Annotated in this window: 59 protein-coding genes and 1 pseudogene (1 of these 60 running past the window's edge); 29 read left to right on the top strand and 31 right to left on the bottom strand. The window is 73.9% G+C overall.

From position 1 onward, the window contains the following. On the bottom strand, window positions 1-13 hold the 5' portion of the coding sequence (locus ACFV8H_RS27140) for an ABC transporter ATP-binding protein (RefSeq protein WP_375895735.1). The gene continues 803 nt to the left of window position 1, outside the view; 13 of the gene's 816 nt are visible here — the first part of the coding sequence; the start codon lies at window positions 11-13; its stop codon lies beyond the left edge, outside the window. Between the two features lie 203 nt (window positions 14-216). On the opposite strand from ACFV8H_RS27140, the gene ACFV8H_RS27135 reads away from it, so the two are divergent. Continuing rightward, the gene (locus ACFV8H_RS27135; protein ID WP_380404807.1) at window positions 217-2,355 is read left to right on the top strand and encodes an amino acid adenylation domain-containing protein; all 2,139 of its coding nucleotides are present in this window, start codon (window positions 217-219) and stop codon (window positions 2,353-2,355) included. 35 nt (window positions 2,356-2,390) lie between these two features. On the opposite strand, the gene ACFV8H_RS27130 is transcribed toward ACFV8H_RS27135, so the two are convergent. Both ACFV8H_RS27130 and ACFV8H_RS27125 read right to left on the bottom strand, forming a co-directional pair. Beyond that, window positions 2,391-3,719, bottom strand: a complete 1,329-nt coding sequence (locus tag ACFV8H_RS27130) for a hypothetical protein (RefSeq protein ID WP_380404804.1) — start codon at window positions 3,717-3,719, stop codon at window positions 2,391-2,393. Window positions 3,720-3,738: 19 nt separating this feature from the next. Then, entirely contained in the window at window positions 3,739-4,140 is a 402-nt protein-coding gene (locus tag ACFV8H_RS27125; protein ID WP_380404801.1) for a GNAT family N-acetyltransferase, read from the bottom strand. A gap of 168 nt (window positions 4,141-4,308) precedes the next feature. Here ACFV8H_RS27125 and ACFV8H_RS27120 point away from each other — a divergent pair, with 168 nt between their 5' ends. Beyond that, the gene (locus ACFV8H_RS27120; protein WP_380404798.1) at window positions 4,309-5,898 is read left to right on the top strand and encodes a M4 family metallopeptidase; all 1,590 of its coding nucleotides are present in this window, start codon (window positions 4,309-4,311) and stop codon (window positions 5,896-5,898) included. A gap of 25 nt (window positions 5,899-5,923) precedes the next feature. On the opposite strand, the gene ACFV8H_RS27115 is transcribed toward ACFV8H_RS27120, so the two are convergent. From ACFV8H_RS27115 to ACFV8H_RS27095, 5 genes are all read right to left on the bottom strand, one after another. Then, window positions 5,924-6,991, bottom strand: a complete 1,068-nt coding sequence (locus ACFV8H_RS27115) for a hypothetical protein (RefSeq protein WP_380404796.1) — start codon at window positions 6,989-6,991, stop codon at window positions 5,924-5,926. Between the two features lie 41 nt (window positions 6,992-7,032). Beyond that, window positions 7,033-8,001: a D-2-hydroxyacid dehydrogenase family protein gene (locus tag ACFV8H_RS27110; protein ID WP_380404793.1), complete on the bottom strand. Its 969-nt coding sequence runs from the start codon at window positions 7,999-8,001 to the stop codon at window positions 7,033-7,035. Next, the gene (locus tag ACFV8H_RS27105; RefSeq protein WP_380404790.1) at window positions 7,998-8,354 is read right to left on the bottom strand and encodes a hypothetical protein; all 357 of its coding nucleotides are present in this window, start codon (window positions 8,352-8,354) and stop codon (window positions 7,998-8,000) included. The genes ACFV8H_RS27110 and ACFV8H_RS27105 overlap by 4 nt, the downstream gene beginning before the upstream one ends. Before the next feature lie 71 nt (window positions 8,355-8,425). Further along, entirely contained in the window at window positions 8,426-8,857 is a 432-nt protein-coding gene (locus ACFV8H_RS27100; protein ID WP_380404787.1) for a hypothetical protein, read from the bottom strand. A gap of 59 nt (window positions 8,858-8,916) precedes the next feature. Next, window positions 8,917-9,927 (bottom strand): DUF5937 family protein, encoded by a 1,011-nt coding sequence (locus ACFV8H_RS27095; RefSeq protein ID WP_380404825.1) that lies wholly within the window; start codon window positions 9,925-9,927, stop codon window positions 8,917-8,919. A 103-nt stretch (window positions 9,928-10,030) separates the two neighbouring features. Here ACFV8H_RS27095 and ACFV8H_RS27090 point away from each other — a divergent pair, with 103 nt between their 5' ends. The 6 genes from ACFV8H_RS27090 (at window position 10,031) to ACFV8H_RS27065 (ending at window position 15,395) form a co-directional block, all read left to right on the top strand. After that, window positions 10,031-11,008 carry an aldo/keto reductase gene (locus ACFV8H_RS27090; protein WP_380404785.1) on the top strand — a complete coding sequence of 326 codons (978 nt, stop codon included), beginning with the start codon at window positions 10,031-10,033 and terminating at the stop codon, window positions 11,006-11,008. A gap of 102 nt (window positions 11,009-11,110) precedes the next feature. Then, window positions 11,111-11,770: a histidine phosphatase family protein gene (locus ACFV8H_RS27085; protein WP_380404782.1), complete on the top strand. Its 660-nt coding sequence runs from the start codon at window positions 11,111-11,113 to the stop codon at window positions 11,768-11,770. Window positions 11,771-11,918: 148 nt separating this feature from the next. Continuing rightward, entirely contained in the window at window positions 11,919-12,509 is a 591-nt protein-coding gene (locus ACFV8H_RS27080; protein ID WP_380404779.1) for a TetR/AcrR family transcriptional regulator, read from the top strand. 227 nt (window positions 12,510-12,736) lie between these two features. Beyond that, window positions 12,737-13,798: an SDR family oxidoreductase gene (locus ACFV8H_RS27075; protein ID WP_380404776.1), complete on the top strand. Its 1,062-nt coding sequence runs from the start codon at window positions 12,737-12,739 to the stop codon at window positions 13,796-13,798. A gap of 134 nt (window positions 13,799-13,932) precedes the next feature. Then, window positions 13,933-14,391, top strand: coding sequence for a transposase (locus ACFV8H_RS27070; protein WP_380404773.1), 459 nt, complete (start codon window positions 13,933-13,935; stop codon window positions 14,389-14,391). A gap of 134 nt (window positions 14,392-14,525) precedes the next feature. Then, a complete protein-coding gene (locus ACFV8H_RS27065) occupies window positions 14,526-15,395 on the top strand; it encodes a hypothetical protein (protein WP_380404770.1) in 870 nt (289 codons plus the stop codon). 704 nt (window positions 15,396-16,099) lie between these two features. Here ACFV8H_RS27065 and ACFV8H_RS27060 read toward each other — a convergent pair. From ACFV8H_RS27060 to ACFV8H_RS27050, 3 genes are all read right to left on the bottom strand, one after another. Further along, window positions 16,100-16,288: a hypothetical protein gene (locus tag ACFV8H_RS27060; RefSeq protein ID WP_380404768.1), complete on the bottom strand. Its 189-nt coding sequence runs from the start codon at window positions 16,286-16,288 to the stop codon at window positions 16,100-16,102. Between the two features lie 80 nt (window positions 16,289-16,368). After that, window positions 16,369-16,836, bottom strand: a complete 468-nt coding sequence (locus ACFV8H_RS27055; protein WP_380404765.1) for a hypothetical protein — start codon at window positions 16,834-16,836, stop codon at window positions 16,369-16,371. Window positions 16,837-16,891: 55 nt separating this feature from the next. Continuing rightward, a complete protein-coding gene (locus ACFV8H_RS27050) occupies window positions 16,892-17,188 on the bottom strand; it encodes a hypothetical protein (protein ID WP_380404762.1) in 297 nt (98 codons plus the stop codon). Window positions 17,189-17,213: 25 nt separating this feature from the next. Here ACFV8H_RS27050 and ACFV8H_RS27045 point away from each other — a divergent pair, with 25 nt between their 5' ends. Further along, complete coding sequence (locus ACFV8H_RS27045; RefSeq protein WP_380404759.1) at window positions 17,214-17,360, top strand: hypothetical protein; 147 nt, start codon at window positions 17,214-17,216, stop codon at window positions 17,358-17,360. Between the two features lie 4 nt (window positions 17,361-17,364). Here the strand turns inward: ACFV8H_RS27045 and ACFV8H_RS27040 are convergent, their stop codons facing one another. Next, on the bottom strand, window positions 17,365-18,312 hold the full coding sequence (locus ACFV8H_RS27040) for a S41 family peptidase (RefSeq protein ID WP_380404757.1): 948 nt from the start codon (window positions 18,310-18,312) through the stop codon (window positions 17,365-17,367). 57 nt (window positions 18,313-18,369) lie between these two features. Between ACFV8H_RS27040 and ACFV8H_RS27035 the strand changes: the two genes are divergently transcribed. Next, a complete protein-coding gene (locus ACFV8H_RS27035; RefSeq protein WP_380404754.1) occupies window positions 18,370-18,900 on the top strand; it encodes an ArsR/SmtB family transcription factor in 531 nt (176 codons plus the stop codon). Between the two features lie 50 nt (window positions 18,901-18,950). Here ACFV8H_RS27035 and ACFV8H_RS27030 read toward each other — a convergent pair whose 3' ends face one another. The 5 genes from ACFV8H_RS27030 to ACFV8H_RS27010 all read right to left on the bottom strand — a co-directional run bounded on the left by ACFV8H_RS27030 (window position 18,951) and on the right by ACFV8H_RS27010 (window position 21,434). Further along, window positions 18,951-19,424 carry a nuclear transport factor 2 family protein gene (locus tag ACFV8H_RS27030; protein WP_380404751.1) on the bottom strand — a complete coding sequence of 158 codons (474 nt, stop codon included), beginning with the start codon at window positions 19,422-19,424 and terminating at the stop codon, window positions 18,951-18,953. Beyond that, window positions 19,421-19,816: a hypothetical protein gene (locus tag ACFV8H_RS27025; RefSeq protein WP_380404748.1), complete on the bottom strand. Its 396-nt coding sequence runs from the start codon at window positions 19,814-19,816 to the stop codon at window positions 19,421-19,423. The genes ACFV8H_RS27030 and ACFV8H_RS27025 overlap by 4 nt, the downstream gene beginning before the upstream one ends. Window positions 19,817-19,926: 110 nt before the next feature. Beyond that, window positions 19,927-20,658, bottom strand: coding sequence for a class I SAM-dependent methyltransferase (locus tag ACFV8H_RS27020; protein WP_380404745.1), 732 nt, complete (start codon window positions 20,656-20,658; stop codon window positions 19,927-19,929). Between the two features lie 9 nt (window positions 20,659-20,667). Continuing rightward, window positions 20,668-21,162 carry a hypothetical protein gene (locus ACFV8H_RS27015; protein WP_375895671.1) on the bottom strand — a complete coding sequence of 165 codons (495 nt, stop codon included), beginning with the start codon at window positions 21,160-21,162 and terminating at the stop codon, window positions 20,668-20,670. Between the two features lie 41 nt (window positions 21,163-21,203). After that, window positions 21,204-21,434, bottom strand: a complete 231-nt coding sequence (locus tag ACFV8H_RS27010) for a hypothetical protein (RefSeq protein WP_380404742.1) — start codon at window positions 21,432-21,434, stop codon at window positions 21,204-21,206. A gap of 333 nt (window positions 21,435-21,767) precedes the next feature. Here ACFV8H_RS27010 and ACFV8H_RS27005 point away from each other — a divergent pair, with 333 nt between their 5' ends. From ACFV8H_RS27005 to ACFV8H_RS26995, 3 genes are all read left to right on the top strand, one after another. Beyond that, complete coding sequence (locus ACFV8H_RS27005; RefSeq protein ID WP_380404739.1) at window positions 21,768-22,241, top strand: hypothetical protein; 474 nt, start codon at window positions 21,768-21,770, stop codon at window positions 22,239-22,241. A gap of 234 nt (window positions 22,242-22,475) precedes the next feature. Then, window positions 22,476-22,994, top strand: coding sequence for a hypothetical protein (locus tag ACFV8H_RS27000; RefSeq protein WP_380404737.1), 519 nt, complete (start codon window positions 22,476-22,478; stop codon window positions 22,992-22,994). Next, window positions 22,984-23,877: a pentapeptide repeat-containing protein gene (locus ACFV8H_RS26995; protein ID WP_380404734.1), complete on the top strand. Its 894-nt coding sequence runs from the start codon at window positions 22,984-22,986 to the stop codon at window positions 23,875-23,877. The genes ACFV8H_RS27000 and ACFV8H_RS26995 overlap by 11 nt, the downstream gene beginning before the upstream one ends. A gap of 78 nt (window positions 23,878-23,955) precedes the next feature. Here the strand turns inward: ACFV8H_RS26995 and ACFV8H_RS26990 are convergent, their stop codons facing one another. From ACFV8H_RS26990 to ACFV8H_RS26980, 3 genes are all read right to left on the bottom strand, one after another. Then, a complete protein-coding gene (locus ACFV8H_RS26990) occupies window positions 23,956-26,175 on the bottom strand; it encodes an acyltransferase family protein (protein WP_380404731.1) in 2,220 nt (739 codons plus the stop codon). A gap of 183 nt (window positions 26,176-26,358) precedes the next feature. Continuing rightward, window positions 26,359-28,125, bottom strand: coding sequence for a glycosyltransferase family 2 protein (locus ACFV8H_RS26985; RefSeq protein ID WP_375895657.1), 1,767 nt, complete (start codon window positions 28,123-28,125; stop codon window positions 26,359-26,361). Window positions 28,126-28,380: 255 nt separating this feature from the next. Then, a complete protein-coding gene (locus ACFV8H_RS26980) occupies window positions 28,381-28,929 on the bottom strand; it encodes a GNAT family N-acetyltransferase (protein ID WP_380404728.1) in 549 nt (182 codons plus the stop codon). A 210-nt stretch (window positions 28,930-29,139) separates the two neighbouring features. Here ACFV8H_RS26980 and ACFV8H_RS26975 point away from each other — a divergent pair, with 210 nt between their 5' ends. Then, the gene (locus ACFV8H_RS26975; protein ID WP_380404725.1) at window positions 29,140-30,063 is read left to right on the top strand and encodes a lysozyme; all 924 of its coding nucleotides are present in this window, start codon (window positions 29,140-29,142) and stop codon (window positions 30,061-30,063) included. Between the two features lie 129 nt (window positions 30,064-30,192). Here the strand turns inward: ACFV8H_RS26975 and ACFV8H_RS26970 are convergent, their stop codons facing one another. Further along, window positions 30,193-30,552 (bottom strand): hypothetical protein, encoded by a 360-nt coding sequence (locus ACFV8H_RS26970; protein ID WP_375895650.1) that lies wholly within the window; start codon window positions 30,550-30,552, stop codon window positions 30,193-30,195. A 114-nt stretch (window positions 30,553-30,666) separates the two neighbouring features. Beyond that, window positions 30,667-31,296: a maleylpyruvate isomerase N-terminal domain-containing protein gene (locus ACFV8H_RS26965; protein WP_380404722.1), complete on the bottom strand. Its 630-nt coding sequence runs from the start codon at window positions 31,294-31,296 to the stop codon at window positions 30,667-30,669. A gap of 206 nt (window positions 31,297-31,502) precedes the next feature. Between ACFV8H_RS26965 and ACFV8H_RS26960 the strand changes: the two genes are divergently transcribed. From ACFV8H_RS26960 to ACFV8H_RS26945, 4 genes are all read left to right on the top strand, one after another. Further along, window positions 31,503-32,120 carry a LysE family transporter gene (locus ACFV8H_RS26960; RefSeq protein ID WP_380404719.1) on the top strand — a complete coding sequence of 206 codons (618 nt, stop codon included), beginning with the start codon at window positions 31,503-31,505 and terminating at the stop codon, window positions 32,118-32,120. A 285-nt stretch (window positions 32,121-32,405) separates the two neighbouring features. Beyond that, window positions 32,406-33,122: a TetR/AcrR family transcriptional regulator gene (locus tag ACFV8H_RS26955; RefSeq protein ID WP_380404716.1), complete on the top strand. Its 717-nt coding sequence runs from the start codon at window positions 32,406-32,408 to the stop codon at window positions 33,120-33,122. 50 nt (window positions 33,123-33,172) lie between these two features. Next, window positions 33,173-33,511 (top strand): hypothetical protein, encoded by a 339-nt coding sequence (locus tag ACFV8H_RS26950; RefSeq protein ID WP_380404713.1) that lies wholly within the window; start codon window positions 33,173-33,175, stop codon window positions 33,509-33,511. A 15-nt stretch (window positions 33,512-33,526) separates the two neighbouring features. Beyond that, window positions 33,527-34,600 (top strand): M14 family zinc carboxypeptidase, encoded by a 1,074-nt coding sequence (locus ACFV8H_RS26945; protein ID WP_380404710.1) that lies wholly within the window; start codon window positions 33,527-33,529, stop codon window positions 34,598-34,600. A gap of 184 nt (window positions 34,601-34,784) precedes the next feature. Here ACFV8H_RS26945 and ACFV8H_RS26940 read toward each other — a convergent pair whose 3' ends face one another. Then, window positions 34,785-35,411 carry a TetR/AcrR family transcriptional regulator gene (locus tag ACFV8H_RS26940; protein ID WP_380404707.1) on the bottom strand — a complete coding sequence of 209 codons (627 nt, stop codon included), beginning with the start codon at window positions 35,409-35,411 and terminating at the stop codon, window positions 34,785-34,787. 149 nt (window positions 35,412-35,560) lie between these two features. On the opposite strand from ACFV8H_RS26940, the gene ACFV8H_RS26935 reads away from it, so the two are divergent. From ACFV8H_RS26935 to ACFV8H_RS26925, 3 genes are all read left to right on the top strand, one after another. Continuing rightward, window positions 35,561-36,319: an SDR family oxidoreductase gene (locus ACFV8H_RS26935; protein WP_375896364.1), complete on the top strand. Its 759-nt coding sequence runs from the start codon at window positions 35,561-35,563 to the stop codon at window positions 36,317-36,319. A gap of 80 nt (window positions 36,320-36,399) precedes the next feature. Next, window positions 36,400-37,173 carry an SDR family oxidoreductase gene (locus tag ACFV8H_RS26930; RefSeq protein WP_380404822.1) on the top strand — a complete coding sequence of 258 codons (774 nt, stop codon included), beginning with the start codon at window positions 36,400-36,402 and terminating at the stop codon, window positions 37,171-37,173. Continuing rightward, window positions 37,170-38,153, top strand: coding sequence for an NADPH:quinone oxidoreductase family protein (locus ACFV8H_RS26925; RefSeq protein WP_380404704.1), 984 nt, complete (start codon window positions 37,170-37,172; stop codon window positions 38,151-38,153). The genes ACFV8H_RS26930 and ACFV8H_RS26925 overlap by 4 nt, the downstream gene beginning before the upstream one ends. Window positions 38,154-38,214: 61 nt before the next feature. Here ACFV8H_RS26925 and ACFV8H_RS26920 read toward each other — a convergent pair whose 3' ends face one another. Beyond that, a complete protein-coding gene (locus tag ACFV8H_RS26920) occupies window positions 38,215-38,871 on the bottom strand; it encodes a MerR family transcriptional regulator (RefSeq protein WP_380404701.1) in 657 nt (218 codons plus the stop codon). 120 nt (window positions 38,872-38,991) lie between these two features. Between ACFV8H_RS26920 and ACFV8H_RS26915 the strand changes: the two genes are divergently transcribed. Further along, the gene (locus tag ACFV8H_RS26915) at window positions 38,992-39,408 is read left to right on the top strand and encodes a DUF3291 domain-containing protein (RefSeq protein WP_380404698.1); all 417 of its coding nucleotides are present in this window, start codon (window positions 38,992-38,994) and stop codon (window positions 39,406-39,408) included. On the opposite strand, the gene ACFV8H_RS26910 is transcribed toward ACFV8H_RS26915, so the two are convergent. Beyond that, entirely contained in the window at window positions 39,405-40,226 is an 822-nt protein-coding gene (locus tag ACFV8H_RS26910; RefSeq protein WP_380404696.1) for an NAD(P)H-binding protein, read from the bottom strand. The genes ACFV8H_RS26915 and ACFV8H_RS26910 overlap by 4 nt on opposite strands. Window positions 40,227-40,307: 81 nt before the next feature. Between ACFV8H_RS26910 and ACFV8H_RS26905 the strand changes: the two genes are divergently transcribed. Next, window positions 40,308-40,721, top strand: a complete 414-nt coding sequence (locus ACFV8H_RS26905) for a winged helix-turn-helix transcriptional regulator (RefSeq protein ID WP_380404693.1) — start codon at window positions 40,308-40,310, stop codon at window positions 40,719-40,721. Window positions 40,722-40,748: 27 nt separating this feature from the next. On the opposite strand, the gene ACFV8H_RS26900 is transcribed toward ACFV8H_RS26905, so the two are convergent. Continuing rightward, the gene (locus ACFV8H_RS26900) at window positions 40,749-42,065 is read right to left on the bottom strand and encodes an alpha/beta hydrolase family protein (protein ID WP_380404690.1); all 1,317 of its coding nucleotides are present in this window, start codon (window positions 42,063-42,065) and stop codon (window positions 40,749-40,751) included. A gap of 351 nt (window positions 42,066-42,416) precedes the next feature. On the opposite strand from ACFV8H_RS26900, the gene ACFV8H_RS26895 reads away from it, so the two are divergent. After that, the gene (locus ACFV8H_RS26895) at window positions 42,417-45,116 is read left to right on the top strand and encodes an AAA family ATPase (protein ID WP_380404688.1); all 2,700 of its coding nucleotides are present in this window, start codon (window positions 42,417-42,419) and stop codon (window positions 45,114-45,116) included. 73 nt (window positions 45,117-45,189) lie between these two features. On the opposite strand, the gene ACFV8H_RS26890 is transcribed toward ACFV8H_RS26895, so the two are convergent. From ACFV8H_RS26890 to ACFV8H_RS26875, 4 genes are all read right to left on the bottom strand, one after another. Then, a complete protein-coding gene (locus ACFV8H_RS26890) occupies window positions 45,190-46,401 on the bottom strand; it encodes an acyl-CoA dehydrogenase family protein (protein WP_380404685.1) in 1,212 nt (403 codons plus the stop codon). 5 nt (window positions 46,402-46,406) lie between these two features. After that, complete coding sequence (locus ACFV8H_RS26885) at window positions 46,407-47,435, bottom strand: phosphotransferase family protein (RefSeq protein ID WP_380404682.1); 1,029 nt, start codon at window positions 47,433-47,435, stop codon at window positions 46,407-46,409. A 133-nt stretch (window positions 47,436-47,568) separates the two neighbouring features. Next, window positions 47,569-47,778, bottom strand: coding sequence for a DUF397 domain-containing protein (locus ACFV8H_RS26880; RefSeq protein WP_380404679.1), 210 nt, complete (start codon window positions 47,776-47,778; stop codon window positions 47,569-47,571). Beyond that, the gene (locus ACFV8H_RS26875; RefSeq protein WP_380404676.1) at window positions 47,760-48,611 is read right to left on the bottom strand and encodes a Scr1 family TA system antitoxin-like transcriptional regulator; all 852 of its coding nucleotides are present in this window, start codon (window positions 48,609-48,611) and stop codon (window positions 47,760-47,762) included. The genes ACFV8H_RS26880 and ACFV8H_RS26875 overlap by 19 nt, the downstream gene beginning before the upstream one ends. A gap of 127 nt (window positions 48,612-48,738) precedes the next feature. Here ACFV8H_RS26875 and ACFV8H_RS26870 point away from each other — a divergent pair, with 127 nt between their 5' ends. From ACFV8H_RS26870 to ACFV8H_RS26855, 4 genes are all read left to right on the top strand, one after another. Further along, window positions 48,739-49,086, top strand: a complete 348-nt coding sequence (locus ACFV8H_RS26870) for a hypothetical protein (RefSeq protein WP_380404673.1) — start codon at window positions 48,739-48,741, stop codon at window positions 49,084-49,086. Beyond that, entirely contained in the window at window positions 49,083-49,436 is a 354-nt protein-coding gene (locus tag ACFV8H_RS26865) for a hypothetical protein (protein ID WP_380404671.1), read from the top strand. The genes ACFV8H_RS26870 and ACFV8H_RS26865 overlap by 4 nt, the downstream gene beginning before the upstream one ends. A 97-nt stretch (window positions 49,437-49,533) precedes the next feature. Beyond that, a complete protein-coding gene (locus tag ACFV8H_RS26860; RefSeq protein ID WP_380404668.1) occupies window positions 49,534-50,463 on the top strand; it encodes a trypsin-like serine peptidase in 930 nt (309 codons plus the stop codon). Window positions 50,464-50,608: 145 nt separating this feature from the next. Further along, complete coding sequence (locus ACFV8H_RS26855) at window positions 50,609-51,871, top strand: hypothetical protein (RefSeq protein ID WP_380404665.1); 1,263 nt, start codon at window positions 50,609-50,611, stop codon at window positions 51,869-51,871. 7 nt (window positions 51,872-51,878) lie between these two features. Here ACFV8H_RS26855 and ACFV8H_RS26850 read toward each other — a convergent pair. Beyond that, window positions 51,879-52,249: pseudogene (locus tag ACFV8H_RS26850) on the bottom strand (hypothetical protein). Between the two features lie 89 nt (window positions 52,250-52,338). On the opposite strand from ACFV8H_RS26850, the gene ACFV8H_RS26845 reads away from it, so the two are divergent. Further along, on the top strand, window positions 52,339-53,267 hold a 929-nt coding region (locus ACFV8H_RS26845), incomplete at its 3' end, for a sigma-70 family RNA polymerase sigma factor (protein ID WP_380404662.1).

Here is a 53,267-nt window from a genome sequence, read left to right as displayed (position 1 = left end):
AGGACGGGGCCATGGGGCAACTCTCCGATCGTGGTGCCGGTCAGGGGGGCGGGGCGCCGTACCCGACCGGCCCGGCGCCGACCGTCCGTGTGCACCGTACAACCGTCGGCCGGGGCCGAGCCGGGCCGTCCGAGGAGTGAACCGTCCAGAACCCTGTCGTGCGGGAGGAGTTGGGAGGAACATGGTGCTCTTCCGTGGGGGCGAGGGGGAGGCGTGATGGTGGCGGACGAGGAACCGGCGGGCAGTCTGCACGGTCTGGTCGAGCGGCAGGCCCGCCGGTCGCCGCACACCGTGGCGGTGCGCTGCGGCGAGGCGGAGCTGACGTACGGGGAACTGGACTCCCGGGCGGACCGGTTGGCGGCCGTACTGGTGGGGCGCGGGCTGGCCCCCGGCGGCCTGGCGGCGGTCGCGCTGGGCCGGGGCACCGAGGTGTACGTGGCGCTGCTCGCGGTACTCAAGGCGGGCGCCGCCTTCGTGCCGCTGGAGCCGACCGCGCCCGACGCACTGCTGCGGCACGTGCTGACCGACGCCGCGCCCCGCCTGGTGGTCACCGAGCGGCGCCACCTGGTCCGGCTCGCGGACGCGGGCGGCGCCGAGGTGGTCTGCGTCGACGACCAGGACCAGCCGGACGGCGGGTTCGAGCGGCCCGAGGTCACACCTGGCGACCTCGCCTGCGTGTTCTACACCTCCGGCTCCACCGGCCTGCCCACCGGCGCGCTGGTCGAGCACCGCAACCTGCTGGCCGCGTACGCGGGTTGGCGCGAGGTGTACGGGCTGACGCCCGAGGACCGGATCCTGCAGACGGCCAGCCTGGAGTTCGACGTCTTCACCGCCGACTGGGTGCGCGCGCTGGGCACCGGCGCCACCCTGGTGGTCACCCCGTTCAACCTCACTCTGGACCGCACGGCCGACCTCGCCGCGCTGCCCGCGCTGGTCGCGGAGGAGCGGATCACGGTCATGGAGGTGAACGTCCGCACCGCGCGCCGGCTCACCGACCTGCTGTCCGCGACCCGCGCCGGGCTGCCGGGAGTGCGGCTGCTCACCGTCGGCGCCGAGAAGTGGTACCTGGACGAGCAGTTGGCGCTGCAACGGCTGCTCGGCGAGGGCACCAGGGTGCTGAACGTCTACGGCCTGGCCGAGGCCACCGTCGACAGCACCTGGTTCGAGGTGCGCGGCGCGGCCGCGGCCCCCGGCGCGGAGCGGGTCTCGCTGGTCGGCCGGCCGTTCCCCGGCACCCGGGTGTACGTGCTCGGCCCCCGGGCCACCCCGGTGCCGCCCGGGCGGGTCGGCGAGATCGCCGTCGCCGGCTCCGGCCTGACCCGCGGCTACCTGGGCCGGCCGGTGGACACCGCCCGCCGCTTCATCCGGGCGAGGTTCGATCCGGACGGTCGGGTGCTGCTGACCGGCGACCTCGGGGTGCTGCGGGAGGACGGCGTACTGGAGTTCGTCGGCCGGGCCACCACCGTGGTCGGACCGCTCGGCGCGGACCGGCCGACCACGGTGGTCGCCCGGGTCAAGGTGGCGGCCCGCGCGGAGGGCGCGCTGCGCACCCACCCGAAGGTGCGGGAAGCGGCCGTGGTCGAGATGGAAGTGCGGCCCGGACAGCGGCAGTTGGTCGGCTACGCGGTGCCCGTACAAGGGGCGCCGGACCGGGACGGGACGGACGGCTGGTCGCTCACCCAGTACCTGCTGACCCAGCTCAGGGGCTTCTCGAACCCCACCGCCGTGGTCGTCGTCCCCGAACTGCCGCGCACCCGCGCCGGGAAGCTCGACCGCTCCAAGCTGCCGCTGCCCGCCCCGCCGGGGCACACCGCCCCGCGCTCGGCCAAGGCCGGAGGCGGGCGCGGCGGCAAGGGCGGGGCCGGGCGGAGCGGCAAGGGCGGCGGCGGGCGCGGCGGTTCGGACTCCGACCCGATCGGCTGCGCGGTCGCGATCGCGATCGTCGTCGCGTTCTTCGCGTGGGGCCTCACCAATGTCTTCTTCAAGGGCGCGACGGACCTCTCGGCAGTGCCCGACGGCGGCTACCACACCTGGTTCGAGCTGCTCTACTTCTTCGAGAACCTCTCCTTCGGCGCCGGGATGGCCTTCCTGTTCTTCGGCTTCCCCTCGGTCCTGCGGCAGGGCCGGTCGTTCAGGCTGTCCGTGGTCACCTACCTGTCGATCTTCTGGCTGCTCGCCTCCTGGTGGCCCCAGGACAACCTCTACCGGCTCACCGCGGCCAACGACTGGACCCGCGAGGTGGTGATGGTCTACGTCTTCAACGTCCCGCTGATGCTGGCCGCCATGGTGGTCGTGGTCTTCCTGCTCAGCCGGCCGAAGACCGTGCAGAAGCAGAAGGCGGGGAGGAGGCACTAGGGTCCGTCCTCAAGCTCCTGCCTGCGGGCCGGCGTTCAGCGCAACGCCTCGAACATCCCGGCCAGCGCGCCGTTGGCCGCCTCGACCAGCGCCTGCGCGGCGTCCAGCGCCTCGGCGTCGGGCCCGGCCAGGGCGAGGCCGACGGCGGGCTCCGGGTCGTGGGCCGCCGTCGGGATCAGCGGCAGCAGGGTGACGCCGAGCCGGGCGCAGCGCGGGCGCAGCCGGTCGAGGTGCTCGTGCAGCGCCTCGGGGGCGAGCCGGGCGCCGAGCGGCAGCGCGTCCAGGGTGCGGACGAGGTGGCCGGGGCCGCGCACCCGGTCCAGCCGCTCGCGCAGGACGAAGGCGACGGCGGGGCCGGTGAGCCGCAGGTTGATCTCGGTGGGGGCGAGGCGGCGCTGCCGGTCGGTGACGAAGTCGACGTCGTACCAGCCGCGGTGGCCCTCGGCGGCCAGCCGCTCCCCCACCGCCAGGGCGAAGCCGCGCGCCGTGTCGGCGGCGGCCCGCGGTACGGTGCCGGGGCCGACGGTGACGCCCTGGTAGCGGGTGCCGGCCACCTCCATGACGCCGGCCCCGACCGGGTGCACGGTGCCGTCCGCGCCGATCACGGCGTCGTAGGTGAGGTCCCGCAGCCGGGCGGACGGGCCCGGGTCCACGAACTCCTCCAGCAGCAACTCGCCCTCCGGCGGCAGGACTTCGGAGCGCACCAGGCGGCGCAGCAGGGCGCCCCCGCCGCCCGCGGCGAACAGCTCGGCGGGCTCGACCACGACGGTGCCGTAACCGCCCACGCCGTACGGGCTCTTGAGGACGGTGGTCAGGCCCCGGACGGCCCGGACGGTGAGTCTGCGCGCGGCGCGACGACGGCTCTCCACGCGCTCCTGGGCGGGGACGACGATCCCGGGGTGCTCGGGGGCGAGGGCGGCGAACAGCCCGTGCGCGGCGGCCTTGGACTCGTAGCGGCGGACGGCGTCGAGCTCGGGCCCCTCGCCCTGCGCCGCCGTACGGCCCCAACTGACCACCGGGTGGCCGGAGTCCGCGATCCGGGCGGCCAGTGCGGGGCGGGCGGCGAGCGCCTCGGCAAGCGTCCGGTCGCCCGCCACCCCGGTGTGCACCTCGACCGGGCCCCAGCCCAACTCCCGGCCCAGCCAGTCGGTCCAGGCCCGGTCGACCTCGGCGGGCAGCACCAGCACGGCCGGTTCCGGGCTGTAGCCGACGGCCAGGCAGGCGTAGTGGTGCGCCTGCCGCAGCCGCCGCGCCCGCTGCGCGGCGTCCATGCCCGGGGCGAAGAACTGGGCGTTGAAGTCCGCGACATTGCCGAGGTGCACCGCCGCCCGCCCGTCGGTCCAGGCCCCCACCCATCCGTCCATGGAGCGGAAGCATAGGGCGTCAGAGCGCCAACAGCCCCGCCTCGGTGGGGCGCAGACCGCACGCGTCGAGGTAGAGGGCGCGCAGGTGGGGCTCGAAGTCGACGTGCAGCCAGGCGCAGCCGGCCCTGCGGGCGCCGTCGGCGGCCTCGCCGACCAGCCGGGTGGCGACGCCGTGCCGCCGGGCGGCCGGTGCGACCACGGTGTCCAGCAGGAAGGCGTGGGTGCCGCCGTCCCAGGCGAGGTTGACGAAGCCGACCAGGGCGTCGTCGGCGGTCCGCCGGGCGGTGACCCAGCCGAGGCTGTGCCGTGCCAGGCGGGCCAGCCAGTGGCCGGGTTCGACGGGGTGGCCGAAGCCGTCCGCGTGCAGGCGGTCGAGTTCGGGGTCGGTGAGCGCTCCGCGCCACTGGTAGTCGATCGTCACGACGGCAGCGTAGACGGCTTGTTAAGTTCCGATCATTTTTGATTGGAACAGGACACAACTTGGCAAAGTTATGACCTTTCCTCTAGCCCGACCTGACTGATCGCCGTCAATCTCGGTCGCAGCTCTTTGCAGCCCCTTTCCCTGCACCCCACCCCCACCGGAGTCAGAGTGAGCCCCAACTCCTCCTCCCGCCGTGCCCGCACGGCCGGAGCGATAGCCGTCGTCGCCGCCCTCGCCGCCGTGGCCGTCCCCACCACGGCCTCCGCCGCCCCCGCCACCCGCGAGGCCGCGATCGCCCAGGCCCGCGCCAACGTCACCCACAACGCCGGGGTGTTCGGCTACGGCGCGGGCCAGGACCTCGTCCTCAAGGACGTCGTCCTCGACGCCGACGGCGCCTCGCACGTCCGCTTCGACCGCACCTACCAGGGCCTTCCGGTGGTCGGCGGCGACCTGGTCGTCCACCAGGACGCCCGCGGCAGGCTCAAGGACACCTCCCGGGCCGCCGCCCACGACGCCGCCGTGAAGACCACCGTCCCCAAGGTCCCCGCCCAGGCCGGCGCCGCGAACGCGATCTCCGCCGCCCCCGGCGTCCGGGACGCCACCAGCAGCCCCGAACTGGTCGTCTGGGCCGCCGACGGCACCCCGCGACTGGCCTGGCGCACCGTCGTCGAGGGCACCGGCGAGCACGGCCAGCCGGCCGGCAAGGTCGTCGTCACCGACGCCACCACCGGCGAGCAGATCGAGTCCTACGACGCCGAGCACCAGGCCGCCGGCACCGGCAACTCCGAGTACACCGGCCAGGTCACCGTCGACACCACCCCGGCCAACGGCGGCTACACCCTGACCGACCCGGTCCGCGGCCACGTCACCAAGGACGCCGGCAACCTGTCCGCCAGCTCGATCAAGGCGAGCTCCGGCACCCCGTTCACCAGCACCACCAACGTCTGGGGCGACGGCAAGAAGTTCTCCACCAACCGCGCCACCGCCGCCGTCGACGCCCACGCCAACACCGCCTGGACGTACGACTACTACAAGAACGTGCACGGCCGGAACGGCATCAAGAACGACGGCAAGGGCGCCACCGTCTTCGTCCACGTCGGCACCAACTGGGACAACGCCCAGTGGTCCGACAGCTGCTTCTGCATGATGACCGGCGACGGCGACGGCACCACCGACCCCGAGCAGGTCGACCTCGACACCATGGGCCACGAGATGACCCACGGCGTCACCAGCGCCACCGCCAACCTGCGCTACAGCGGCGAGTCCGGCGGCCTCAACGAGTCGACCAGCGACATCTTCGGCACCATGGTCGAGTGGTACGCCAACAACAAGATCGACACCGGCGACTACCTGTTCAGCGACCAGTCCACCCCGCCGTGGCTGCGCCGCTTCGACAAGCCCTCGCTGGACGGCAAGTCGGCCGACTGCTGGAGCAGTTCGGTCGGCAAGCTGGACGTCCACAACTCCTCCGGCGTCGGCAACCACTGGTTCTACCTCGCCAGCGAGGGCAGCGGCACCAAGACCATCAACGGGGTCACCTACAACAGCCCCACCTGCAACAAGTCGACGGTCACCGGCATCGGCAACCAGAAGGTCGCCAAGATCTGGTACCGCGCGCTGACCGTCTACATGACCTCCACCACCAACTACAAGGGCGCCCGCGCCGCCTCGCTCAACGCCGCCCGCGACCTCTACGGCGCCGGCAGCACCGAGTACAGCGCGGTCGCGGCGGCCTGGAGCGGCGTCAACGTCAACTAGGTTCCGTCCGGCCGACGTTGTCGGATCAGCTGGTGAACCCGACGTGGACGTGGTCGTGGTGGGTGTCATCGGTGAAGAACTGGTTGCCGACGCCCGCGATCGCCACCGGCCCGCCCACGTTGTACGAACCGGCCGCCGCCGCGTCCCGCATGAAGGACTCGATCAGCTGCCGGGGCGTAGCCGGGTCCACCACGGCCCGGCCGTCGATCCGCCAGACGTCGAAGGCCCGGCCCAGCGGATGGTCGCTGGGCCGGGTCGTCCCGAAGACGTCCAGGGGGTGACCGGTGCGCACCACGCTCACCGACAGCGCGTACGGGCCGGCCAGCCGCAGCATCGCCGTCAGGACGCTGTCGTGGACGGTGCCGCTGAGCAGGTCGGCGGCGGCCTCGGGCGGCAGCTCGATCCTCGGCTCGGCCAGCACCTTCGCCACCGCGTGGGTCGGTGCGGCGGGTGAGGCGGGTGGCGCGGGTGACGCGGGTGACGCGGGTGACGCGGCGGCCGGGCCCGGGTCGCCGGGGTGCACGGCGGTGACCGTCCAGCGGGGCTCGGCCCGGCTCAGCCGGACGTCCACCGTGATGCCGCCCGCCGCCACCGAGCCGTCCGGCTGCCTGGTCCACTGGCGGCAGACCACCAGCACGCTCGCCGAGTCGGCGAGGATCCCGCCGTACTGGGCGTCGACCACCTCCAGGGCGGCCTCCGGCACCGCCGGGGCGAGCCGCCCGGCCCCGTCCGCCAGGCCCGGCGGCAGGCCCAGCGCCGCCACCCGGGCCCGGGCCGCCCCGGCCCCCTGCCCGCCGGGCGGCCAGGCGCCGAGCGCGGCGACCAGCTCGACGGCGCGGCGCTTGACGTCGGGCTGGATCTCGCCGGGGCCGGGCTGCCACAGTGGCGGGTTGGGCAGCTGGGTCGCTGCCTGGGTCGTTGTCGGGGCTGCTGTCGGGGCTGCTGTCAGCGTCGGGTCCTGTGTCGAACTCGCCGGGGCCACGGCGGACTTCGCGCCGCTCGTACACCCCGCCGCGCCCAGCAGCACCGCCGACGCACCCGCCCGCAGCACCACGCGTCGGCCCGTACCCCGGCCACCGTCTCCGCTCGTCATGCCGTCAGTATGCGACCGGTGGCCGGGGCGGGGCGCGAGCGTCAGCCCAGACGGCGGATCGGCTCACCCGCCAGGAACGCCACGATGTCCTCCACCGCCTCGGTGAAGTACCGCCGGTAGTTCTCCTGCGAGACGTACCCCAGGTGCGGGGTGGCCAGCAGCCGGGGCGCGCGGCGCATCGGGTGGTCGGCGGGCAGCGGCTCGACGTCGAAGACGTCCACGGCGGCCCCTGCGATCCGGCCGCCGGTGAGGGCCGCGAGCAGCGCGTCCTGGTCGACGATCGCCGCCCGGGAGGTGTTCACCAGGTAGGCCTCCGGCTTCATCAGGGCGAGCTCGGCGGCGCCGATCAGCCCCCGGGTGCCCGCGTTCGACGCGAGGTGGACCGACACGAAGTCGCTCTCCCCGAGCAGTTGCTCCTTCGAGGCGGCCCGGCGCACACCCGCCGCGGCCGCCTGCTCGTCGGTCAAGCTCCGGCTCCAGGCCAGCACCTCCATGCCGAAGGCCAGCCCGACCCGGGCGACAGCGGCGCCGATCCGGCCGAGGCCGAGCACTCCGAGCGTCCGGCCGTGCAGATCGGCCCCGACGGTACTCTGCCAGGGCCCGCCCTCGCGCAACGCGGTGTTCTCCTGGACGAGGCCGCGGGCCAGGCCCAGCAGCAGCGCCCAGGTCAGCTCGACCGGCGGGGTGCCGGAGCTGGCCGTACCGCAGACGGTGACGCCGTGCGCCTCGGCGGCCCGGAGGTCGATCACCGAGTTGCGCATGCCGGAGGCGACCAGCAGCTTGAGGCGGGGCAGCCGGGCGAACAGCGTTGCGGGGAACGGCACCCGCTCGCGCAGGGTGACCACGATGTCGAACCCGGCGAGCGCGGCGACCAGTTCCTCCTCCGAGGCGTGGTGCTCACGGAAGGCGGTCACCTCGACCCGGTCGGCGACCGGGGTCCAGTCGGCGGAGCTGGTGGCGACGCTCTGGAAGTCGTCCAGGACGGCGCAGCGAAGGAGCGGAAACGTCATGCCCGCAGCTTCCCAGACGGCGGCGGGCCGGGGGGCCGCAGTCCGTAGCGGTCCCGGTCCCGGTCCCGGACGATCCACCAGGGCTCGCCGAGCCTGGCCCGCAGGAGCGCCATCGGGTGGCGCAGCTCGCGGGGGTCGAACAGGTCTTCCCAGCAGTGGAGTTGGATGTCCCGAAGGCTGTGCATCCCTGCACCGAGCTCGATCAGGGTGCGCAGCAGCCGGGCGTCCTGGCGGGTGAGCCGGACCTCCCGGCCGTCCACGGCGGCGATCCGGGTGGCCGGGTCGAGGACGATGCGGCCGTCGAAGGCAGTCAACGGGCCCGGTGGCTCGCCCACCGGCTGCTCCTGCTCCATGGCGGGCAGCCTAGTCGATCCGGCCCGGCCGCCAACTCCGCCGCGCAGCAGGGCCGATGGCTCCGACGCCGCTACCCGTTCCACCCGTTGAGGTCTTCGAAGCCGGTCTCCACGCTGCCGCGGAACGCCAGGGCCTCACGGCCGACGCCGAGAGCGTCGAGCAGGGAGTCCAGGGCCGCTTCCGGGTCGTCCACCGAGCGGCTCAACCAGACGAACGTGCACGGGGGAACCTGTCCGCCGAGCCTGCTCAGGGCGAAGGACGTCCTCCCGATGCTGAACATGGCGACGTCCACGGGGCCGAGGTCCTCCCAGCCCCGCTCGACGGTCAGCCGCAGGCGCGCCGCGAGCACGTCCAGCGGGGGCTGCAGGCCCGCCACCAGGCGAAATGTACCGGCGGCGTACTCCCACATGCTCCGCTGGAAGGCCGGGTTGGGGTTGCCGCCCTGGTAGGAGGGTGCCGGACCCCAGTCCGGTTCGGGGCCCGGAACGCCGACTGCCGTCATGTCTCCCCCGTCCGAACGCTGCGGTTACCACCCTGCTCCCACCGTAGCCGAGGCGCCCGTCAGCCGTCCGGGGCGAGCAGCGCCTCGGCGGTGGCCGTCCGGGCGTACAGCACCCAGCGCCCGGCGCGGTGGGCGCTGACCAGGCGGGCGTCCCGCAGCGCCGTCAGGTACTGGGAGACGGCCGAGGGCGACAGGCCGGTGCGGTGGGCGAGTTCGGTGGTCGAGGCGGGGGCGGCGAGTTCGGCGAGCAGCAGGGCGCGGGAGCGGCCGAGCACCGCGGCGAGGGCCGCCGTGCCGGGGGCCGGTGGCCCCGCGGTCCAAAGACGGCCGATCCCCCGGGCCGGGTAGGCGAGTTGGGGCGGCGCCGGCGGGGCGAGCAGGGTGAACAGGCCCGGGCCGGTGAACGCGGAGGGGATCAGCAACAGGCCCGGCCCGGCGGTGCGGCGGGGTATCGGGCGGGAGCGCCGGCTCAGCCGCAGGGCGCCGTCGGTCCAACGCAGTTCGGCGTGCAGGTCGTTGAGCACCCGCTCGGCGCCGTGCTCGGCGGCCTGCCGGGCCCGGTACAGCACGTCGGCGTCGAGGACGGCGCGGATCCGCGCCCAGTACGGCGCGAGGGCCAGTTCCCAGTAGGCCTCGACCGCCTCGGCGAGCCGGGCCAGCCCGGCCTCCGGGTCGGCGTACAGGGCCCGCAGCCTCGGCCCGAGCGTGCCCCGGTCCGCCTGGCACGCCTGGCGCGCGTGCTGCGCGTGGCGCGCCTGGTCCGCCTGGTCCGCCTGGTCCGCCGCCAGTCGGTCCAGGTCGCGCCGGACCTGCCCGGCGGGGGTGGCCCGGATCGCAGCGAGTTCCCCGGCCAGGGTCGGCGCGGGCCCGGTCGGGGCCGGATTGAGGAAGTCCGGCACGTAGCCGGCGGGCGGCACGAGTTCGGCGAGCAGCCCGTACGCCGGGCCGAGCGCCGCCAGCCGGGGCCGGACCTGCTCCACCCAGGGGCCGTGGACGGCGTGCGGCGCTCCCGAGCGCAGCAGGCGCAGGCTCGGCCCGACCTCCCACATCGGTGCGACCACGAACCGCATCCGGGCCAGGTCACCTGCCGTGAACAGCAGTTCCGCCAACGCCTGCCCCCGTGGATTCACACATGTCCGAATCAGTGGCGATCAGGTTAGTTCAATCGCGATCATGACCAGCATGACTTCCGACACCACTCTGACCGCCGCTCCCCCAACCACCGCTTCCCCGACCGGCGCTTCCCCGACCGGCGCTTCCGTGTCCGCCGCCTCGTCCGGCACCTGGCAGCTCGGCGACCGCACCGTCCACCGGATCGGCTTCGGCACCATGCGCCTGCCGCAGACCGGGCCGGCGCTCGTACCGGACGCCGTACCGCGCGACCGCGACCATGCCCTGCGGGTACTGCGCCGCGCGATCGAACTGGGCGTCAACCACATCGACACTGCCGCCTTCTACTTCTCCCCGCTGCGCTCCGCCAACGAGCTGATCAACCGCGCCCTCGCCCCGTACTCCGACGACCTGGTGATCGCCACCAAGGTCGGCCCGGCCCGTGGCACCGACGGCCGGTGGATCGACCACGCCCGCACCCCCGGGGCACTGCGCGCCCAGATCGAGGAGAACCTGCGCCAGCTCGGCCGCGACCACCTCGACCTGGTCAACCTGCGCATCCTGGGCACCGACTCGATCGCCGAACGGTACGGCGCACTCGCCGAGTTGCGGCAGGCCGGACTGATCCGGCAGCTCGGCCTCTCCAACGTCCACCCGCACCAGCTCACCGAGGCCCGGGCCATCGCCCCCGTCACCTGCGTGCAGAACCCGTACGGGATCGGCGCCTCGCCCGCCCAGGACGAGGTCCTGCGACTCTGCGGCGAGCAGGGCATCGCCTTCGTCCCGTTCTACGCCATCGCCGGCGCCGGGCGAGAGGGCGGCGCCGCCGGGGCGGAACCCGGCGAGGTCCGGACGGTGGCCGAGGCGCGCGGCATCAGCACCGCCCAGGTCCGGCTCGCCTGGACGCTCCACCGGGGCCCGCACGTCCTCGCCATCCCGGGCACCGGCGACGTGGCGCACCTGGAGGACAACATCGCGGCCGGCGCCCTGCGGCTGACGGCCGAGGAACTCGCCCTGCTGAACCGGGCCCACTCCGGCTGACCTGGGACCTGGAACCCGGGACCCGGAACCGCCACCCGCCGCACGGGCGTCACATTCCGGGACCGGACCCCGTCCCACCGAACGAACCCCCGGAGCCCGCCCGTGCCCGATCGCGCCACCCGCTACCTGTACCTCGCCCGTCACGGCGAGGCCGCTCACCACGGCCCGGCCGACAGCGAGGCGGACGGTGAGGCGGACGGCGACGGGCTCACCCCCACCGGCCGCCGGCAGGCCGTGCTGCTCGGCCACCGCCTGGCGCAGCGCCCCCTCACGGCCGTCCACCACGGGCCGCTCCCCCGGGCCGCACAGACCGCCCGGCTGATCGGGGACCAGCTCGGCGGGGTACCGGTGTCGGCCTGCGAGGAGGCCGGCGACTACGTCCCGTACGTGCCGTCGGCCGACGAACTGCCCGCTGACAGCGCCGAGTTCCTGCTGCGCTTCCTGGCCGCCGCCTCCGCCGAGGAGCTCTCCCGCGGACCGGAACTGGCCCGCCGGGCCGTCGACCGCTTCACCGGACCGGTCGACGGCCCCGAGGACCGGCACGAACTGGTCGTCACCCATGCCTTCCTGATCGGCTGGCTGGTCCGCCACACCCTGGACGCCCCCGCCTGGCGCTGGCTCGGCCTCAACGCGGCCAACGCGGCACTCACCGTGCTCCGCTTCGCCCCCGGCCGCCCCTCCGCCGTCCTCCTCCTGAACGACCAGTCCCACCTGCCCGAGGAGTTGCGCTGGACGGGCTTCCCGCCGGAGCTGCGGGCCTGAGCAGCCACCGCGGGGCCTCCGCCCGGGGCGGCCCGTCGACGGGCCTGCGGTCGCCAGGGATGCGGCTGCCAGGGGTGCCGCCCCCAGAAGTGTGGTCGCCAGGAATTCGGTCGACAGGAATATACAGACCGGTCTACAGTCTCCGTCCATGGGAGCAAAGGGCGAGGAGACCCGGGCCCGGCTGATCGCCGGCACCCGGGAACTGATCGAGCAGCACGGGTACTCCGGCACGGGCCTCAACCAGGTCCTGGCCGTCACCGGCGCACCGCGCGGCTCCCTGTACTTCCACTTCCCCGGCGGCAAGGACCAACTGGTCGCGGCCGCACTGCTGCAGTCCGGCCAGGAGGTCGCCGACCTGCTGACCGGACTCGCCGCCGACGGAGCCGACGCCGCCGCGCTCAGCCGACACCTCACCGAGGTGTTCGCGGACCGCCTGGCCCGCTCCGACTACACCAAGGGCTGCCCCGTCGCCACCGTCGCCCTGGAGGTCGCCGGGACCAACGAGGCACTGCGCGCCGTGTGCGCCGAGGTGTACGAGGGCTGGCAGCGCATCCTGGCCGAGCAGCTGACCGCTGGCGGCTTCCGCCCGGCCGAGGCCGCGGTGGCCGCCGGCCAGGCCCTGGCCCTGCTGGAGGGCGCGGTGCTGCTGGCCTCGGTCCGACGCAGCCGCGAGCCCCTGGACGACGCCCGGCACGCCGTCCTCCACCTCCTCGGTGCGAAGGCGTCCGGCCGCTCGTAGCCACTGCCGCTGCACGGGCGCCCTGCGGCCGTGGCCGTGGCAGCAGCCGGCCCGATGCCGCGCCGACCGCTCGCCAAAAAATATGCAGACCGGTCTAGCTATCCAAGGTTCGTCCGCATCACCCACTCGCCGCCACTCGCCCCCGCCCCCGCCCCACCATGACCAGAAATTATGCAGATCGGTCTACAGAAATATGCCGATCGGTCCACAGAAAGCAGAGAACGCTCATGCCACCCACTCCCCCGCCCCCGCAAACCCTCGTCCTGGGCGCCGGCGGCTTCCTCGGCCGCTGGCTGCTCCTCGAACTCCTCGGCCGCGGCGAGCCCGTGGCCGCCGCCGTCCGCACCACCGCGAGCGGCACCGCCCTCCGCTCCTGGCTGCGCGAGCACGACACCGACCCGACCCCGCTGACCACCGTCACCGCCGACCTCACCCGCCCCGGCCTCGGCCTCTCTCCCGAAGCCGACGCCCGCCTAGGCGAGGTCCGCGACGTCCACAACCTCGCCGCCCGCTACCAGTTCGGCCTCACCCGCGCCCAGGCCGAACCCGCCAACCTCCACGGCGCCCTCCACGCACTGCACTGGTCCGCGACCCGACCCCGGCTGCGCCGCCTGGTCCACCTGTCCGGCTACCGGGTCGGCCGCGACCCGCACCCCCGTCACCCGCTCGACCCGGGCACCACCGACGCCCTCTACGCCCGCCTCGGCGCCTACGAGGCCTCCAAGCAACTCGCCGACGCCGCCGTCCGCGTCACCGCACCCCGGCTCGGCGTCCCGCTCACCACCGTCAACCCGAGCAGCGTCATCGGCCACTCGGCGACCGGCGAGGCCGGCCAGTACCTCGGCCTCGCCCAACTGGTGCACCAGCTGCACCGCGGCCGCCTCCCCCTCCTGCCGGGCACCCGTCGCACCTTCGTCCCCGTCGTCACCGTCGACCACCTGGCCCGCTTCCTGGCCGCCGTTCCGGCCCACGACCGCGCCCCCGTCGCCGCCCACACCGTCCTCGACCCGGCCACCCCCGCCCTCCCCGACCTGGTCGCCCTCCTCGCCACCCACCTCGGCGTCCGCCCACCCCGCGGCCTGATCCCCGTCCCCCTGGTCCGCCGCCTCCCCCGCGCCCTCACCGGCGCCGACCCGGAGACCCTCACCTTCCTCTCCGAGGACCGCTACGACACCACCTCCGCCGACCAGCTCGCCACCGCCGCCGGCCTCACCCACCCGCCCCTCACCCCCGCCCTCCACCACTGGGCCGACCGCCTCGTCCACGACGCCTTCGGCACCCGATGCTGAACTTGATCGAGTAATGTCGGGGCTGTTCGCCTGACGGCCGCCGGTCGGTTCCGGTAGCCGTTGGGGCGTGAGGTGCGAGCTGTGCGGCGGCCCTCGGGGCCTGGCTCGTCCTCGAGGACGAAGCCGGGCAGTCGATGACGCCGCCGCACGCCGGAACCTGGGGCCGGATCGGCCGAACCCCCGTCGTCAGGTTGCGCGGTCGGGGCTCCGGCCGGGTGTCGATGGCGGGCATGACCTGCTGCATATCCGGCGAACGGTCCCGGCTGATCCACCGCATCCGCAAGGACCAGGACCAGGGCCGCAAGGACGAGCCGAAGGGCTTCGGCCGGCGCGACTTCCGGGATCTGATCGTCCGCGTCCGAATCCAGCTCGGCGGCCCGATCGGGCTGGTCCGGGACAACGTCCGCGTCCACCTGACCGAGCCGCTCCGGGAGTTCATCGCCGCGAACGCAGACTGGCTCAGCGTTCTCCAGCCACCCACCTACGCGCCGGACCTCACCCCTCAGGACGGCACCTGGTCGCTGGTCAAACGCGACATCGACAACCTCGCCGCCACCAAACTCGACCAGGGCGCCAGAGCACCAGAGCTGTGAAGCACCGGTTCCAGCAGATCCGGTACCGTCCGGACCTGGTCGACGGCTGCCTGACCGGCACTGGCCTGATCACGTCTGACTGACGAGCGGAAAAGGGATGGCCGGTAGCTCCCGGCCCGGTCATTCTGAACCCCATGGGAGACAGAGCCAACGTCATCGTGGTCCGCGAGAACGGCACGCATGAGCTGTACCGGACCGGGTGGGCGGTCGGAATCGACCTCGACCTGCTGGACGGGCCGGCCGCGGTACTCGCCATGCTTCCCGAACTCCGCCAGGACGACTGGTGGCTGGACGACACCGTCGCCCAGGGTGGGGTGCTGCTCGACCTCGGCCGAAAGGTGCTCCTGTTCTTCGCCTGGGAGGGTCCGAGCACGGAGCTCCGTCACCGCGCGGCCATGTTCGAGCTGATCCGAGTGGCGTGGCCGGGCTGGGAGGTCCGTTGGCTGTACGACGGCGCGGCCGAACTGCGCGCGTACGTCGGGCTGGACCCGGAGTACGTCCGGTGCCGCGATTCGGACCTGACCCTGGCCCCGTTCCTCGCTCCCGAGGCGGAGGATCTGGCCTGGCCCGACCCGGGCGGTGTGGTGGTCACTGTTGGCTCCGGTGGCTGCCACGTCGCCTCCGAGGCTTTCGACCACCCCGTCCGTGAGGGAGTGTCGCTGCTCGACCGACTGGCAGATGCCCCGGAGCACGGAGCCTGCCGTCTGCATGTCAATTCCGGTATCCACCTCGACCCGGAGCGCCGCCGCTTGGGCTGGTGGTCCCTCCGCTCCACCCCAGAGGCCTACCGGGTGCCGGAGTTGTGGCCGGGCTGGACGGTGGAGTTCTGGAGGGACGACTGGGAACGGCACCGCCGTGCCTGCAACCGCTTCTACCCGGCGCCGTTCGACACCGGAGCGGAAGCCCGGGCCGCATTCTTCGCCGAGGCCGGGGAGCGCCGGGCCACCCGGGCGCGCTACCGCGCCCAGCCCACCCACCCGTGGGCCGCACCACCTCGGGCCTGACCTCTGACGGCTGGCCGACATCACGGATTCAAGGTCAGCAGCCACCCCCGCCCGACACAGGAAGTCGACCCACCCGACTTCCTGTGCACCCCCACATCCACCCCGCCACCAGCGAACCGACCACCTCGCCCAGGACACCGCCGACGTTTCCGAGCACTCCCGCAGGACTTCGACGTTCTGCCTGTCCGGAGCGTCGCGACGGCGAGCAGCCGCCCGCAGCACGCCGGATCGAGCAGGGCATCGGCACCTTCGTACGGTCGGCCGACATGCGGGTCGATGCCCCGCCGATCAATGACCTTCCCCTGGGGACGTCGAAGCGAGGCGAGACCCCTTAGCTAGTTCTTTAGCCTCTTCGATCTTGGTGTTCGGCAATGGCGAGGTCGCGTTTGACGGTCTTCGCGCCGATGCTCATCGGTCAGCGCCAGGTCAACCAGCGACTTCACCGCTCCATCGGAGCACAGCGGCGCGTCGGTGAGCTCGAACAGGGCATCCGCCCGGGCGGTCAGGCAGTCGTAGAAGTCTGCCCGGAAAGCAAGCCAACCCGAACAGGGACTCAACGCGGTCGGCATCGTCCAGCAGACTCATCCTCACGGCCTTGGTCAGAGATCATGGCTGCTTCGCACCGCCCATGATCACGCCAGGGCCCGTGCCGCTGTCCGGTGAACAGCGAAATCCCGCGGACCTCCTCCGCCGCCAGGGCCTTGCTACGAGTCCTCGTGAAGTCCGAACTCCGCGCAGACGGCCGCAAGGGCTTCTGCCGGGTCGGACGTGTCCGTGCGGGTGGCGCCTTCGACGATGAACGGTGCCTGGCCGTGCGGACCCGAATCGACCTGGACGCAGCCGGAGTCGATGCTGAGGAAGTACACGTTGTCCTCGTCGCCGGGTTGGGTCACCTGCAGCCGCTCGACCCAGCCCCGTGAACGGGCCTGTCCAGGACGGCTCCGACGCCGTGATCGCACCAGCCATCCCGAGATCATGGCATTGGGGGTGTGGTCGGGTCCGCAGGTCTGTCCACGGCCAGGAGACGGAGGTCACCGCTCCAGCTCTCGCAGCGGACACTGCCCGATGGGAAGTCCAGCTCAAGCGCCACACGCCCTGTTGCCGGCTCCCACTCCTGCCGGACTTCGAGCACCGCCTCGCCGAGGTGGGCCGCGAACGGGGTCTCGTCACCTACGGGCAGTACGTCGATCCGACCCCATTCGCCCATGTCGAACCCATCCTCAGGCCCGGAGGACTCGACCATGAGGCACCAGTCCGTGCCGCTGGCAATGTTGGTGGACCCGCCTCGATCGTCGATCAGCCACACCTCGACCGGGCCGTCGCCAGGGTGCCCGTCGTAGATGTGCCACGACGCCAGCACCCCGACGAGCCGGCTACCGACCAAGGACGAAGGGTCGATGCCGGGTCCGTGCAACGGGCAGGCCGGGTTCAAGAGCTCCACCCGGGGACCGTACCGTGACCGTCGACGCACCCTCACCTGCTTAAACGGGGCAGCCTCAGACGATCGCGTTCCTGTCGCTGCGCGTCTTCCAGTGGCGCACCGAAGCGATCGTCAGGATGACCGCCGCTGCGGCGATCGAGACGGCCAGGGTTACTGTCCAAGTGGCTCTGCCGACCGGGGGCGAGAACGCGGCGGAGAGGCTGAGTCGGCGTGCGCTTTCGATGATGACCAGCACGGGAACGGCCATTCGGACAGGAAGGATCGCGGCCTTGAGCCTTGTCACCTGCGAAAGGCCAACGAAGAAAGCCAGCGCGACCCAGGAACATCCGGTGCTCGCAATGATGTGACGCATCCTCCGCGCCCTCTGGCTCGACGGCATGATGGGCGGCGTCCACACCGTTCTGGAGCTGGTCGCGCCGCACGTCGAGGAGCCCGGCTACGGCGGGTATCTGCGCGAGGAGTTCGGTGCCGAGCCGGCCGTCCTGACCTTCCGGGACGGCACCTTCGAGCCGTTGAGGCTCTGATCCCCTACGCGAGGCGCGCCACGGCCAGGGCGAGCGCGCGGTCCAGCGCCGTCGAGGGGTCGCACGGGACGTCGGGCCGGACGCCGGTGCCCTCCCAGTTGGTGCCCGAGACCGGGTTGAGGGCGCGGGCGACGGGCACGCTGAGCTCCAGGTGGGGGTGCACCGTCCAGCCCTCGCGCGGGTGCGCGCCGCCCCGGGTAGCCTCCCCGACGATCTCGGCGCGGCCCAACTGCTGGAGGTCGTAGGCGAGTTCCTCGCCCGCCGAGAAGGTGTTCCCGCTCGTCAGCACGTACAGCGGCTTGCTGCCGCCGAAACGGGCGCCGGGCACGAACGGGGGTGTCCAGGACTGCTCGGCCACCGCGCCCTGCCGCGAGAGCAGGGTGTTGAGGTGCGTACGGCGGTCGAGCAGGTAGCCGCAGACGAAGGCGACCGTGTCCGGATCGCCGCCGGTGTTGCGGCGCAGGTCCAGGACGAGGGCGCGGGCGGGGGCCACCAGCGAGAGCGCCGCGGCCAGCGGCTGGGCCGCCCAGTCCAGCGGGAACATCTTGGGCCCGATCTCCAGGACGGCGACGCCGCCGTCGAGGAGCTCCACCCGCGGCACGCCGCCCAGGGAGGCGTCGAAGTCCCGCCGCATCGCGGCGAGTACGGCCGCGCCGCGCTCCGGCGGCACCGGCACGGCGTGGTGCTTGAGGGCCAGGTGCAGGTCACCGTTGACGGACCGCAGGTCGGCGGTGACCGCGTCGGCCAACTCCTCGACGTTCAGGGACTCGTAGCGGCCATCGGCGTTGCGGCGGCGCAGCAGGTCCGCCAACTGCTGTGCGGCGTCGGGGAAGACGTAGTTCTCGCTGACCAGGTCGGCGATCGACTCGACGACGGCGACGGCATCCAGCGGCGCGGGCAACGGCACGGGCAGCGCCGCGGGCAGTGACGGGGTGGAAGGTGTGGAGGTCATGGGAGGGAGTAGACCAGCGGCTTGCCAAAGCGTCAACCGTACTTAACGCTTGATCGGGTGAGCCACCAACCGGATGAAGACGAAGGCAAGGGCGAGGGCGAGGACGTGCAGCGGATCACCACGCCGCTCCAGCACTCCGCACTCGCCCACCCCATGCGCCAGCGCCTGCTGTTCGCCCTGAGCACCCGGCCGTCGACGATCAGCCGACTCGCCGCGCAGCTGGGGGCGAACAAGGGCAGCGTCTCCCACCACCTCAGGGTGCTGTGCGAGGCGGGGCTGGTCCAGGACGCGGGAACGCGACGGGTACGCGGCGGCACCGAGAAGTACTACCGACGGACCGCCGAACGCCTCCTCGTCGCCGAGCCCCGGGCCGAGGGCACGGCCGCGCTGTTCGGGGCCGTCGCCCAGGAGCTGGACCGCTCTCCCGTCGACCACCTCATGACGCTGCGCCACCTACGGCTCAGCCCGGCCAAGGCGGCGAAGCTGGCCGAGGCGCTGGCCGCACTGGTCGACGAGGCCGAGGAGGACCCGGAGGGCGAGCCGGTGCACGGCCTCCTGGTGACGCTCTACCAGCAGGCCGGGGCGTAGCAGGTGAGGAGGTAGCAGGTGGGGGCGTAGCCGGCCGGTGGCGGTGGCGGCTACCCCCGGTCGGCCGCCGGTCGCAGATGGCGGCTGACGTCCCCGACCAGGGTGATCCGGACCCGGCGTGCCGCGAACCGCCAAGCGCCGTCGCGGTGTTCGAAGTGGTCGTGGTAGCGGCCGGCGGCGATGGGCTGGAGCGGAAAGCCGGGGAGGGCTTGGAGGACGGTGACGCAGGAGCGTGCCGTCGCCGTGCCTGCCGCCGTGTCGACGTCGACGGCGAGGTTGGTGGTGACGTGCTGGGTGCGCGGGGTGCCGTCCTCGTAGCGGATCACCGTTTCGCAGAACATCCGCTCGATCTCCGCGCGCCCGCGCAGGGGTTCGCCGCTGCCCGTGAACACGGCGTCGGCGAGGAGTTCCCCGAGCCCCGCGAAGTCCCCGTCGTCGACCAGTTCGGCGTAGCGGGCGATCAGGTTCTCGACGGCGCGGTGGGCGGCGGCCTGGTCCCCGGCCGGGTGGTTCGTCATGGTCATCGCTCTCGGTGCTCGGCTGCTTCGTGCGGGTCGTACGGGTCGTGCGAGTCGTGCGCTTCATGCCGTTCGTGCGGCTCGTGGCGGACCGCGGAGTGGCGCAGCTGGAACGGCGAGCCGGCGACGGTGGGCGTCCAGCCCTGCGACCGGGCGGCCCGGATCCCGGCGGCGACCTCGCCCGGCAGGACGACCTCCGCGGGCACCAGCCCAGGTACGGACGTCTCCGGCCGTCCGGTCTCCACGACGAGGGTCGTACCGGGTCGGGCCGCGTCCTCCACCACGTAGCCGAGGGTGCCGGCGTCGTAGTCGCAGCACCAGTGCTTCCTGCTCATCCGCCAGCGGTACTCGACGCCGTCGACGACGATGCGACGGGACCCCTTCTTCACCAGTGCCACGTGCTGCCCTTCCCCCTGCCGGTTCGCGTACGTCGCCAGTCTCGCCGCACGCCACGCGCGTGTCACCGGGTTTGCCCCGGGCCGGTGTCAAAGCGGCGGCGGGGCCGCTGTCAGAGCGGCGGGGGCGGGGGCCGGTGGCCGCGCTGGAAGACCAGTTCGGTCCAGGTCACGTCCGTACGGGCGTGCAGGTCGGACCGCTCGCCCTGGTGGAGGAGGTGGAGGCCGTGGGCTTCCGCCTGGGCGGTGGTGTGGTCGGCCGGGAGGTCGAACATGCGGCGGCCGGGCGGGACGGGGCCGTGGCGCAGGGTGAGGGCGAGGCGGGCGCCGGGGGCGAGGAGGCGGGCCACCGCCTGCATGGCGGGCGGGCGTTCGGCGGGGGTGAGGTGCATCCACACGGCGGTGATCAGGACGAGGTCGTACTGCTCGCCCCGGGCGGTCAGCTCGGGCAGGTCGGGCAGGGCGTCGGCGATCCAGCGGATGCCCGCGCGGGGGTGCAGGCGGGCGCCGACGGCGCGTAGTTCGGGGGTCGGTTCGACGGCGGTGACCCGGTGGCCGAGGGCGGCGAGGGCGGCCGCGTCGCGGCCGGTGCCGGCGCCGATGTCGAGGACGGCGGCGGGCGCGGCCGGGTAGAGGTGCAGCAGGGAGCGGTGGACCTCGGCGAAGTCCACGCTCTCGTACTGGACGGCGAGTTGTTCCGCTGCCTCGCCGTAGCCGACCGTCCCCGGCGGGCGCTCCGGGTCGGCGATGCTCCCAGGGTCCGTGAGCCGCCCGGCGTCAACAGGACGCTCCGGGTCGGCGGGGCGTATCCGTTCGGCAGGGCGTATCGGTTCAGCGGATCGCATTCGGTTCCCTCATTCGGATTCCCGGACGACGACGGCGTCCCCTGCGGCGGCCGCGCCCGCGAAGAAGTCCCGCAGGTCGCGCAGGTCGTTGACGACGCGGGCGGCCCAGGACTCGGACCAGGGCGGTTCGGAGTCGAGCTGGGCGACCCGCCGGGCGAGCACCGTGTCCTGCTGGCGGACGAGTTCGCCGAGCGCCGAGTCGCGCAGGAAGGTGAAGGCGGCGGCGACCTGGTCGGGCCGCAGCACCGGCATCCCGGCCCCGGTGTCACGGCGGGTGCCGCCGTAGACGGGGAGCCGGGCGGCCGGGTCGGGGTGGAGGCCGTTCTCGGTGAGGGCGAGTTCCATCAGGACGGCGGTCCGCCGTACGCCGAGGGCGAGTCCGGCGGCGACCAGCCGGTCGTACCGGACGTCGCGGCTCCGGGGCACGAGTTCGCCGAGTTCCTCGGGCGAACAGGCGTCCACGGCCTGGCCTGGCAGGCGGCGCCAGAAGTGATCCACGCTCACCCGGAAAGCGTAGCGAACCCGACGGCCGGGCGATCAGTGGCTCATGCTTCGCCGGGGTGCCAACTCGGCCATTCCCAGGGGTGGTCGGCCCAGTGCACCTTGACGGGGTCGTGCGGGTCGAGGTCGGGGAAGAGCTGGTGGATGCGGGGTTCGAACTCCTCGGGGGCGAGGGGTTCCCAGCCGTGGCCTTCGAGGTGGACGAGGCGGTAGCGGCTGTCGGTCCGGAACTCGGCCACCTCGACCAGGTGTGCGGACGTGCTGTTGGTCTCCATGACCCCCAGCATGTGGGTCGGCGGCAATCAGCGCCCGTCCAGACCCCTCTTCCGGGTCATGTCCCGTGGTCGGCGCGCTCGTTGAGCACGGAAAGGTACGGCGGGGGGCGGCGCTGGAAGGACGAGCACATGACTGGGCAGCCCACCGGAGGACAGTGGCAGTGGCCGTCGAACGCCTGGCAGCCACCTCCCGTCCCCCTCCCGATCCCGTCGCAGGCGGAGCCGTTCCGGGCGCAGCCCTCGTCGGCGGGACCCGCGCAGGCCGGACCCCCGCAGGCGGGTCCGCCGCCCGGCGGCACACCTCCGCCGTTGCACCGGTCGCGGAGGGCCCGGGTGGTGGCGGCCGGCGGGACGCTGGTGGTGCTGGCCGCGTTGCTGGTGATGTGCGGTCCGGGGTCGGGTGACGACGTCCGGGTGGTGGCCCTGCCGGAGGCCTCGCCGTCGGCCACGCCGTCCGGCCTGTTGCCGCTCGCTCCGCCGGCCGGCACGCCCTCGCCGTCCCCCGGCCCCTCCCCCGCGCCGGGGGGCGCCCCGGCCCTGCCGGGCGGTGACCCGGCCACGGCGGCGGCAGCCCCGGGCAGCGGGGCGGACCAGAGCGGAGCCCCGCACGCCTCGGCCTCGCCGCACTCCAAGGCGGGTCGCAGCCCGCGGCCGAGCCCGTCCGGCCGCCCGGCACCGAACGCGGGCCCGGGGGCGCCGGGGCTGCCCTCGCTCGGCCAGGGGACGATCTGCGACCAGGCGGAGCGGATGGGCCGCTGGCCGGCCGGTTCCGAGCAGGCTCGGCTCTGCCGCGGCGTCTACGGCTGACCGGAACCCGACGCCCGCACGTCCACCCACCCTCACATCCACACGCACCCAACCCACACCCGCACGAGCGCATTACCACGGCGGGCCCGCGCCCGCCCCCGGAACGCCGGTAGTTCCCGAGGATCGGTGCCCTGCGGGGTGGCGGGCCCGGCAGTGCACGGCCCGGTGCACCAGCATGGTCGGCGAGAGGGCCGTCGGGAATCAACGGTGCGGTGGGTGCGAGGAGTTGCTCGGATGCAGATGTTGGCTGCATGCCTGTGGGGGCTCGGTGGTGCGGCTGCCATCGAGGCGTGGACCCTCCACGAGCGGATCAACTCCGTGGGCGGCTTCCCGTGGACGTACCGGGGGCAGATGAAGCTGGCTCCGTACGTGGTGGCGGTGGCGATCCGGCTGAGCGTCGGGGTGATCGTGACGGCGGCGTCCACCGCCTCGAACCAGGTGGCGGGCCCGGTGGGGGCGTTGGCGATCGGCATCGCGGCGCCGCAGATCCTGCAGCAGATGTTCGCGCGCGGCCCGTCGCGCTCGGACCTCCCCTCGCCACCCCGGGGGGCCGAGCCGAAGTCCGGGCCAGGCTCCGGGCCGCGTTCCGGGCCAGGCTCCGAGCCGAGGTCCGGGCCCCGGCCCGGACCGTTCCGGACCCCGATCGTGCCCCGGGTGGACCGCAGGGTGAACGACAGCGTGAACGACAGACTGGACGGCAGGTACGGCCCCGCCGACGGGGCCGACCAGCGGAGGAGGCGTCGTGGCCGGTGATTCCGTACGGGACGGACGGGGGTCGGCGGCCGGCCGGGCCCAGGAGCCGCCGAGCGAGGGCTTCCGGACCTGGCTGCGGGCCGCCCTGGCCTTCGAGCCGCTCCGGGTGCCGGGCCCGGGCGCGGTGCTCCACAACGCCGAGTTGGCCGGCGCCGACCTGTCCGGGGCCGACCTGCGGGCGGCGGACCTGACGGGCGCGAGCCTGGTCGGCGCGCGGCTCCACGACGTGGACCTGAGCTCGGCGATCATGACCGACATCAACCTCTGCCAGGCCGAACTGTGGCGCGCCGACCTGTCGGACGCGACGCTGGACGACGCGAACCTGTACGCCGCCGACCTGTCCGGCGCCAACCTGGTGCGGGCCCAGCTCTTCAACGCCCACCTGGCGGGCGCCCGGCTCCGCGACACCCGGCTGCCGGAGTCCGACCTGCGCTACGCCCTGCTCACCGGCGCCGCCATGGACGGGGCGGACCTGCGCCGGGCCCAGCTCTGCGGGGCGGTGCTGGCCGGGGCGACGCTGCGCGGCGGCGCCCTGGCCAGGGCCGACCTGAGCCAGGCGTACATCACCTCGGCGGACCTCACCGGCGCCGACCTGTCCCGCGCGACCCTGGACCACGCCTGCCTCGCGGCCGCCGTCCTGGTCGACGGGGACTTCACGGGCGCCGGCCTGGCCCACGCCGATCTGACCGACGCGGACCTGACCGGCGCCCGGCTGGACGGCGCCGATCTGATCGGCGTCAGCTGGTCGCTGCGGACGGAGTGGCCCGCCCACCTCTACATGGACATCCGCAGCCGCTCCGAGGAGGTGGGGCCGGGGGTGTTCCGGATCGTCGGGGCGGACTCCCGCCTGGAGGAGCTGCCCCGCGAACCGGTGCTGACCTGAACCCGCGGGGCAGTGCTGACCTGAACCCACGGAGCAATGCAGAACGGCACCGAGCTCACCAGGCGCTCGCCGCACCACTCACTGCGCGCCCAGCACCCCCTTGTCGATCCGCGGCGCCAGCACCCGGGCGAGGGTGTCCGTGATGTGCCCGGTGTCCCGGTAGAGCACCACGCCCTCCAGCACGGCCGGGCAGCTCGCCCCGCTGCCCGGGCAGAGCAGCGGCCCCAGGTCGAGGGTGCGGACGCCGTAGCGGGCCGCGAGGCCGCCGTCGAGCATCGGGTCGGGCTCGAAGGCGGTGTCGCGGGGGAAGAAGCAGGCGTCGGAGCGGCCGTCGGAGGCGGCCAGGCAGGTGGGGATGTCCTTGCCCGGCATCGGGGTGTCGCCGAGGTAGGCGAGCGGGGCGCCGAGCGCGGTGAGGCGGTCGAGGGTGCGGGTCCAGCCCTCGGTGCGTTCCTCCTGGCTGCCGTAGCGGTTGAGGCCGGCCATCAGGACCAGCCGGGGTTTGGGCCCGGAGGTGAGCCGGGTGAGGGTGTTCTCGCGCCAGCGGTCGCACTCGTCGAAGGTGCGGCCGAGGACGTTGTTGCGCACGGTCAGGGTGGCCAGCGGGCAGCCGGGCTTGACCAACACCTCCAGGGCCCAGTGCCGCTGTTCGGCGAGGGCGAGCCCGGCGGAGATCCACTGCCCGGCGTGCGAGTCGCCGAGCAGCACGATCCGGTCGGGGCTGTCCTGGTTGCCGAAGAGGCAGCGGGGGCTGCTGTCGGCGTTGAGCGGGATCTCGCAGCCCTTGCCGGGCGGGAAGTCCTCCCGGGCGCGGGCGAGCGAGGGGGTGAGGCCGAGCACCCGGGCGCCGGGGGCGAGCAGGGCGGGCCCGTCCACGGCTCCGGCGGGGGCGACGGTCGCGGTGTCCGCGGTGCCGCCGAGCGCGCGGACGGTGCCGCCGCCGAGGGTGAGCGCGGCGATCAGCGGGATGACGAGCGCGCTGGCGCCGACGGCGAGGCCGCGCCGGGGCGCCGGGGTGCTGCCGTACCGCAGGGGCTGTTCGACGAGCCGCAGGGTGAGCCAGGCGGGCAGCGCGCTGGCGGCGGTCAGGGCGAGCAGCACCGGCCAGGTCAGCTGGCCGTACCGGGCCTGGGCGATGGTCAGCACCGGCCAGTGCCACAGGTACCAGGCGTACGAGAGGCGTCCGGCGGCGCGCAGCGGGCGGCTGGCGAGGACGCCGCCGACGATCCGGTCGGCGGGGGCGGCGAGCAGCAGGGCCGCGGTGCCGAGGACGGGCAGCAGGGCGGCCGCGCCGGGGAAGGGGGTGGTGCGGTCGTACAGGAAGACCGAAGCGAGCACGGCCGCCAGGCCGGCCCAGCCGACCAGCCGCAGCACCCGGGTCACGGCCCGCCCGGAGCCGCGCCCGCCGACGGGGGCGGGGGCGAGCTCACGACCGGTGGTACGGGTGGCGGTACGGCCCACGGTACGGGCGGCGAGGGCGCTGCCCAGCAGGGCGGCGCAGGCCCCGGCGGCGAACTCCCAGAGCCGGCTGCCGGTGGAGAAGTAGGCGAGCGGCGCCGAGGTCGCCGTCCAGCGCAGGCAGAGCGCCAGCGAGGCCCCGCCGACGGCCAGGGTGGCGAGGGTGATCGCCAGGGTCCGGCGGCGCCCGTGCAGGTAGCGGGCGAGGCCGAGCAGCAGGACGCCCCAGAGCAGGTAGAACTGGTTCTCCACGCCGAGGGACCAGAAGTGCTGGAGCGGGCTGGGGTCGTGTTCGGCGGCGAGGTAGTCGGTCTGCTGGCCGACGAAGCGCCAGTTGGCGAACTGGCCTGCGGAGGCGATCAGGTCGTGGGCGAGGTCGGTGCCGCGCAGCGGGTCGAGCAGCGCGCCGCCGGCGGCGGCGGTCGCCACCAGGACGGTGGCGGCGGCGGGCAGGATGCGGCGGGCGCGGCGGGCGGCGAAGTCCCACAGGCCGATCGGGCGGCCGGTGAGCAGACCGGTGATCAGGAAGCCGGAGATGACGAAGAAGACGTCGACGCCGACGAAGCCGCCGGTCGGGCCGGGGACGGCCGCGTGGTAGGCCAGGACGGAGAGCACGGCGATGCCGCGCAGTCCCTCGATGTCGGGACGGAAGGCGGCGCGGCGGCGGGGCTCACCCGTCGACGCCACGGTGCCGGAGGCGGAGGTGGAATCGGAGTCGGACGGAGAGGCGGAGGTCGAGGTGGTTCCGGCGGCAGCGGCCTGCCGGTCCACCCGGACGACTCCGGGCAGCAGTTCGTCCGAGGACGCGGACGACGTCGGTGGTGGTACGGCCGTTGACACGGCGGTGCTCCTTGCTGGGCTGGCAGCGGTGGTCGGGCCCGCCGGGCCGATGGGGCGGCCGGGCGGCGGGGGTCCGCGCCGGTGGGGCGACGCGCAAGGAAACGCAGCGGGGAAGAGCGGGGAAGAGCGGAGGAACCAGGCGGGCGGAACCAGGCAGAGGAACCAGGCTGAGAAACCGGGCGGTCAGAAGATCAGCGGGTCGGCCCAGCCGGAGGCGAGCACCCCGCAGAGCAGCAGCACGGCGGTGACGGCGACGGCTTCCGCCCGGCCGAAGCCGAGGTCGGGTCCGAGTCCGGTGCGGCGCCGCGCCGGTGCGGCGACCTCTCCGACGGCGGCGCCCTTGCCGCCGTCCGCGGCCCGCGCGGCCCGGCCCGTGCCGAGCAGCGGCCACAGCGACCTGATCAGCGGGATCATGGTGTACGCGGTGAGCCCGAGCAGCGCGGCGAGCGCCCAGAAGGGCCGCCAGCCGTACTCCAGCCCGGCGCGCACCAGGCCGGCCGCGCCCGCGAGGATGACGAGGCCGAGCCAGCCGACGCCGAGTCGGGCGACGCTGCGGGCCAGGGCGGTTCCGCCGGAGACGGCGCCGGTGGGCACCCAGTCGGCGGAGCGGCGGCGCAGCGCGTGCGCGATGGCGATCACGTGGCAGAGCCCGCCCAGGAGTTGGACCCGGGTGACCTCGAAGCGCCAGCGGGTGCGGGACATCGCGGGCAGCAGCACCAGGGCGACCCAGATCGGCGGCAGGAAGGGCAGGACCTGCCAGGGCTGGATCTCCTCGGGGGCGAAGAACAGCATGATCAGCGCGGGCAGCGGCACGGCGAACACGTTCACCGCGCTGGTGACGTAGCCGAGGATGCCGTTCCAGAAGCACAGCCGGGCCGAGCGGGGGAGCGGGCCGCTGCGGAAGTCCGGGTCGCGGACGAGGGCGAGCGAGCCGAGGCACCAGCGGTACTGCTGGCTGATGAAGGCGGGCAGGCCGGTGGGCGACATGCCCTTGGCGACCAGCGCGGGGACGTACCGGGTGCTCCAGCCGGCCCGGGCGAGGGCGAGGCCGGTGTAGAGGTCCTCGCTGTGGTCGATCTCGGCGAAGCCGCCGATCCGTTGCAGGGCGGCGCGTCGGTAGAGCGCGTTGGTGCCGCAGCAGACGGTGCCGTCCTGGGCGTCCCGGGAGGGCTGGATCCAGCGGTAGAAGATCTCCTGGGTCGCTCCGGCGGCGCGTTCGAGCCAGGACATGTCGGCGTCCGTGTCGAAGCACTGCGGGCTCTGCACGATGCCGACCTCGGGGTTGTCGAGGTAGGGCACCAGGTGGTGCAGGAAGTCGGGGCGGGGGCAGAAGTCGGCGTCGAGGACGGCGATGACCTCGCCGGTGCCCTCGGCCAGGCCGTGGTTGAGGTTGCCCGCCTTCTTGAAGCGGCCGCGGTCGGGGCGGGCGCGGTACTGGAAGCCGTAGGAGCGGGCGAGTTCGCGCACCTCGGGGCGGTCGGCGTCGTCGAGGACCAGCACGGTCAGCTCGCCGGGCCACTGGACGGCGGCGGTGTGCCGGTAGGCGTTGTCGAGGACGGCGAGCGGTTCGCCGGCGGTCGGCAGCAGCAGGTCCACGCTGGGGTGGCGGGCGGGGCTCCAGGCGCGCAGCAGCAGGTCGTGCGAGTCGCGGGTGAAGCGGCGGGCCCGCTGGCCGTCGGTGAGCGAGAGCAGCCAGGTGGCGGCGTTGAGCACGGTGAGCACCAGGAACGGCCAGAGCAGCGGCTTGCTGAGGGCGAACAGGCCGAGGGTGGCGGTGGCTCCCGCGTAGGAGAGGGTGGCGCAGAGCAGCACCCAGCGGCGCTGCGGGCCGAAGTACCAGTAGAGCTCCTGGTCGTCGGGCGGGCTGGGGAGTCGGAGGTCGGGGTCCGCGGGCGTCCGGCGCGGACCGGTCTCGGGTGCGGACATGGCGGTGCCATGGAGTACGGGCATGCGGAAATGGCCCCCCTGGGCATCGGACGGAACTTCGCCGTACGTCCTCAGCCTCTCACATTGGTCTGGACCAATCATGAACGAGGTATGACATCTCCGCATCGCCCCAGCTCAGCGACTTGACGTTGCATCAGTAGGACGACAGACCATCAAACGATCAACAAATCGCCCCTCGCCGAGCCCCCCACCCGACCCCCCTCCAGAGCCCTCACCGACCCCTCACCCGAGCCCTCCTCGAACCCGCCCCGCGCGCCCCTACAGCTCCTTGATCAGCTGCTCGAACCGGAGGTCCGGACGGCGCGGGACACCGAAGCGCTCGTCGCCGTACGGGAACGGGCTGTACACGCCGGTACGACGGAAGCCGCGGCGCTCGTACCAGGCGATCAGCTCCGCGCGCTGCTCGATGACGGTCATCTCCATCGTGCCGACCCCCCACTCCTCGCCGGCCAGCCGCTCCGCCTCGGCGAGCACCAGCCGCCCGATCCCGCCGCCCTGGAGGCCCGGGCGCACCGAGAACATGCCGAAGTACGCCCGCTCGCCCCGCCGTTCCAGCTGGCAGCAGGCCAGCAGCTCACCGTCGCGCTCGGCCAGCAGCACCAGCCCCTCGGCGTGGCCGACGGCCTCCGCCACCCCCTCGGCGTCGGTGCGCTGCCCGCCCAGCAGGTCCGCCTCGGTGGTCCAGCCGGCCTTGCTGGCCTCACCCCGGTAGGCGGACTCGACCAGCTCGACCAGCGCCGGGACGTCGGCGGGCGTCGCGGGGCGGAAGGTCAGTTCACCGGCGGTCCTGGCGGCGGTCTCGGGCATGGCGCTACCTCGTTCTCGTGACGGTCGGCGTTCTGGTGAATGTCGACTTTTATGCATCGTGCCACATCGCCGCCCTGCCCCGGGCGCAGGCACCTGGCGCAGCTGGCGGGTACATGGCTAACCTGCTCCCCGGTCGGTCCAACCACCGGCCGCAGCAGACCCGTTGGGCCATTCGCACCGGAACCAGACACCGGAACCAGAGGAGTGTCCATGCCCCGCTCTTCCCGCTCCGCCCGCCCCACCGGTACCACCGGAAGACCCACGACCCGCCGTCGGCTCCCCGTACTGGCCGCACTCGCCGCCGCGACCGCCCTGGTCACCGGCGTCACCGCGCCCGCCTACGCGGCCGACCCCGCCCCTCTCGCCCCTGCCCCTCTCACCCCCGCCGGCCCCACCCCCACCCCCGAGGCCCGCCCGGCCTTCCACCCCGACCGCGACTTCGCCGGCTCCACCGTCGCCGCCCACGAGGGACGCACCGGTGCGTCGCCGCTGCCCGCCCTCGCCGCCACCCAGACCCCCGGACTGGACGTCGCCAGCTACCAGGGCAACGTCGACTGGTCCACGGCGGCGGCCAACGGCGCCCAGTTCGCCTACGTCAAGGCCACCGAGGGCACCAGCTACACCAACCCGTACTTCGCCCAGCAGTACAACGGCTCGTACAACGCCGGACTGATCCGCGGCGCCTACCACTTCGCGCTGCCGAACAACTCCTCCGGCTCCGCCCAGGCCAACTGGTTCGTCGACCACGGCGGCGGCTGGTCCGCCGACGGCGCGACCCTGCCGCCCGCCCTCGACATCGAGTACAACCCGTACGGTGCCAGCTGCTACGGCCTCGGCCAGAGCGCCATGGTCAGCTGGATCCGGGACTTCTCCACCACCGTCCGCAACCGCACCGGGCGCTACCCCACCCTCTACACCACGACCAACTGGTGGGCGAGTTGCACCGGCAACTACGGCGGCTTCGGCGCCACCAACCCGCTCTGGATCGCCCGCTACTCCTCCACCGCCGGCACCCTGCCGAACGGCTGGGGCTACCAGACCTTCTGGCAGTACGCCGACTCCGGCACCTTCCCCGGTGACCAGGACCTCTTCAACGGCGCCGCCGACCGGCTGAGCGCCCTCGCCCTGGGCTGACCGGGCACACCGCTGCTCCCCGCACCGGACCGACGGCGCGGGGAGCAGCGGGCCCTGCCAGGGCGGGCCTACCAGGGCGGCGGGCCGGACGGCGGGCCCACCAGGGCGGCGGGCCGGACGGCGCCGGGCTCAGCGGTCGGTGAGCTCCGGTGCGAACACCGTGCCCAGCGGCTCCGGCCCCACGTACTGCTGGCAGTTGCACTGCCGCGGCTCGTAGCTCACCGGGCGCCGGTCGGCGTCCCAGCCGGTGGGCGCCTCGACCACCTCGTGGCAGCGGCCCTGCTTGTCGTGCTTGGCCAGGTGGTGGGTGCAGCCGCAGACCGGCTCCGGCGGGCGGCCGGCCGCCTCCAGGGCGACCCGCTGCCGCTCCTTCGCCTCCAGCACCTCCAGCTTGCGCTGGTGGCGGTTCTTCAGCGCTCTGCGGGCGAAATCCGAGCCGCCGTAGATCACCATCGGCAGCAGCCACCAGAGGTCCCACAACCTGTCCATCGACATCCCCCCGAGTGACGCGTTCTCCGAGCCCCCAGCATACGACTGACCAGCGGGAACCGGACCCTCCGGGTCAGTGGTCGACCGGCTCAGCGGATGACGGGCAGCACCGGCTCAGCGGATGACCGGCAGCACCGGCTCCGAACTGCGGCCCGCCGCCGCCTCGATGAAGGCCACCGGGTCGGTGACCTCGGCCAGCAGCCCGCGGGTGAACCGCAGCGCCCCCTCGGCCGGGGCGGGGCCGCCGACGGCCGCGACCAGGTCCAGCAGGTGGACGGTCGCCTCCATCAGCGCCACCTCGCCGAGCGCCCCGACCGTGACGCTGCCGAGCAGCGGGTGCGCCACCACGGTGCTCGGCGGCAGGTCCGCGAGCCCGGCCAGGGCATCCGGGCCCTCGGTGCCGAACCGGGCGATCAGCGCCGCCGGTTCGCTCGCCCTGGCCGCTTCCCTGGCCAGCTCGGCGACCTGTCCGGCGGCGGTGTGGGCGAGCCCGCCCGGCCGGTTGAAGGTCCGCAGGACGTCCGCCCCGCAGGTCAGTTCGGCCGGACCGTCCAGGACGGCCCCGCGCAGTCCGGTGAACATCTCCGGCACGGGTGCCACGTGCGCGTACAGGTCCCGTACGGTCCACTCGGTCAGCCGGGTCGGCCGGTCCCAGTCGGTCGCCCCGAGGGCCGCGCCGCGTTCCGCCCAGGACTGCCAGGCCTCGGCCAACAGCTCGCGCACGTGGTCGTTCTGACTGGTCATCGGGAGCCTCCTCGAAGCGGTGTCCACGGAGCGCCCCACGCTACCCGCCCCCACCGGAGAAACCACTTGCACCCCCGGCACCCCGCCCGCCACCATCACCGCATGACCACCGCACCCGCCCGCCCGCTGCCCGTGACCGCCGCCGCCCGCCCGGCCGCCGGTCAGCAGCAGCCCGGCCACCCCCGGAGGCCCGACCGCGCCCTCGCATGAGGGCCGCGCTGGTCGCGGGGCTGCTCGCCGGGTGGGGCGTCGCCGTCCCGGTGGGGGCCGTCGGGGCCTACCTGGTGGCGCTCAGCGCCCGGACCTCGCTGCGCACCGGGGCCTGCGCCGCCCTCGGCGTGGCCACCGCGGACGGGCTGTACGCCGTGCTGGCCGCCGTCGGCGGCAGCGGCCTCGCGCCACTGCTGGCGCCGGTGGCCACGCCGCTGCGGATCGCCTCCGCCCTCGTCCTGCTCGCCCTGGCCCTCCGCACCGCCGTCACCGCCCTGCGCCCCCGCGGCTCCGCCGCCCTGGCGGCGCAGACCCCGCCCGGCCCCGCCCGGGCCTTCCTGACCCTGCTCGGGATCACCCTGCTCAACCCGCTGACGGTGCTCTACTTCGCCGCCCTGGTCCTGGGCGACGGCCCCGGCAGCCCGACGGGCCCGCTCGCCCGCACGGTCTTCACCCTCGCCGTGTTCGCCGCCTCGGCGAGCTGGCAACTGCTGCTCGCCCTCGGCGGCGCCCTGCTCGGCCGGGCCCTGACCGGGGCCCGCGGCCGCCGGTGGACCGCCCTGGGCTCGGCCGCGCTGGTGGGCTGGCTCGCCGTCCGACTCCTGCTGCACTGACCCGTCCCGGCCATGCCGGGCCCCACCCCGGCCATACCCAGCCGCACCAGCGCCCCACCCGGCCGCACCCAGCCCCACCGGGCAACACCCGGTCACCGGTTGCGCTCCGTCACCGACCGGGGCACGACCGGGGCCTGTTTTCCGGCTATTCGTCCCTTGTATCCTGGTTCTGTATCCGCTGTGTAACCTGCGACCTGCCCGGCCCCGGCCCCCTCCGGCCCCGCCTCCCGGGCACGGCCGACGGCCCGGCGGCACCGACTCGGAGGAGTTCGGAGGAGTGCGGACATGGCTGAGCGGGACGGCCCCGAGAAGCGCGGGCGCCTGAGTCGCCCCCTGGTGCTGGACGCCGCCGTCGCCCTGGTGGACCGCGAGGGGCTCGGCGCGCTGACCATGCGCAGGCTGGCGGCGGAGCTCGGCGTCGAGTCGATGGCCCTGTACCGCTACACCCCCGGCAAGGAAGCCCTGCTGGACGGCCTGACCGAGGCCTACTTCACCGAGATCAACACCCAGCTGCGCACCGGCGTCGGCGGCCACGAGCACGGCTGGCGGACCGAGCTGCGCCGGATCGCCCAGGCCTTCGCCGTCGTGGCGCACGCCCACCCCGAGATCCTGCCGCTGGTCGCCACCCGCCCGCTGGCCGTCCCGGTGTCCCGCCGCCCGGCGCCGGCCCTCGCCCTCACCGAGCACATCCTGGCGGTGCTCGCCCGGGCCGGTTTCGACGACACCACCGCGCTGACGATCTACCGCACCTTCGTGGCCTGGAACCTGGGCTCCCTGCTGGTGGACAAGCGCCAGGTGGTCGACAACCCGGACGAGCCGGACCCGGTGCTGCGCCTCGGCCTGCACCGGCTGCCCGCGGCCGACTACCCGCGGCTGCGCGCGCTGGTCCCCCGCTTCGCCGACTTCGACGACCGGGCCGAGATGCTGGCCGGCCTGGACCGCCTGCTGGACGGGATGCCGGAGCCGCCCCTTGACGACTTCTACGGCGAAGGCGGATCCTGAGGATACGAGGTACACGTCGGACATATCCGTACGAATCCCCCGAGGTCGTCATGTCCGCCGTCCCCATCACACCCCCCACCCCACCCCGGCCCGACATCCTCAGGCTCCGCGTCACCGCCCGGGACGCCGACACCTTGCGCGCCCTGCTGCGCGAGATCCGCCCCGACGTCGGCGGACGCCCGCGGCAGGAGTCCGACGGCAGCGTCGGCATCGACGTCTACGCCCCGGAGAACCGGGTCGCCGCGCTCGAACGCGAGGGCGTCACCGTCACGCGGATCGGCAACGCCAGCGAGCACGGCCGGGCCGCCCAGGCCGAGGTCGGCACCGGCGACCGGTTCGCCGCCCCCGGCGCCGTCCCGCACGGCCTGGCCGCCAAGCTCGCCGGCTGAACCGGGAGGCCCGTCATGTCCTACCTGAACATCACCGAGGTCGAGTCCGCCGTGACCAGTTTGGCCGCGTCCTACCCCGGTTCCGCCCAGCTGATCACCCTCCCCGAACCGTCCGTCGAGGGCCGCACCTCCCACGCCCTGCAGATCGGCCGCCCCTCGCGCATCCCCAAGGACGCCGTGATGCTGATCGGCGGCGTGCACGCCCGAGAGTGGGGCAGCTGCGAGATCCTCGTCCACTTCGCCGCCGACCTGCTGGAGGCCTTCCGGACCGGCACCGGCCTGGGCTACGGCTCCACCACCATCACGGCCCAGCAGGTGCAGGACCTGCTGCTCCGGCTCGACCTGGTGGTCCTCCCCCTGGTCAACCCGGACGGCCGGCTGCACAGCCAGACCGTCGACCCGATGTGGCGCAAGAACCGCAACCCGGCCAACTCCGGCGGCAGTTCGAACCCGGACTGCATCGGCGTCGACCTCAACCGCAACTACGACTTCCTCTTCGACTTCACCACCGCCTTCGCCCCGACCGCCACCCCCCAGGTGTCCACCTCCCCGTGCGACCAGCAGGTGTACGAGGGCCCGAGCGCCTTCTCCGAGCCCGAGACCCGCAACGTCCGCTGGCTGCTGGACCACTACCCGGGGACGCGGTGGTTCGTCGACGTGCACAGCTACTCCCAGGACATGCTCTACAACTGGGGCGACGACGAGAACCAGTCCGGGGACCCGGACATGAACTTCCGCAACACCTCCTACGACGGCAAGCGCGGACTGCCCGGCGACACCGCGTACGCCGAGTACATCCCCAAGGACGACGTCGACACCGCCCTCGAACTCGCCACCGCCTTCTGCCGGGGCGTCCAGGGCGTGCGCGGCACGGCGTACACGCCGCTGACCGGGTTCCACCTCTACCCGACCAGCGGGACCAGCGACGACTACGTCTTCTCCCGCCACTTCGTCGACCCCGCCCAGGGCAAGGTGCTCGGCTTCACCGTCGAGTGGGGCAAGGAGTTCCACCCGGCGTGGGCGGAGATGGAGCGGATCGTCCTCGACGTGGACGCCGGGCTGGTGAAGTTCTGCCTGGCCACCGCCTGACGGCCCTCCCCCGGCAATCCTCCAGAGCCACCGTGCCCGACAGCAGGGCGCCCGCCACGACCGGTCGTGGCGGGCGCCTTGGCGTTGGCGTTGTACGCCTACGAGGCACACGTACTCCGTATACGATTCTGCTCGCCGTCCGGAGCCCGGTCAAGCCCGTGCCCCCGTCGAGCCCGTGACCCGGTCAGACCCGGGCGCCAAGCATCCGCAGCACCAACTCGCCGTAGCGGCGGCCGAGTTCCTCCGGCGTGCCGGAGGAGCGCTCGGTGTACCAGCGGGAGACGTCGATACCCAGCGAGGTGACCGCGCGAGCCGCCGTGCGCACCTCCGAGACCTCGAACTCCCCGGCCGCCACACCCGCTTCGATCAGCGCGCTGACCTCGCGCTCGATGTCCAGGCGCAGCGCCGCGACCTGGGCGTAGGCGTCCTCGGGCAGGGCGTGCAGCTCGTAGTTGACCACCCGGCCGACCGTCCGGGCCCGGGCGTGCCAGGCGGTGAACTGCTCGACCACGCGCCGCATCCGCTCGGCCGGGCCGCCCTCCCCGGCCGCCGCCTCCCGGACAAGGGTGAGGGTGGCGGCGTGGCCGGCCCGGCTGATCTCGGCGAGCAGGGCGGCCTTGGACTGGTAGTGGATGTACAGCGCGGCGGGGCTCATGCCCGCCGCGGTGGCGATGTCCCGGGTGGTGGTGGCGTGGAAGCCGCGCTCCGCGAACGACTCGACGGCCGCCTGGAGCAGCCGGTACGCCGCCTCGGGGCGGGTGTCGGCGCCGGGCATGGTCGGCCAGAGGTCGGCGATGGGCGTGCTGGTCATGGCGCCATCCTCCCAGAGAAGTCGTACTGGCATTCCCGTCGGCCGCTCCGGTGCGGCCCGGCGGACTGTTGACAGGCTCTCGCACCGACAGCATGCTGAGCAAGCGCTTAGTCAGCACTCCAGAGCAGACCGGAAAGGCAGGACCCTCCGTGGTGCACTCCTTCAAGGGCCGGGTGGCCGTCGTGACCGGATCGAGCCGGGGCATCGGCCTCGGCATCGCCCGCGAACTGGTCGACCGCGGCGCCAAGGTCTGCCTCACCGCCCGCAACCCCGAGCCGCTCGCCGAGGCCGTCCGCGACCTGGGCGGCCCGGACAACGCGATCGCGGTCGCCGGCAAGGCCGACGACCCGGCCCACCAGGAGGAGGCGGTCGCCCGCACCCTGGAGGCCTTCGGGCGGCTCGACCACCTGGTCAACAACACCGGCATCAACCCGATCTACGGGCCGGTCCTGGAGACCGACCCCGACGCGGCCGCCAAGATCTTCGCCGTCAACGTGCTCGGCCCGCTGGCCTGGACCCGCCGGGCCCACGCCGCCTGGATGGGCGAGCACGGCGGCTCGGTGGTCAACGTCGCCTCGGTCGCCGGCATCCGCGCCTCGCTCGGGATCGGCATGTACGGCATCAGCAAGGCCGCGCTGATCCGGCTCACCACCGAACTCGGCGCCGAGCTGGGCCCGCAGGGCATCCGGGTCAACGCCGTCGCCCCCGCCGTGGTGAAGACCAAGTTCGCCGAGGCGCTGTACGAGGGCCGGGAGGAGAAGGTCGTCAAGGCCTACCCGCTGGGCCGGCTCGGCGTCCCCGAGGACGTCGCGGGCGCGGTCGCCTTCCTGCTCTCCCCGGAGTCCGGCTGGATCACCGGCCAGACCCTGGTGGTGGACGGCGGAGTCACCCTCGGCGGTGGGCTGTGAGCGGCGCCCCCGCCGGACCGGCCGGCCCGAGCGGCGACCTGACCGGCCAGGGCGGTGACCCGACCGGCCCGAGCGGCGACCTGACCGGCCAGGGCGTCGTGGTGACCGGCGCCGGCCGGGGCATCGGCGCCGCACTCGCCCGGGCCTTCGCCGCGGCCGGCGCCCGCGTCGTGGTCAACGACCTGGACGCCGACGCCGCCCGCGCGGTCGCGCAGGAGTGCGGCGGCACCGCCCTCCCCGGGGACGCCGCCTCCGCCGAGGGCCTCGCCGCCCTCGTCGGGCGGGCCCGCGCGGAGCTCGGCGAGATCGACGTGTGGTGCGCCAACGCGGGCGTCGCCCCGATCGGCGGCGCCGACGCCCCCGCCGAGGCCTGGACGAGCGCCTGGGAGGTCAACGTCCTGGCCCACGTACGGGCCGCCGACCTGCTGCTCCCCCGCTGGCTGGAGCGCGGCCACGGCCGCTTCCTGTCCACCGTCTCGGCCGCCGGGCTGCTCACCATGCTCGGCTCGGCCCCGTACGCGGTCAGCAAGCACGGCGCGCTCGCCTTCGCCGAGTGGCTCTCCGCCACCTACCGCCACCGCGGCGTCCGGGTGCACGCGCTCTGCCCCCAGGGGGTGCGCACCGACATGCTGGCCTCCACCGGCGCGGTCGGCGAGGCGCTGCTGGTGCCGACCGCCCTGGACCCGGCGGAGGTCGCCGCGGCGGCCCTGGCGGCGCTGCGGGAGGAGCGGTTCCTGATCCTGCCGCACCCCGAGGTCGCCGAGTACTACCGCGTCCGGGCCACCGAGCCGGACCGCTGGATCGCCGGGGTGAACCGGCTCCAGCAGGGGCTGGAGAAGGGCGGGGCGCTGTGAGGGCCTGGCAGGTCACCGAGCTCGGCGAGCCGGCCGCGGTGCTGCGGCTCGCCGAGGACGCCGCCCGGCCGGTGCCGGGCCCGGGGCAGCTGCTGGTCAAGGTCCGGGCGGCGGCGGTGAACTTCCCGGACGCGCTGATGGTGCGCGGGCACTACCAGGTCCGCCCGCCGCTGCCGTTCACCCCGGGCGTGGAGCTGTGCGGCGAGGTCGCGGACGGCGCCCGGCGCGGCGAGCGGCTGATCGGCAACCCGGTGCTGCCGCACGGCGCCTTCGCCGAGTACGCGCTGCTGGACGCCGCGGCCTCCTTCCCGGCGCCCGAGGCGCTGGACGACGCCGAGGCGGCGGCGCTGCACATCGGCCACCAGACCGCCTGGTTCGCCCTGCACCGCCGGGCCCGGCTGCGGGCCGGGGAGACCCTGCTGGTGCACGCGGCGGCCGGCGGGGTCGGCAGTGCGGCCGTCCAGCTCGGCCGGGCCGCCGGGGCCCGGGTGGTCGCCGTGGTCGGCGGTCCGGCCAAGGCCGAGGCGGCCCGGGCGCTCGGCGCCGACCTGGTGGTGGACCGGACGGCTGACGGCCCGGCCGGGGACTTCGTCGCCGCCGTCAAGGAGTTCACCGGCGGGCGCGGCGCGGACGTGGTCTTCGACCCGGTCGGCGGCGAGGCCTACACCGGCTCCACCAGGTGCGTGGCCTTCGAGGGCCGGATCGTGGTGGTGGGCTTCGCCACCGGGCAGATCCCGGCCCCGGCGCTGAACCACGCCCTGGTGAAGAACTACACGATCCTCGGCCTGCACTGGGGCCTGTACAACACCCACGACCCCCGGGCCGTGCGCGCCGCCCACGACGCGCTGACCGAACTCGCCGAGCAGGGCGTGGTCCGGCCGCTGGTCAGCGCCCGGGTCCCGCTGGCGGAGGCCGCGGCGGCCGTCCAGCTGGTCGCCGACGGGCGCAGCACCGGGCGGATCGCCGTCCTGGGCGAGTAGCCCGACGAACGGCTTCACCCACGGACGGCTTCACCGACGGACGGCCTCACCGGCGGACGGCTCAACCGCCGCGCCGGGCCGACTCGTTCTCCTGGGCCAGCCGCCGCAGCGCGAGCAGCGCCGGCTCCAGGAGGACGGTCCGCAGCAGGGCCCGCTCGGCCTGTTCCAGCGGGTCGGCGTCCGGGTCGAGCTGGTCGAGGTCGAGGACGGCGGTCCGCTCGGCCAGTTCGGCGTAGCCGCGCAGGGTGGCGGGGTCGAGTGCGGCGCCGAGCGAGCGCAGGGTCTCCAGGGTCTCGCCGAGCGCGGCCCGGGCGGGGGCGTACTCGGAGACCTCCCAGCCGAGGGCGCCGATCAGCGCGTCCACCTCGGCGGCGCCGGGCGCCGGTTCGCGCGCCGGTTCGGGCGCCGGTCCGGGCGCTGGTCCGGGCGCTGGGGCGTCCTCGTCCACCGGCCGGGCCCCGAGCACCAGGCCGAGCACCTGGTGCCGCTCCCCCGCGTGCTCGGCCACCGCGCCGAGCACCTCGCGGGTGGCGCTGACGCTCAGCCCCCGTACGCCGATCAGCGCGCGCACCAGGCGCAGCCGCCGCAGGTGGCTCTCGTCGTACTCGGCCTGGGTGGCGGCGGTGGCCCGGCCGGGCGGCAGCAGGCCCTCGCGCAGGTAGTACTTGATGGTCGCGGTCGGGACCGCGCTGCGGCGGCTCAGTTCGGAGATGCGCACGGCGGACACCTCGGGCTTTCCTCTGGTCGGGCTTTGCTCTGGCATTTGGATACCAGCACTGTCTAACATAGATAGTGCCACTACCCAATGTGGCGCCCTCGCCGAGGAGGAGAGTCAGCCATGCCCACGCTGCCCTGGATCACCCCGAATCCCCCCGCCCCCGACACCCGGGCGATCGTCATGGCCTCCCGCTTCGAGGTCCGCTCGCTCGCCGACGTCCCGCGGTTCTTCCTCCGCTCGCTCGCCGTCTGGCGCCAACTCCGCAACACGCCGGGCGCGTTGGGAGCCTCGCTGATCGCCCGGCCGCTCCGGCGGACCTTCTGGACGCTCTCCGCCTGGGAGAGCCGCGAGGCCCTGAACGCCTTCGCCGCCGCCGAACCCCACCGCAGCACCATGACCGGACTTCGCTCCACCATGCGGGAGTCCACCTTCACCTTCTGGGACACCCCGGTCGAGCGGCTGCCGATCGCCTGGCCGGACGCCCACGCCCGGATCGACGCCCAGCGCGCCACCGACCGGGAGCCCGCAGGCCCCTAGCCTCCCGCGATGACGTCCAGCGCCGGGCGCGGCGGGCGGCCCAACAGCGCCGCCAGGTCGCCCGGCCCGCCCGGCCCGGCCAGGAAGCCGTGCGCGATCGCCGAGTAGGTGCCCACCGTCATCGGCACCTGGAAGTCGTGCAGCGCGTCCGAGGCCGCCAGCGCCGTCCGGGCCTGCGCGAGCCCGCCCGGACGGTACTCGGCGCCCAGCACCCCGGCCACCTCCGCACCACCCACCGCCCGCTCCCCGACCAGCTCGTACGTCCGCCCCGCGTGCCCGGCGGGCGCCAGCGCCACCTTCGCCGCCGCCTCGGCCAGGTCCGCCCGCGCCACGGCCGCCAGCCGCCCCGCCCCCAGCGGCGCGGTGATCACCCCGTCCGGGCCGGGCGCGGCGATCGCGGCCAGCAGCTCCGCGTAGAGGCCGTTGCGCAGCACCGTCCAGCGCAGCGTGCCGGACTCGCGCAGCCGGCGCTCCGTCCAGCGGTGCGCCAGCGCGTACGGCAGGTGGTCGCCGTCGCCGGAGAGGCTGGTGTAGACGACGTGCTCGACGCCCGCCCGCTCCGCCGCCCCGATCGCCGCGCCGTGCCGGGCGATCACCACGTCGTCCTCGGCGGCGCCCGCCGAGATCAGCAGCAGGGCCCGGACCCCCGTGAAGGCCTCGGCGAGGGTCTCCGGCCGGTCGAAGTCCACCAACCGGACGGGCACTTCGGCCTCCACCGCTCCGGGCGTCCGGCTCCCGGCCAGCACGCCCTCGCGCGCGCCGAGCCACTCCAGCACGAGTGTGCCGAGACCTCCGTTGACACCGGTGACGAGCAGCATGGTTCTCCTCCTGAAACGGACGGTCCTCGGGAACGGGACCATCCTCGGTAGCCTGGGCGTCCGGCGTAAGGAGGCACTTCCATGTCCGTAGGGCACAGCGCGGTAACCACTCCCCGTCCGGTCGTCTGGTGCGAGGACGACGTGGACTGCGGGATCCGCGACCTGCTGACCCGGCTCGGCGACAAGTGGTCCGTCCTCGCCGTGGTCGAACTCGCCGGGGGCGTACGGCGGTTCCGCGAGCTGCAGCGCGCCCTGCCGGGGATCTCGCAGCGGATGCTGACCCTGACGGTGCGCCGGCTGGAACGCGACGGGCTGGTCACCCGGACCGTCCACCCGACCGTCCCGCCGCAGGTGGAGTACGAGCTGACGGAGCTCGGCCACAGCCTGACCCACCTGGTGCGGGCGATGGCGGACTGGTCCTACGCCCACCACGACGCCATGCTCGCCTCGCGGCAGCGGTGGGACGAGGCCAACCCAGACTCGGAGATCCGCTGAGGGGTCCGCTGAGGGATCCGCCGTCGGCTACCGCTCGTACGTCAGCTCCGGGAAGCGGTCCGAGGGGCCGTCCAGCAGGTGGTCGTCGTGGCCGCGCAGCCAGCGGTCGAGGAAGGACGCCACGCAGGAGCGGGTGGCGAGCTCGGCACGGTCGGGGCGGACGTCGCCGACGTCCGCGGCCAGCACCTCCGGGGTGACGGCGCCCTGACGGGCGAGCAGCGGGAGCAGGGACTGCGCGTCGGTGTAGGAGCCGTGCCGGGAGCCCTCCAGGGTGAGGTCAGCGTGCCAGCCGGTGCTGTGCTGCCACAGGGCGTTCCAGCCGGGCTGCCGGTGGTAGCTGCCGGAGTCGGACTCCCGGGTGCCCATCAGCAGGAACGGGCGGTCCAGGCCGTCCTCGACGAAGTCGGGCAGGAAGACGCCGGTGCGGCCGTCGGGGCCGGGGAAGTGCAGCTGGCCGTCCAGGTTGACCGCGGCGGCGATCCGCGGGTCGTCGTGCATGGCCTGGAGGGCGGTGAAGCCACCCGCCGAGTGTCCGACCATGCCGATCCGGTCCAGGTCCAGCGAGGCGCCGACGCCGGCCGGCAGGCCCGGGGCGCGGCGCAGCCCGGAGAGTTCGTCCAGCACGAAGCGGGTGTCCGCCACCCGGGCGGCCAGGGACTTGCGCAGCACGGCGCCGACGTCCAGGCCGGGCTGCTGGAGCATGGCGGGGAACACCGAGGTGGCCAGCTCCCCGTCGGGGAAGGCGACTTCGGAGGCCTCGTAGGTGTGGTCGACGGTGACGACCACGTAGCCGCGCGAGGCGAGGTCCTCCACCAGGGCCGTCCCCCAGGTGCGCGGGTCGCCCAGCCCGGGTGAGTACAGCACCACCGGGCGGGGGCCGCCGGGCCGGGCCGGGGCGTCCCGGCGGGCGTGGGTGAGGATCCCCGACCAGTCCGTACTGCCGGGCCGCACGTGGTAGTTGAGGTCACCGACGCCGCTGTCACCGCCGAAGTGCGCCCCGGCCGCGGGCTCCATGTAGCGGGCCCGCTCCCCGCCGGTGGCCGGGCGGGCGGTCGGGTACCAGAGGCTGACCATCACCTCACGTGCCCGGCCCGGCTTCCAGGGGTCCTCCCGTCCGGCGTCGGTCAGCCGCAGCGCGGTCGTCCCGATCGGGTACGGCCCGGTCGGCCGCGGCAGCCAGGCCGTGGCCTGCCGCCCGGCCCCGCCGTCCACCGCCGGCGCCGCCACCGCGCCCACCGCGCCCGGCGCACCCGTCACCCCGAGCGTCGCCGACGCCGCCAACAGCACCGCCGCCACGGCCCGTCCCCGCCTGCCCATACCAGCCTCCTCGTCCGGTTCGGTCACGGAGCAGACGCTACGGGCGGGGCCCGCCGGAGCCGTCGTACCGGGGAGCCAAGTCCCCCCGACTACTCCGGTATGACACCCTTACGGGCCAGGCGGGTACGCCCCGGGCCAGGCGGGTACGCCCCGGGCCAGGCGGGTACGCCCCGGGCCAGGCGGGTACGCCCCGGGCCAGGCGGGTACGCCCCGGGCCAGGCGGGCCCGGGGCCCTGCCGGTCCGCCGTCCGCCCGACCGCTGCGGGTCCGTCATACTGGACCTGACCAGGGCGTTCGCGGCCGGGCGGAGCAGGTTCTGCGCCGCCGGACCGGCCCCGGCGCACGGGTGGGTGAGTGGTCCTCGGGAGGGAAGCAGCTGTGGCGGATTCCGGCACGCCCGAAGCCGGGTGCCCGCTGATCGGGCGCGACCGCGACCTGCGGCTGCTCCGCGAGCGGCTGCGCCTGGGCAGCGGCGGCGGCGCGCTGCTGCTCTCCGGGGAGGCCGGGGTCGGCAAGAGCGCCGTGCTGGACGCGCTGGCCGCCGCCGCGCCCGCCGACGGCGCCCGGGTGCTCCGGGCCTCCGGCGTCGAGTTCGAGGCCCACTGCGGCTACTCGGTCCTCAACCAGCTGTTCTTCCCGCACCTCGCCGCCCTGGAGCGGCTCGACACCCCGCTGCGCGCAGCCCTGCGGGTGGCGCTCGGATTCGACACCGGTCCGGCCCCGGAGCACCTGCTGGTGTCCAACGCGGTGCTGCGGCTCCTCCAGGCCGTGGCCGACGGGCGGCCGCTGCTCCTGCTCGTCGACGACCTGCACTGGGTCGACCCGGCCAGCACCGCGGTGTTCGGCTCGGTCGCCCGCCGGGCCCCCGGCCTGGACATCGCCTTCCTGGCCGCGGCCCGCCCCGGCGAGCTCGGCCCCCGGGACGCCGACACCCTGCCCGCCCACGACCTGCCGCCGCTGGCCGAGGAGGCCGCCGGCCGGCTGCTCGGCAGCCGCTTCCCCGACCTCTCCCGCAGCGCGCACCGCAGGGTGCTGGCCGAGGCGGGCGGCAACCCGCTGGCCCTGCTGGAACTGCCGACCGCCCTGCCCCCGGACCCGGTGGACTGCCCGGCCGTACCGCCCGTCCCCGTGACGCCGCTCGCCGTCTCCTCCCTCGGCAACCGGCTGGAGCGGCTGTTCGGCGCCCGGGTGGCCGGCCTGCCCGCCCCCTCCCGCCGACTGCTGCTGCTCGCCGCGCTGGAGGGCACCGGCGACCTCGGCGTCCTGCGGGCCGCCGCCCGCCGGGCCGCCGAGGAGCACGGCCCGGGCTCCGGCCCGGGCCGGAGCCCGGAACACCGACCGGAACACGGCCCGGACGACGGCCAGGACCCGGAGCACCGCCGGGACGACCTCGCGCCGCTGGAGCAGGAGCGGCTGGTGCACGTCGAGGAGGGCGGCCGCCAGCTGGCCTTCCGCCACCCGCTGATCCGCTCCGCCGTGGTCGGGCAGGCCCCGAGCAGCGCCCGGCGCGCCGCCCACGCGGCCCTGGCCGCCGCCCTGGCCGGCCGGCCCGAGCGCCGGGCCTGGCACCTGGGCGAGGCCACCCTCGAACCGGACGAGGAGGTCGCCGCGCTCCTCGCCCACGCCGCCGGGCTCAGCCTGCGCCGCGGCGACGCCTCCGGCGCCATGCGCACCCTGGTCCGCTCGGCCGAGCTCACCCCCGACGGACCGCAGCGCGGCCGCCGCCTCGCCGAGGCCGCCTACCTCGGGGCCGAGTCCACCGGCGCCCTCACCAGCGCCCGTCGGCTCCTCGACCACGCCCGGCAGGCCGCCCCGGTCGGCGACGGCTCGCTGCACTCCGCCACCGCCGCCGCCCTGCTGCTCCTCAACGGCGACGGCGACGTGCCCGCGGCGCACCGCCTGCTCACCTCCGCCATCGAGTCCGCGGCCGCCGCCCACGGCCACCGGGCCGAGGACAAGGCACTGGTCGACGCCCTGCACGTCCTGGCGGTGCTCTGCTTCTTCGGCGCCGACGAGGCCCTGTGGCAGTCCTACTACCGGGCCGTGGAGCGCCTCACCCCCGGCCCGCCGGCCTTCCTGGCCGTCCTCGGCCGCACCTTCTCCGACCCCGCCCGCACCGGCGCAGCCGCACACGGCCCGCTCGACGCGCTCACCCTCGCCCTGGCCGCTGCCCCGGCCGGCGAGGCCGACCCGGTCCTCACCACCCGGGTCGGCACCGGGGCGCTCTACCTCGACCGGCTCGGCGAGGTCCGTACCCCCGCCTGGCAGGTGGTCCGCGCCGGGCGCGAGGGCGGCCCGGCCCGGCGCTACATCTCCGCCCTCATCCACCTCTGCCTGGACGACTACCTCACCGGCGCCTGGGACGAGGCGCTCGACCTCGCCCGGGAGGGCCTCGGCGCCTGCCGCGAGCACGGGTACGACGCCTTCGCCTGGTACTTCCAGTACATCGAGGCGATCGTCCTGGGCGCCCGCGGCCACACCGCGGAGAGCCTCGCCACGGCCGGCACCGTGATCGACTGGGCCACCCGCCACCGCGCGCCCTGCGCCGCCCACTACGCCCACCACGCCGCCGCCGTGGCGGCCCTCGGCGACGGGGACCACGCGCTCGCCCACCGGCACGCCGTCGCGGTCAGCCCGGCCGGCACCCTCGCCTCGCACGCCCCGCACGCCCTCTGGGTGGCCGCCCACCTGGTCGAGGCCGCCGTCCGCGGCGACCGCCGCGAGGAGGCCGCCGCCCACGTCCGCGCGATGCGCGAGAACGGCATCGCCGCCGTCTCCTCCCGGCACGCCCTGCTGGTCGAGGCCTCCGCCGCGCTGTGCGCCGAGGACGACGAGGAGGCACTGCGGCTGTTCGCCCTCGCGCTGGACACCCCCGGCGCCGAGCGCTGGCGCTTCGACCACGCCCGGGTCCGACTGGCCCAGGGCGAACGGCTGCGCCGGACGGGGGCGTCCGCCGGGGCCCGGGCACCGCTGCGCGCCGCCCTCGCGAGCTTCGAGGCCCTGGGCGCCACCCCGTGGGCGGACCGCGCCAGGGCCGAACTGCGCGCGGCGGACCGGCCCGACCAGCTGACCATCTGACCGCCTGACCACGGGCCGACCGCGCCCGCCGCGCCTGCCGCCTGCCGGGACCGTCCCCCGGCAGGCGAGGTGCTCAGCGGTACTGCTTGAGTTCCCGCCGGGCCAGGGAGCGCTTGTGCACCTCGTCCGGCCCGTCCGCGAGGCGCAGGGTGCGGTTGCCGGCCCAGAGTTGGGCGAGCGGCGTGTCCTGGCTGACGCCCGCGGCGCCGTGGGCCTGGACGGCCTTGTCGAGGATCCACTCGACCGTGCGCGGGGTGGCGATCTTGATGGCCTGGATCTCGGTGTGCGCGCCGCGGTTGCCGACGGTGTCCATCAGCCAGGCCGTCTTGAGCACCAGTAGCCGCAACTGCTCGATCCGGACCCGGGATTCGGCGATCCAGTCCTGCACCACGCCCTGCTCGGCGAGCGGCCGGCCGAAGGCCACCCGCTCGCTCGCCCGGCGGCACATCAGCTCCAGCGCGCGCTCGGCGATGCCGATGGCCCGCATGCAGTGGTGGATCCGGCCCGGGCCGAGCCGGGCCTGGGCGATGGCGAAGCCGCTGCCCTCCTCGTCGATCAGGTTCTCGACGGGCACCCGGACGTCCTCGAACAGCACCTCGGCGTGGCCGCCGTGGTCGGCGTCGTCGTAGCCGAAGACCGTCATGCCGCGCTTGACGGTGAGGCCCGGGGTGTCGCGCGGCACCAGCACCATGCTCTGCTGGCGGTGCGGGGCGGCGTCCGGGTTGGTCTTGCCCATCACGATGAACAGCTTGCAGTCCGGGTTCATCGCGCCGGTGATGTACCACTTGCGACCGTTGATCACGTAGTGGTCGCCGTCGCGCTCGATCCGGGTGGCGATGTTGGTGGCGTCCGAGGAGGCCACCTCGGGCTCGGTCATCGCGAACGCGGAGCGGATCGCGCCGTCCAGCAGCGGCCGCAGCCAGCGCTCCTGCTGCTCGGCGCTGCCGAACTGGGCGAGGAGTTCCATGTTGCCGGTGTCGGGGGCCGCACAGTTGAGGGCCGGCGGGGCCAGCTGGATGCTGCGGCCGGTGATCTCGGCGAGCGGGGCGTACTGGAGATTGGTGAGACCGGCGCCGTGCTCGCCGGGGATGAACAGGTTCCACAACCCTTGTTTGCGGGCCTCCGTCTGGAGGTCGGCGACGACGGGCGGGACGCTCCAGGGAGTGCGGTCCGGGTCGGCGAGCTGCTGGGCGAGGGTGCTCTCGGCCGGGTACACGTGCTCGGCCAGGAAAGCGAGGAGTTGCTCGCGGAGTACGTTCGTCCGGGCGTCGTAGGCGAAGTCCATGGCTGTCAGCTCTCCTTGAGGGTGGTCAGTCCGTGCCGGGCGCGGATCGGGGCCATCTCGCCCGCGCGCTCGAAACCTGCGCCCAGGGTGCGGCCCTGCTGGAAGCGGTAGTGGATGCCCTCGGCGATGACGGCCAGCTTGAAGGAGGCGAAGGCCACGTACCAGTCCAGATCGGTGGCCTGACGGCCGGTCAACTCGGCGTAGTAAGAGACGATTTCCTCGGCCTTGGGGAAGCCGGGGGCGGTCATGGCGTCGGGGATGATGCCGCCGCCGATGCCGGCGATCTCGGTGTACATCACGAGGAGGCCGATGTCGGTGAGCGGGTCGCCGAGAGTCGACATCTCCCAGTCGAGGACGGCGGTGATGGCGTCGGCGTCGTCGACCAGGACGTTGTCGAGCCGGTAGTCGCCGTGCACCAGTGCGGGCGCGGGCGAGACGGGGCGCCGTTCGGCGAGCAGGGCGTGCAGCCGGTCGAGGTCGGGGAGGTCGCGGGAGCGGGACTTCTCCAACTGGGTCGACCAGCGGCGCAGTTGGCGCTCCAGGTAGCCCTCGGGCCGGCCGAAGTCGTCGAGGCCGACGTCGGCGGGATCGATCCGGTGCAGGGCGGCGAGGGTCTCGACCAGGCGGCGGCCGAGGGCGGAGACACGGTCCTCGCCGAGGGCGGCGAGGGCCTTGCGGGAGCGGTGCGCGACACCGTCGACGTGCTCCATGAGGTACCAGGGGGCGCCGAGCACGTCGGTGCCGTGGTCGATCAGCAGCATGCGGGGGACGGGGACATCGGTGTCCCGGAGGGCGGACATCACCCGGTGCTCACGGCCCATGTCGTGCGCGGTGGCGAGGACGTGCCCGAGCGGGGGGCGCCGGAGGACCCAGCGGCCGGTGCCGTCCGTGAGCACGTAGGTGAGGTTCGAGCGGCCCCCCTCGACCAGCTCGGCCCGCAACGGCCCCCGGACGAGGCCGGGCAGTTCCCCGTCCAGATGGGTGCGCAGCCGTACCAGATCCAGACCGGGCAGGTCAGCGGGGCTCTCGACCATCGGGCGACTCCAGGGTGGATGGGGGATCATTGACTAAGCGCTTGCTTAGCATTCAGTCGGAAGATGCCCCCTGTCAATGCCGTGAGCCCCCGGACCGAGGTCCGGGGGCTCACGAGAGGGAGAGACGAGGAGGTCAGACCTCGCCGAACTCGCCGGCAACGGTTGCGGCGATGAAGGACGCCCACGCGGAGGAGGGAAAGGCCAGGACGGGCCCCTCCGGATCCTTCGAGTCACGGACAGGCATCACACCGCAGAGGCCACGAGCCACCTCGACACAGTTCCCACCCTGCTGGCTAAAGCTCGACTTCACCCATCGGGCGGCAGTCAAGTTGATGTCGGACATTCGATCCCCTTCCGAGCAGCGCGCATCCATTCGAGAGTCGCCGTCTCGGCCAGCGCTCCCACCTGGAGCCGATCGTAGTGTTGCTTCCAGGTGGCAAGCCTTTCAATATCGCGTTCGAGATGGCTCCGCCCCTCGGACTCCGAGTACCCCAAGAAAGACTCGTCCGACAGTGTGAGCAGCACCATCGGCAAGGCGAAGGGCCTCTCCTCTCCCAGCGAGAACGGCGCAACTTGAAGGATGATGTTCTTCACGACATACAGCGCCTCCAGGAAAGCAAGTTGTGCTCGCATCACCTCCCGACCTCCGATGGGACGGCGCAGGCAGCTCTCATCAAGAACCGCATGGACGAGCGGAGGCTTCTTCCTGCGAACCAGCTCCTGCCTGGCAAGCAGATAGGCCACTCGCTCGTCCGCTTGCCTCTGGGTGATCGTGCCCCTTCGAACATCGCCGGCAGCAAGTGCCTTCGCGTAGGCCTCCGTCTGGAACAGCCCCGGGACGATGCCCGCCTCATAGATCCTTATCTCCGTGGCGCCCTGCTCTTGGATGGCGAACTCGGGGAATCCCTCGAGCAAAGCCGAGTGCTTGACCTGGAGCCACATGAGCAGGAGCGTTCCACCGGTCTCCAGGACCCGGTCCGCGTCACGAGCGAACTTCTCGCTCGGCGGGGTCCGTCCAGGCGGGGCAAGTTCGGCATAGGAGACGTAAGAGGGGTCGACACCCACAAGCCTCGCCAGCTTGGCCTGTGTCAGGTTGGCCGCTCGACGCGACCTGCGAAGCTGCACGCCGAACGGCGCCCACGGGCCTGATGTTGGATCAAGTTCCTTGAGATTCATGATGCATCACCAACTTGCCGTGTACCCACTTCAAGATTCAGGTCGACTTCTGATGGTAGGCGCCAACACGGCACTATGGCTACACCAAGTGATCCACCCATCGCGGTGCGCAACCACGGAGCCAGCTATGCCCCCCAACACCACCTGCATCCCCGCGCGCAACTTCCAGGTCGTCACCTACCTCGCCAAGGCCAACTCCCTCTTCCCCGAACAGGAGTTGCGCCGGTGCGAGAACTACGCCCGCGCGTTCAACTGGGGGATCTCCCTCATCGTCGTGGACGACGAGGCCAACGTCCGTGCGCCCGAGTTCCGTCCGATGCTCCAGGCCGCCTTCCGGCAGGTCCTCGACCGGCAGGCGGGGGCGATCCTCGTCCCCAGCAAAGCCACCATCTCGCCCATCGACGGGGAGTTCAACGAGTTCGCCCAGCGCGTCGAGAAGGCCGCCGGCTTCATCCAGGTGGCGACCGGCCGATGAGCGAGCGCTACGCCATCCTCCCCGCCGACTCCCCGCGCGGCACCCACTACCAGGCCTGGGTCATCCGGGACCGCGCGACCACCGAGTGCGTCAAGGCCCTCCCCCCGGCCGACGAGCCGCTCCGCTTCTACTCGTACGCGCAGGCGCAGGCCTGGGTCCGGACCAACACTCCCACCACCTTGGAGGTCCGCCTGATCGACTCCTCCAGCCCCCACTTCCTCCAGCTCGATTCCTGGGGCCTCTGGAACCGCGCCCGACACGAGTACCTCCGCATCCCCGGCTCCTCCGCCCGCATCCGGCGCTTCTACAGCCCAGAGGACGCCGAAGCCTTCCGACGCACCATCGGCTGATCGGCCGACAGTGAGGGTGAGCCGGCCCCGATCGTGGGCACCCACAACTGCGGGTGCCCACATCGACGACCGTCTCGCCCAGCCGGAAGGACCAGTCATGGTGTCCAGGTTCACCACAGCCATCGCCGTCGCCCTCCTCTCCACCGCAACCCTCGCCCCGACCGCAACCGCCACAACCCCACCCACCACCAGCACCGCCGCCCAGCTCAGCACCTACTGGACCCCCGCCCGGATGGCCGCCGCGCTCCCCCTCGACACCAAGGCCGCCCGGCCCACCGCCGACGGCCCCCGCCCCGGCGAGTACATCCCCCCGAGCCGCAGCTTCGACGGCATCCCCCAGGCCGGTGCCTTCTTCTGGACCGACGCCACCGGCACCGGCCGCACCTGCAGCGGCTCCGTCGTCCACAGCCCCGGCCGCGACCTGGCCCTGAGCGCGGGCCACTGCCTCAAGGGCTACGCGGGCGACTCCCCCGCGCGGCACCTGGCGTTCGTCCCGCAGTACCACGACGGGCTCACGCCCCTGGGCGTCTTCCCGGTCCGGGCGAACGGCGTCCACGTCGCACAGGAGTACTACGACCGGGGCGAACACGCGGGCGCCGCCTACGACTTCGGCTTCGCCGTCACCGAGCCCAACCAGGCGGGTGACGCACTGGAGGACGTCGCGGACTCGGTGCAGTTGCTCACCGGCACCGGGTACGCCCACGCCCCGGTCCGGATGATCGGCTACCCGGGCGGCGCCCCGAAACCCGTGGAGTGCCTCAGCCGGACCACCCGTTGGGCCAGCGACGACCCCGCCGACCCGGGCACCTTCGAGCGCATCGCCTGCGACGGCTTCACCGGCGGCACCTCCGGCGGCCCCATGCTGATCCCCTGGTTCGGAGGCTGGGCCGTGATCGGCCTCATCGGCGGCTACCACACCGGCGGCAACACCCCCCAGATCTCCTACAGCGCCCCCTTCGGCCCGGCCGTCCGGGCCCTGTACGAGGCCACCATCAGCGGCGCCCCACCGGCCGGCCCGGCGTCCTGAGCCGAGCCAGGCGCCCGACGGAGCCTCAGTCCGACCACCCGTCCGAAAGTTGTACGACCACCCGTGCAACGTTTCCGACGGCTCAGGTCATCGATCTAGGGAGAACCCTGTGTGATCGAAACTGTCGCCGAAGGAAAGGGAATCCGTGCGGACTGCTCGCGGTGCGGTCGTCCTGTTGGCCGTGGGGGTCGTCGCGTCCCTCACGCTCACCACGGGGGACTCCTTCTCCGAGAGCAGACCCAACGCCGCCGCCCCCGATCCCGACCCGACGGCCCCGGAGGCGAGCCCCGCCGAGGCCCCGGCGCCTCCGCCCACCCCGACGCCGACGCCCACCTGGGACGGCCAGGTGCACGTGCTCGGGGACGGCTCCACCTCCTACACCGGCCCACAGCCCAAGCAGCCGAAACCGGAGAAGCTGAAACCGGGTGAGAAGCCGCCGCAGTTCGTCGTCTTCTCCTGGGACGGCGCCCTGGAGGGCGACGACCGCCTGTTCTCCCGCTTCCGCAAGCTGGGCGCGGACAACAACGCCCAGATGACGTACTTCCTGAGCGGCCTCTACACCCTGCCCAAGTCCAAGAAGTCGCTCTACCACCCGCCCCAGCACGACCCGGGCGCCGCCTCGATCGACTACGCGACCGACGCCCACATCAAGGACACCCTGGAGCAGCTGCGCCTCGCCTGGCTGGACGGCAACGAGATCGGCACCCACTTCAACGGGCACTTCTGCGGCTCCAAGGGCGGCGACGACTGGAGCACCGAGGAGTGGAAGAGCGAGCTCGACCAGGCCGTCTCCTTCGTCACCAACTGGAAGACCAACACCGGCCTCAAGAACATGCCGCCGCTGCCCTTCGACTACACCAAGGAGCTGGTCGGCGGCCGCGCCCCCTGCCTCCAGGGGCAGAAGAACCTCCTCCCGGCCGAGAAGGCCGCCGGCTTCCGCTACGACGCCAGCTCTCCGGGCGAGTTCCAGGTCTGGCCGGTCAAGAAGGGCGGTATCTGGAACTTCCCGCTCCAGATGCTGCCCTTCCCGGCCAAGTCCTCCCAGGGCCTGTCGATGGACTACAACTTCCTGGCCGGCCAGTCCGGGGACACCACCAAGGGCGACCCGAAGAAGTACGCCGACTGGGAGAAGGAGGCCCGGGACAGCTACCTGGCCGGCTTCAACCGGGTCTACAACGGCAGCCGGGCCCCGCTGTTCGTCGGCAACCACTTCGAGGACTGGAACGGCGGCATCTACATGGACGCCGTCGAGGACGTGGTGAAGAACGTCTGCCACCAGGACGGCGTCCGCTGCGTCTCCTTCCGCCAGGTCGCCGACTGGCTGGACGCCCAGGACCCGAAGGTCCTCGACAGGCTCCGCCAACTCGACCCCGGCCAACCGGGCGACTGGTCCCGCCTGGTGAAGTGACCGACGCTCAGCCCGTACGGCGTGCCAGGGCCAGCAGGCTCAGCCCGAACATCAGCACCCCCAGCGGGAGATGGACCGCCGGGACGTGCGCGATGCCGCGCCGACCTGCACCGAGGCGAGCGCCAGGAAGCCGGACGCCTCCCCCACCGGTCGCACCGGCCCGCCGCCCGGCTTCCAGGCCAGCACCGCCGCGAGCAGGTAGAGCATCGACGCCCCGTACATCACCCGGGCGCCGACGCCGTGCAGCGTCTCCCCGTAGGAGGTGGTCAGCAGCAGTCCGGCGGAGACGGCCTGGAGCAGGATGGTCAGGGTCTGCAGGGCGATCGCGGCGCGCAGGAGCGGGAATCGGTGCGCCGCGGTGGTCGTCGGGGTGGCCATGTCGTGGTCCTCTTCTCCGCCCGGGGGCAGTGGCTCGGTAGGGTCTCACCGATCCGACGACGCGGGCCCACGAAAGGTAAGGCGAGCGCATGACGGCAGCGGGGGCGGACACCGACGCGACCTTCGGCGAGCGGCACCGACTGATCAACGTCGCCTACCGGTTGCTCGGCTCGCTGACCGAGGCCGAGGACGCCGTGCAGGAGGCGTACGCGCGCTGGTACGCCCTGCCGCCCGGTCGGCGGCGGGAGGTACGGGCCCCCGGCGCCTGGCTGACCACCGTCACCGGCCGGATCTGCCTGGACCTCCTGGGCTCGGCCCGGGCCCGGCGGGAGCGCTACGTCGGCGCCTGGCTGCCCGAACCGCTGCCGGGACCGCTGTCGGCAGGGCTGCCGGCCGGGCTGTCGGGACCGCTGTCGGACCGGGCCGGGAGCGCCGATCTCGCCGACCAGATCGTCCTGGACGAGTCGGTGGCGATGGCCTTCCTGGTCGTCCTGGAGTCGATGACCCCGGCCGAGCGGGTGGCCTTCGTCCTGCACGACGTCTTCCGCTACTCCTTCGCCGAGATCGCCGCCGTCCTCGACCGCACCCCGGCGGCCTGCAAGCAGCTGGCCTCCTCCGCCCGCCGCCGGGTCGGCGCCGCCCCGGCCCCGGTGACGCCGACGGCGCGGGCCGACACCGTACGGCGGGTCAAGGAGGCCTGGCAGAGCCGGGACATCGCGGCCCTGGTCGCCGTCCTGGACCCGGCCGCCGTGATGACCGCCGACGGCGGCGGCCTGGTCGGCACCGTGCTGCGCCCGGTGGCGGGCGGCGCGCTGATCGCCCAGTACATGCTGGCCGTCGCCGACCGGGCTCCGGGCATGGAACTGCTGGAGTGCCCGGTCAACGGCGCGGCGGGGCGGCGGGGCCCGCGCGCCGGCGGCGGGGGGTCGGGGGGCGCGGTGGGCGGCGGGGGCGGCCCGGGGACCCGGGGCTGGGGGGGGCGCCCCCCCCCGGAACACCCCCCCAGGGGCCCCGGAAA

The organism is Kitasatospora sp. NPDC059827 (assembly GCF_042731675.1).
GTDB lineage: Bacteria > Actinomycetota > Actinomycetes > Streptomycetales > Streptomycetaceae > Kitasatospora.
This window is presented reverse-complemented; position numbering and strand designations above follow the sequence as displayed.

Excerpts from the sequence above, each read along its gene's own strand:
- ACFV8H_RS27135 (WP_380404807.1), top strand. The coding sequence starts at position 217 with ATGGTGGCGGACGAGGAACCGGCGGGCAGTCTGCACGGTCTGGTCGAG.
- ACFV8H_RS27130 (WP_380404804.1), bottom strand. The coding sequence starts at position 3,719 with ATGGACGGATGGGTGGGGGCCTGGACCGACGGGCGGGCGGCGGTGCAC.
- ACFV8H_RS27115 (WP_380404796.1), bottom strand. The coding sequence starts at position 6,991 with ATGACGAGCGGAGACGGTGGCCGGGGTACGGGCCGACGCGTGGTGCTG.
- ACFV8H_RS27110 (WP_380404793.1), bottom strand. The coding sequence starts at position 8,001 with ATGACGTTTCCGCTCCTTCGCTGCGCCGTCCTGGACGACTTCCAGAGC.
- ACFV8H_RS27105 (WP_380404790.1), bottom strand. The coding sequence starts at position 8,354 with ATGGAGCAGGAGCAGCCGGTGGGCGAGCCACCGGGCCCGTTGACTGCC.
- ACFV8H_RS27100 (WP_380404787.1), bottom strand. The coding sequence starts at position 8,857 with ATGACGGCAGTCGGCGTTCCGGGCCCCGAACCGGACTGGGGTCCGGCA.
- ACFV8H_RS27095 (WP_380404825.1), bottom strand. The coding sequence starts at position 9,927 with ATGCGGTTCGTGGTCGCACCGATGTGGGAGGTCGGGCCGAGCCTGCGC.
- ACFV8H_RS27090 (WP_380404785.1), top strand. The coding sequence starts at position 10,031 with ATGACCAGCATGACTTCCGACACCACTCTGACCGCCGCTCCCCCAACC.
- ACFV8H_RS27080 (WP_380404779.1), top strand. The coding sequence starts at position 11,919 with ATGGGAGCAAAGGGCGAGGAGACCCGGGCCCGGCTGATCGCCGGCACC.
- ACFV8H_RS27075 (WP_380404776.1), top strand. The coding sequence starts at position 12,737 with ATGCCACCCACTCCCCCGCCCCCGCAAACCCTCGTCCTGGGCGCCGGC.
- ACFV8H_RS27070 (WP_380404773.1), top strand. The coding sequence starts at position 13,933 with ATGACGCCGCCGCACGCCGGAACCTGGGGCCGGATCGGCCGAACCCCC.
- ACFV8H_RS27065 (WP_380404770.1), top strand. The coding sequence starts at position 14,526 with ATGGGAGACAGAGCCAACGTCATCGTGGTCCGCGAGAACGGCACGCAT.
- ACFV8H_RS27050 (WP_380404762.1), bottom strand. The coding sequence starts at position 17,188 with ATGCGTCACATCATTGCGAGCACCGGATGTTCCTGGGTCGCGCTGGCT.
- ACFV8H_RS27045 (WP_380404759.1), top strand. The coding sequence starts at position 17,214 with ATGATGGGCGGCGTCCACACCGTTCTGGAGCTGGTCGCGCCGCACGTC.
- ACFV8H_RS27040 (WP_380404757.1), bottom strand. The coding sequence starts at position 18,312 with ATGACCTCCACACCTTCCACCCCGTCACTGCCCGCGGCGCTGCCCGTG.
- ACFV8H_RS27030 (WP_380404751.1), bottom strand. The coding sequence starts at position 19,424 with ATGACCATGACGAACCACCCGGCCGGGGACCAGGCCGCCGCCCACCGC.
- ACFV8H_RS27020 (WP_380404745.1), bottom strand. The coding sequence starts at position 20,658 with ATGCGATCCGCTGAACCGATACGCCCTGCCGAACGGATACGCCCCGCC.
- ACFV8H_RS27010 (WP_380404742.1), bottom strand. The coding sequence starts at position 21,434 with ATGGAGACCAACAGCACGTCCGCACACCTGGTCGAGGTGGCCGAGTTC.
- ACFV8H_RS27000 (WP_380404737.1), top strand. The coding sequence starts at position 22,476 with ATGCAGATGTTGGCTGCATGCCTGTGGGGGCTCGGTGGTGCGGCTGCC.
- ACFV8H_RS26985 (WP_375895657.1), bottom strand. The coding sequence starts at position 28,125 with ATGCCCGTACTCCATGGCACCGCCATGTCCGCACCCGAGACCGGTCCG.
- ACFV8H_RS26980 (WP_380404728.1), bottom strand. The coding sequence starts at position 28,929 with ATGCCCGAGACCGCCGCCAGGACCGCCGGTGAACTGACCTTCCGCCCC.
- ACFV8H_RS26975 (WP_380404725.1), top strand. The coding sequence starts at position 29,140 with ATGCCCCGCTCTTCCCGCTCCGCCCGCCCCACCGGTACCACCGGAAGA.
- ACFV8H_RS26970 (WP_375895650.1), bottom strand. The coding sequence starts at position 30,552 with ATGGACAGGTTGTGGGACCTCTGGTGGCTGCTGCCGATGGTGATCTAC.
- ACFV8H_RS26965 (WP_380404722.1), bottom strand. The coding sequence starts at position 31,296 with ATGACCAGTCAGAACGACCACGTGCGCGAGCTGTTGGCCGAGGCCTGG.
- ACFV8H_RS26960 (WP_380404719.1), top strand. The coding sequence starts at position 31,503 with ATGAGGGCCGCGCTGGTCGCGGGGCTGCTCGCCGGGTGGGGCGTCGCC.
- ACFV8H_RS26955 (WP_380404716.1), top strand. The coding sequence starts at position 32,406 with ATGGCTGAGCGGGACGGCCCCGAGAAGCGCGGGCGCCTGAGTCGCCCC.
- ACFV8H_RS26950 (WP_380404713.1), top strand. The coding sequence starts at position 33,173 with ATGTCCGCCGTCCCCATCACACCCCCCACCCCACCCCGGCCCGACATC.
- ACFV8H_RS26945 (WP_380404710.1), top strand. The coding sequence starts at position 33,527 with ATGTCCTACCTGAACATCACCGAGGTCGAGTCCGCCGTGACCAGTTTG.
- ACFV8H_RS26940 (WP_380404707.1), bottom strand. The coding sequence starts at position 35,411 with ATGACCAGCACGCCCATCGCCGACCTCTGGCCGACCATGCCCGGCGCC.
- ACFV8H_RS26915 (WP_380404698.1), top strand. The coding sequence starts at position 38,992 with ATGCCCACGCTGCCCTGGATCACCCCGAATCCCCCCGCCCCCGACACC.
- ACFV8H_RS26910 (WP_380404696.1), bottom strand. The coding sequence starts at position 40,226 with ATGCTGCTCGTCACCGGTGTCAACGGAGGTCTCGGCACACTCGTGCTG.
- ACFV8H_RS26905 (WP_380404693.1), top strand. The coding sequence starts at position 40,308 with ATGTCCGTAGGGCACAGCGCGGTAACCACTCCCCGTCCGGTCGTCTGG.
- ACFV8H_RS26890 (WP_380404685.1), bottom strand. The coding sequence starts at position 46,401 with ATGGACTTCGCCTACGACGCCCGGACGAACGTACTCCGCGAGCAACTC.
- ACFV8H_RS26885 (WP_380404682.1), bottom strand. The coding sequence starts at position 47,435 with ATGGTCGAGAGCCCCGCTGACCTGCCCGGTCTGGATCTGGTACGGCTG.
- ACFV8H_RS26880 (WP_380404679.1), bottom strand. The coding sequence starts at position 47,778 with ATGTCCGACATCAACTTGACTGCCGCCCGATGGGTGAAGTCGAGCTTT.
- ACFV8H_RS26875 (WP_380404676.1), bottom strand. The coding sequence starts at position 48,611 with ATGAATCTCAAGGAACTTGATCCAACATCAGGCCCGTGGGCGCCGTTC.
- ACFV8H_RS26870 (WP_380404673.1), top strand. The coding sequence starts at position 48,739 with ATGCCCCCCAACACCACCTGCATCCCCGCGCGCAACTTCCAGGTCGTC.
- ACFV8H_RS26865 (WP_380404671.1), top strand. The coding sequence starts at position 49,083 with ATGAGCGAGCGCTACGCCATCCTCCCCGCCGACTCCCCGCGCGGCACC.
- ACFV8H_RS26860 (WP_380404668.1), top strand. The coding sequence starts at position 49,534 with ATGGTGTCCAGGTTCACCACAGCCATCGCCGTCGCCCTCCTCTCCACC.